The following is a 52,448-nucleotide window of genomic DNA, read 5'->3' as shown; positions in this document are numbered from 1 at the left end:
GGCGTCACCGCTCATAAGCATCGACGATCTCATAGTGCACCGCCCGGGCATCGTAATCCGCCATCATGGCCTGGACGACCGGAGGCACGACGGCCACCTCGGGATCCCGCCCGGCGAACGCGCGGATCGCGCTCAGAAATTCCCACACCGTGACGATCCTGAACTCGGTGCCGGCATCGACCTCCCGCCGGAGAATGCCGGCACGGACGAAGCCCGGGATCGCCGAGAGCTGCGGGAACGTGTCCGTCCGCAAGTGGTTCACGTAGCTCTCGGCCTGCCCCAGCCTGGCGATGCCCTTCCAGTGTCTGGATATCACCGTCAGCCCATCCCTAGCGCAGGGTCCGGGTCAGCTCCCAGACCTCGTGGGTGTAGGCGGACGGCTCGGCGGGCTTCTTGATCACGCCGAACTTCAGCGCGATGTCGGCGGTGCGCTTGAAGGCCTCGGGGTCCATCTTCCCGGCCGGCGTCTTGGGCGCGGGCGGGCCCCAGACGAGCTTGTTGATCTCCGCCATCATCCAGGTCTGGTGCGGCTTGCCGAGCACCGGGCTCTCCTTCAGCACGAGGTCTACGCAGGCGGCCGCCTGGTTCCGGCAGAACTCCCAGCCCTTGAGGGACGCTCGGAGGAACCGAGCGGCGGTCTCCTTGTTCTTGCCGGTGCGGAGCCAGTCCGCGCGGACGAAGATCCCGTCCTCGAGCATGGCGGTGCCCTCGGTGTTGAAGTCGATGACGACCAGGTCCTCGGGCTTAACGCCCGCGTCCAGCACCTGCTTGTACTCGTTGTAGGTCATCGCTGCCGCCGCGTCGACCTGCTTCTGCAGCAGGAGGTTCATGTCGAACGGCTGCTGGACCAGCGTGAGGTCCTTCTGCGGGTCGAGCTTGTACTTGGCGAGCGTCGCCAGGAGGGCGAACTCGTTTCCGCCGAACCACACCGCCACCTTCCGGCCCTTGAGGTCCGCCGGCGTCTTGATGCCGGACGTCTTGAACGCGAGCTCCCGCATGCCGCTGTAGGCGAAGACCTGGCCGATGTTGACCAGCGGCACCCCCTGCTCGCGCGCGGACAGGAGGCTCGGCAGCCAGTCGATCCCGAATTCCGCCCCGCCGCCCGCCACCACCTGCTCGGGCACGATGTCCGGGCCGCCGGGGATGATGGTAACGTCCAGGTTCTCGGCGCGATAGAAGCCCTGCTGCTTGGCCGCGTAGTACCCCGCGAACTGGGCCTGGGTCACCCACTTGAGCTGGAGCCGCGCCTTCGTGGCCTGCGCCGCGGCCGACCCCGGCCACAAGAGAGCCCCCAGCGTCACCAGGGTCAGCGCGAGCCACGTCGTCCCGTTCGTCCGTCTCGTCATCGCGGGTCCCTCCGACATCGCATGAGGTTTCGACCAGGGCGCCAGGCGGCGTTCACGCCCCGGCGCGGTCCTCGCCGACTCGCCACGGCACGACGAGGCGCTCGACGAGCGTCACCGCCAGGTAGAACGTCAGCCCGAGCACGCAGGCCACGAGGATCGCCGACCACGACTGGCGGGTCTGGAAGAGACTCGCCGTGCTCTTGATATACACGCCGAGCGACTTCATCGGGCCGCCGAAGAACTCGCTCACGACGGCGCCGATCATGGCCAGCGTGGTGCACGCGCGGAACGCGGTGAACATGTGGGGCAGGCTGTGCGGGAGCCGGAGCTTCCAGAAGACCTGCCACTCGGTCGCGGCGATGCTTCGCATCAGCTCGAGGCTCCGGGCGTCGACGCCGAGCAGGCCTCGGAGCGTGCCGACGAAGGTCGGGAAGAACGTCATCAGGGTCGCGATAGCGATCTTGGAGCCCGGGCCGATGCCGAACCAGACGATCGCCAGCGGCGCCAGCGCGACGATCGGCACCGAGGCCGACGCGATGGCGTAGGGGAGAACGACGCCGGCGAACGCCGGGAACCGGCTCGCCAGCGCGGCGACCAGCACGCCCCCGCCGCAGCCCAGGGCGTAGCCGGCCAGCGCCTCGCCGAACGTGTAGAGCGCCGACTCCAGCAGGACCGGGTAGGTTTGCCGGAGGGTCGCCGCGATCACGTGGGGCGCCGGCAGGAGGTAGAACTCGATCGAGAAGGCGAAGACGACCCCCTCCCACAAGAGGAGGCCGAGCGCGAAGACCCCCAAGACCGGCAGATACTCACGGGCGGGCCGCATCGGCTACCTGACCTCGCCGGCGGGGCTCCCCGCGGCGGTCAGAGCGGGGTCCTCGACCAGGTGCTCCCGCACGAGGGTGACCAGCTCGAAGAAGCGCGGCAGGGCGCGCGTCTTCTCGCTGCGGGGCTGCGGCAGGTCCACGTCCACCACTCGCTCGATGCGGCCGGGCCGGGGCGTCAGCACGACGACGCGGCTCGAAAGGAAGACCGCCTCCGCGATGCTGTGGGTGACGAAGAGCACGGTGGCGCCGGTCTCGCGGCAAACGTTCAGGAGCTCCCCGTTCAGGCGCTCCCGCGTCATCTCGTCGAGCGCCCCGAACGGCTCGTCCATGAGCAGGATCGCCGGGTTGGTCGCGAGCGCCCGCGCGATGGCGACCCGCTGCTGCATCCCACCCGAGAGCTGCCAGGGATAATGGCGGCGGAAGGCGTCGAGCCCGACCAGCCGCAGGAGCGCCCGCACCCGCTGGTCCCGCTCCGGCCGCGGCCAGCCGATCACCTCGAGCGGCAGGCCGACGTTGGCCTCCACCGTACGCCAGTCGTAGAGCACGGGCGCCTGGAACACGATGCCGTAGTCCCGATCGAGGCGCGCCGCCCCGGCGCGCTTTCCGTTCACGGTGACCACGCCTTCCGAGGGCGGGACGAGGTCGCCGACGATCCGGAGGAGGGTGGACTTCCCGCACCCCGACGGGCCGATCAGCGAGACGAACTCCCCGCGCTCGACGGCCAGCGAGACATCTTGGAGCGCCTCGGTCGGGCCGACGCGGCTCGGGTACGTCTTACTCACGCCCTCGAGCTCGATGATCGCCACGCTTGCTACTCCCGGGAGGCCTGTCTCGACCTGCCGCTGCTCACTCGATCACCCGGTCCGCGCGCGCCAGGACGGACTGCGGAATCTTAATGTCGAGCGCCGTGGCGGTTTTCATGTTGACGACGAGCTCCACGCTTGTCGGCAGCTCGACGGGCAGCTCGGCCGGCTTGGCGCCCTTGAGGATTTTGTCGACGTACGTAGCCGCTCGGCGCCAGTTCTCAAGGTTGTTGTGCGCATAGGACATGAGACCGCCACCGATCACGTAATCTCCGGTTGTATACACCGCCGGCAACCGGTTCTTGGCCGCAAAGTCCACAATCTGCTTTTGATAGGTAATGAAGACCGGACTGGGCGATATAATGATCGCTTGTGCGCGAGCCTTGAGTACCGCTTCGAACGCAGGGTTGAAATCGTTCGCGCTCCGCACTTCCAGAGTTTGGAGCTGAACGCCGAGTGCCTGCGCCGCCGCCTGCATCTCGCTTTTTGGAGAGTTTGGATTGCAGAGGTAAGCCACACGAATGACCTTGGGGAAGGTCTCCTTCAACAGCTCCAACCTTTTACCATCCAGTTCGGTCGACAGGTTCGTCATTCCAGTAACGTTCCCGCCCGGTCGCGCGAAACTGGCGACGAGCCCGGTCCCAACCGGATCATTGACCGCAGTGAAGATGACGGGGACGGTGCCGCTGGTTTTTTTGGCAGCCTGAACGGAGAGCGTAGAGGCGGTAACGATAACGTCTACCTTGAGGCGGACCAGCTCACCCGCCAACTCAGGCAATCGCTCCGTCTTTCCCTCTCCATAACGGTACTCGATGACGATATTTTGGCCTTCGAGGTAACCAAGCTCTCTGAGTCCCTGGCGGAACGCATCGATCCGGACTGAAAACGCGGATTGCGAGCCCGGAACGAGAAGGCCGATTCGAGCGACCTTCTTCGCCTGCTGCGCGTGGGCGAGATGAACAAAAGGCAGGATAACGATAGTGATTAGCCAAGCCGCTGTTGTTCTGTTCATGGTTTTCTCCACCTCAATTTAATCGCAATGGCCGTGCCAGACTCGCGCAGGTGATGTCCCGAAGTCAAGCCACCGGAATCGCAGCCGATTTTTTATGTCGTGAGCTGTGTGAGAGTCGCGAGATCAAACGGAGAGTAGCAGGTTTGCTACCCAGAGTAGCAGAACCGCTTCAGTCGATTTTGAGGGATTTCATCAGCCTGAAGAGGTGGGTTTTGTGGAGGCCAAGCAGCTTGGCCGCTTCGGTGCGGTTACCGTCGGCCTGGGCGAGCGCTTTCTGGATCATCTCGCGGCGCGCGGCGTCGATCGCTTCGTGATACGAAAGGCCGCCAGGCAAAGAGCCCTGCGCGCCGCCGGCTATGGACGTCGGCAGATCGGCGGAAGCAAGTCTCGGTCCCAGGCCGAGGACGACGGCGCGCTCGATAACGTTGGCCATCTCGCGGACGTTTCCGGGCCAGTGATAAGTGAGAAGCCAGTCCATAGCTTCCGCGGCGATCTCGCCGAAATTCTTCTTTGTCTCTTTCGCAAAGCGCTGAAGAAAAAATTTCGCCAGATCCGCGATGTCTTCTTTTCTGTCTCTTAGCGGCGGCAAGTGAATGGGCACGACGTTGAGGCGATAGTACAGATCTTCCCGAAAGCGCCCCTGTTTGATGTCGCCGTCGAGATCGCGATTGGTCGCCGCGATGATTCTCACGTCCACGCGCATCGGCTTGGTTCCGCCGACGCGCTCGAACTCCCGCTCTTGAAGAAAGCGCAGCAGCTTGGTTTGCAGCTCGGAAGTAACGTCGCCCACCTCGTCGAGAAAAACCGTGCCGCCGTCGGCCAGCTCCATCTTACCTTTTTTAAGCTGATGCGCTCCGGTAAACGCGCCCTTTTCATGGCCAAAGAGCTCGCTTTCCAAGAGATCCTTCGACAAGCCGACGCAGTTGATGGCGACGAACGGCTTGTCTCTCCGATCGCTCCATTTGTGGATCGCGCGCGCGAGAAGTTCCTTGCCCGTGCCGCTCTCGCCCAGGAGCAACACCGTCGCCTTGCTGTGCGCGGCTTTTTTGGCGGCATCCACGGCCAGATTCATCTTGGCGCTTTTTCCGAGAACGAGATGGTGCCGCTCGCTGACTTCTTCCGAGAGGATTTCGACTTCTCTTTTGAGGCTCTCCCGCTCCAAGGCTTTCCGCACGACCAGGGCCAGGTGGTCCGGCTCGAAAGGCTTGGGAATAAAATCGTACGCGCCTTCCCTCATCGCCTGCACGGCGCGCTCGATCGTGCCGTAAGCCGTGATCATAATGACCGGCGTATCGTGTCCCCTGCCGCGCAGCTCTTTAAGAACATCGACGCCGTTCATGCCGGGCATCTGATAGTCCAGGAGTATGAGTTCCGGGTGGAATGATTCGATTTGGCTGAGGGCCTCGGCGCCGCTGCCGGCTCTTTCGATCGCATATCCTCGATCGGTCAGCTCCTGTTGGAGCAGATCGAGATTGAAAGGCTCGTCGTCCACGATGAGAATCTTGTTGGCCATCGTTCTATTTTTTATTTTGGATTTCGGTTTATCGCGCCAAGACGCCAAGAGCGCGAAGGAAAATATCTTCCTTTTTATCCGAACTTGGCGTTCTTTGCGCCTTTGCGCGAGCTATCTTTTTCCGATTCCGTTATCCAAAACTAACCATGTTATTGCCGCTGCGGCAGCGAGAAGCAAAACTGCGCGCCATGGGGAGAGTTGGACTCGATCCAGAAGCGGCCGCCGTGAAGACGAACGAATTCGCGCACTACCTTGAGCCCGAGTCCGAAGCCCTCGCCGGCTTCGTCGGATTCCATCCTCGGAGCCGCCGTGGCTTCATCGAAGAGCGGCGCGAGCAACTCCTGCGGCACGCCCGGGCCCTCGTCGACCACCCGGATCGTGATCCGGCCGTCCTGTGCCCCCGCCTTCAAAATGATCTTTCCTCCCCGCGGAGAAAACTTGATCGCGTTCGCCAAGAGATTCTGGATCACCCGGACGATTTTGACGCGGTCGGCCGTCAGCTCTATGTCGGTTTCCGGAAAATCCGTAGTTAAGCCGATCTGCTTTTTTCTCGCCTGGTAGTGAAAATCCCTGAGCGATTCATCGAGCAGCGCCGTCAGGGAGGTCGCGGCCGGGCTCAGCCGCAGCGTTTCCGATTTGATACGATAGGTTTCGAGGACGTTGTCGATGAGAAAGTACATGTCGTTCGCCGCCCGCATGACGACGTCAAAATACTCGCGCCGCCGGCCGGAATCCTCCGAAAACTTCGGATCACCCTGCGCGATGTCGGTCATTCCGATCAGGTTGCCGAGCGGCACCCTGAGGTCGTGAAAAAGTTTAGGGATCAATGAGGCCTCGAAATCGCGCTCTCTTTGAAATTGGGCCAAGAGGCGGTCTTTCTCTCTCACCCAGGCCCGGATGCCCAACGCCATCAACCCCGCGCCTAAAGCGAGCGAGAGGTCTTCCACGAGCCAATCGCCCCAGCGCGGCTGGTAAAAAAAATTGTCGGCGACGTCGGCAAAACTGCCGAGCAAAAATAAAAGAGATCCCAAACACAAGGTTCCGGCGGATCTCCATCGAGGCAGAATCGCCAGATTCCAAATAAAGACGAAGACGAAAAGGAGTCCCTCGACCGCGATCTGCCGCGCGTCGGCGCCGTCCCTCCAGCCCTCCGATCCTAAATAAAAGAGGTAACCCAGCGCCGCCAGCGCGAGGATCAATACGATAGCGACGCCGAGTTCTTTACGAACCCAATTCGCATTCAATAGGCCACCTCAGTCGGCTACCGCGCCGCCTTGGTATATCTAGCAACGACGACAATATATTCGAAGAGCCTAGAGTGAAGCGGCGGTCCTGTCAACCAACTTATTTGCCTTAGCAAACCGCCAAGGCAAAAGCCTTGGCGGGAAGCGATCGCCGCACAGTGGAAAATACCGGCGATCGTTACTATATTTAAGACTGAGTCGGGAGCGAAACGGATCGCCCCCGGAGGAGGAAGAAAAATGGCTGAAGACATTCGGATAAAGCGCGAGATCGTGCTCGAGGCGGATGCCGAGACTCTTCAAAAGATGCGGAAGGAAGGCCGCGCGCGCGGCTTTACGGTTTACTGCGACGAGGCGGAGCGCACGGGCGGCGAGAACACCGCACCGCCGCCGCTGGCTTACTTTTCCCTCTCTCTGGGTTTTTGACTGCTGACGCAGATCTCCCGGTACGCGGAGATGATGAAAACCAGGATTAAAAAGGCGCGCGTGTTCGTCAAAGCTAAATTTAAAAGCGAAGGCTCGGTCCTGGCCGAGACCGTCCGGGCGCAGGGGCTAGGCTTTGAGACGCGGTTGGAGCTCGATTCCGATGAGGCCGTTGAGAAGATTGCCGCCGTCGTCCGCAACGCCGAGAACGGCTGTTACGTGCTGCAAACGATTCTTCGTCCCGTGCCGGTCGAGCGGGAGTTTACTTTGAACGGCAATGCATTTGATCCCGACAACTTAGGCAAGAAGAGAACGTAACGTGCTAACTGCATTCGATGGCTTCCGTCTCTCATTTTTTCCCTCACCCCAACCCTCTCCCCTGAGGGAGAGGGCAAGGGTGAGGGCCGCGCGAGCGGAAAGTATGGAATGACCGGTGACACGCTCAGCATAAGAGCTAAACTAATTCGAAAGGAGAAAGAGCATGGCTAAGCAGATGGAATTTTTCGGCATCGAGTACAAGGAAGGCTCTTTAGAGCCGAAGGTATCCGAGCTCATCCGCTTTGCGGTGAATCTAGCGATCGGCCACGAGTATGGCGCCAAGCTTCATCTCGACCGGGCCCGCAAGGCCGGCGCCACGGAAGACGAAATCTGGGAGGCTACCATTTGCTCCATCCGCCCCGTGGCGGCTCAGGTGAGAAATTTCGCCAAGAAAATAATCGACAACGACCCCAAATACGGCGGAGGTCAATAGAAGTCTCATGAACCCCTGGACGATCGAAGTCGACGAAGAGGATTTCGAGAAGGAAGTATTGGAAGGCTCTAGCCGGGCGCCGGTGGTCGTAGACTTCTGGGCGCCGTGGTGCGGGCCGTGCAAAGTTCTCGGACCCGTTTTGGAGCGGCTCGCGGAAGAGCACGCCGGAGACTTCATTCTCGCCAAGGTGAACGTGGACGAAAATCCCGAGCTGGCGGCGCTCTTCCATATTCAAGGAATCCCCGCGGTAAAAGTCTTCGCGGACGGCAAGATAGCGGGTGAATTCACCGGCGCGCTGCCGGAGGACTCCGTGCGCCAATGGCTGTCCCGCTTCCTTCCTTCGGAGGCGGATCGCGACGCCGTGGAAGCGGAGGAGTTGGCAAAGAGCGGGCGAACGGAAGAGGCAAGAGCCCTCTACGAGAAGATCCTGCAATCGGATCCCAATCATCCCAAGGCGCTTCTCGGCCTGGCGCGCATTCTTATAGCGGCCGGCGAAGACAAAAAGGCGCTCGAATTGCTGGAGAAAGTGCCGCTCACCAGCGACGAGCGTAAAGACGCCGACCAGCTCATCGCCCGCCTGACGCTCAAAAGCGCCGGCCGCCAAGACGAGGCCGCGCTCGGCGCCGCTGCGGCCGCGGATCCTGATAATTTGGCGAAGCGATTGGAGCTGGCGCAAGCGCTGGCCGCGAATGAAAAATACGAAGAGGCGCTGGCCGAGTTTCTCTCGATCGTCAAAAAAGACCGGGGCTTTCGCGACGACGCCGCGCGGAAAGCGATGCTGCAAATTTTCGAGGTTTTGGGAGACGACAACGAGTTGACGCGAAAGTACCGCTCAGAGCTGGCGAAAGTTCTTTTCCGTTGAGGCGATGCCGTTCTTGTCCGACTCGGCGTACCAGAAACGCTCACCGTCGTACGCCATGCAGGTCGGAATGAAATCGACGGGGAGCCGCTCGACCACAAGCTCGCGCGCTGGATCGTAGCGCGAAAAAAAATATTTCGCCTGGCGTTTTTCGCCCCAGTGGCCCAAGGGCCCAGGCTCGGATTCGATCATCCACAGCTCATGTCTAAATGCCGCCGGGCTGAAAGTTTCATTTTCCGTGCGAATCACCCAGTTGGTCTTGCCGGTCTCGGGATCGAGACAATAGAGCTTGCGGTTGTTGCGGTGCGTGAGCCAGAGCTTGCCGTCGACGAGCGTCGCGCCCGCCGCCGCGCCCTCCGGGCAACCGAACGTGAGCGCCGGTTTATCGTCGGCAAACGACCAGAAGACGATTTGCCGGTCGAGCTTTCCCCCCGCGGTCAACAACCACAGGCCCGTCTCCGCCGGCGAGACATCCCAGACTTCATGAGTGTAAGTGAGCTTCGTTTCGGTTTTTCCGGTCGCCGGATCGTATGTGGCCACGCGTTTTTGCTTTGGAATGGCCAGCCAAAGCAGACGGCCGTCGTGCTCCATTCCGGCGACCGAGATATCGCTCAGCTCCAGCTTCACGGTTTCCTAAGCTAGGTGAATTCATCGCGCGGATCAACTCGAACGGAAACCCCCTCTCCTTTGTCCTCTCCCCCGTCGCGGGGGAGAGGGAAGGGTGAGGGGGAGCTTCATCATTGAGCGCCAAGGTAATGTGATACACTGGAACGGGATCGTCGATGCAGCTCTCCCATAACATGGAAGCCGAAGTCCGCGAGCTGGCCCGCTCGCTTTATATCAAAGCGTCCGCGCACAAGCCTTCTCTCTTTGAGCCGCAGGACTGGATCGGCCGAATGATCGACGGCGCGCTCGCCGACGAATCGCTCCGCACGGCGCTGTTCCGCTTCGTCGACGTGCTGCCGAGCCTGGATTCGGCGGCGGAGATCGGCCGCCACCTGCGCGAGTACTTCGGCCGTGTGGACCACGCCCTGGGCGGCCTCGTCTTTCTCGCGCAGGCGCTCCACGCGGGAGCGCTAGTCGCTCCGCTCGTGCGGCACAACGTCGTTCGCCTCGCGCGCCGTTTTATCGCCGAGGAGGAGAGCAAGGCGCTCGTCCCGGTGTTGGAAAAGTTGCGCCAAGAGCCCTCGGCGTTCACTCTGGACGTTGTGGGCGAGGCGACGGTAAGCGACGGCGAAGCCCTTGCGATGCAACGCCGCTACATCGATCTACTGCGCCGTCTGGCCGCGGCAAGCCGGGACTGGCCTTCGGCTCCGCAGATCGACGCCGGCCCGGACGGGCCGCTTCCCAGAATCGATCTGTCAGTAAAGCTCTCGGCGCTCTGCGCGCGCTTCGATCCCCTCGATCTGGACACCGAGATCGCCGTGAAAGATCGGCTCCGGCCGCTTTTGCGCGAGGCTTCCAAGCTCGATGCGGCGCTCACCGTCGACATGGAGCAGTACGCCCACAAAGATCTGACCCTCGACATTTTCCGCTCTCTGCTGGAAGAGGAGGAATTTAGCCGACGCCCTCGCGTGACGATAGCAATGCAAGCCTATTTGCGCGACGCCGAGAGCGATCTCGCCGCGCTCATCCGCTGGGCGAAAGAGCGCCGGCGGCGGGTCGGCGTGCGGCTCGTCAAAGGCGCCTACTGGGACAGCGAGATCGCCTGGGCCAAGCAGAAGAATTGGCCCATCCCGGTTTTTCTCGACAAGGCCGCGACCGACGCCAACTACGAGCGCCTCACTCGGTTGCTGTTGGAAAATCACGATATCATAGACGCGGCCTTCGGCAGCCACAATTTGCGCAGCCTCGCTCATGCGGTGGTAGCGGCCCGGCATCTGGGCATCCCTGAGAACGGCTACGAGATCCAAATGCTCTTCGGCATGGCCGAGTCCGTGCGCCAGGCGATCATTCAAAGCGGCCGGCGCGTGCGCGTCTACGTTCCCGTCGGTGAGTTGATTCCCGGCATCGCCTATCTCATCCGGCGGCTGATGGAGAACACTTCGAATACATCGTTTTTGCGCCAGACCTACGCCGAGCAGAAACAGATCGAATCGCTGATCGAAGCCCCCGTGCCCAAAACGCGGGCAGAGCCCGTGCCGCCCGCAACTCCGCGCCTCACCGATGCGGAGAATCCCGGAGAATTCGTCAACGAGCCGCCGCTCGATTTCTCCCGGCGGGAAAACCGCGAGCGCTTCGCCGCCGTTATGCGCGAAGTCGAGAGCAAACTGGGACGGAACTATCCTCTCTGGATCGGCGGCGGAGAGGAGAAAAGTGAAACGTGGATCGAGTCGGTGAATCCGGCCGCGCAGCAAGAGATCCAAGAGATCGTGGGGCGCGTGCCGCTCGCCGGAAAAAAAGAGGCCGATCAAGCGATCGAGACGGCGGAAACATTTTTTCCTGGCTGGCGCGCGACGCCGGCCCGCGAGCGCGCCGCGATCCTCTTCCGCGCCGCGGCGATCATGCGCGAGCGGCGTCTCGAGCTCGCCGCCTGGGAAGTTTTCGAAGTCGGCAAAGGCTGGCGCGAGGCGGACGCCGACGTCGTCGAGGCGATCGATTACCTGGAATACTACGGCCGCGAGATGATCCGCCTGGCCGAGCCGCGCGCGACTGAGATTCTTCCGGGCGAGAGCAATCTCTATTTCTACGAGCCCAGAGGCGTCGCCGTCGTAATCGCGCCGTGGAATTTTCCCCTGGCGATTCTTGCCGGCATGACCGCGGCTGCGCTGGTCGCCGGCAACTGCGCTATTATCAAGCCCGCCGAACAGTCGCCGGTGATGGGTTTTCACCTGTTGGATATTTTGCGTGAAGCCGTGCTGCCGCCGCTCGCGTGCCAGCTCCTTCAGGGCGGCGGCGAGCTTGGCGCCTATCTGGTGCGCCATCCAGCCGTCCATCTGATCGCCTTCACCGGCTCGCGCGAAGCCGGCCTGGAGATTCTCAGCGAAGCCTACACCTACCAGCCCGGCCAGCAACACGTGAAGCGCGTGATCGCGGAAATGGGAGGAAAAAACGCGGTCATCGTCGACGCGGACGCCGATCTGGACGAGGCGGTCACCCACATCATCGACTCGGCGTTCGGCTATCAGGGGCAAAAGTGCTCGGCCGCGTCGCGGCTCATCCTGGTGGAGGCAGTGCACGATCGCCTGCTCAAGCGGCTGGTGGAAGCGGTAAGGAGCTTAAAGATCGGCGCGCCCAAAGATCCGCGCCACTTCATCGGCCCGGTGATCGACGCCGCGGCTGAGGCGCGCATCGCCGGCTATATCGACCTCGGCAAGCGCGAGGGAAAATGCATGCTGGAAATGGCCGTGCCGAAGGAGGGCTACTACATCGGTCCGGCGATCTTCAGCGAGATCGAGCCGCAGCACCGGCTGGCTCAGGAGGAAATCTTCGGCCCGGTGCTCGCCGTGATCCGGGCGCGCGACTTCGACGACGCGCTCCGGATTGCAAAGCAATCTTCCTACGCGCTGACCGGCGGCCTGTTCTCGCGCTCGCCGGCGCACATCGAGCAGGCGCGCAGAGAATTTTACGTGGGCAATCTCTATATCAATCGCGGCATCACCGGCGCCGTCGTCGGACGGCAACCCTTCGGCGGGCTCAAGCTCTCCGGCATCGGCTCCAAGGCCGGCGGCCCGGACTATCTTCTCCAGTTCGTCGAACCGAGGACGGTGAGCGAGAACACGCTGCGCCACGGCTTCGTCCCGCCCGAGGAGTTAAAGGAAGATTAAGATGGCGACCGGAAGACCGAAACACGCTTCCACGGTGCTGCTCATCCGCCCCGACCCAGACGGAAAATTCGAAATCCTCCTGACCCGCCGGCTGAGCGAGATGAAGTTTTTGGGAGGATACTATGTCTTTCCCGGAGGCAGCGTCGGCGCGGAAGACGGGTCGGAAAAGATCCTGCGTCGCTGCCGCGGGCTCTCGGGAAGAGAAGCGCAACGGATCCTCGGCGATCATGTCGGCCCGGAGCTTTCGCTGGCGCACTGGGTCGCGGTCATCCGAGAACTGTTCGAAGAAGTGGGCATCGTTCTCTGCGTCGGAGAGAACGGCGCTGCGCCGGATGTGAAGGACCCAGAGACGGCGCGGAGGTTCGAGGACAGGCGCAAGGCTCTCGTCGCAGGATCTTTGGACTTCGGTTCTTTTCTCGAAGCGGAAAATCTTTTCTGCGATTTGAATCGCATCACATATTTTTCCCACCGCGTGACGCCGGAATTTTTTCCCATGCGCTTCGACACTCGTTTTTATCTCGCCGCGCTCCCCGAAGGACAAACCGCATTGCAGAAATCAGAAGAAGTCGCCGACAGCCTGTGGATAGCGCCCGGAGAGGCATTGAAGGAAGGGAATCGCGACCTGCCGCTCCTCCCGCCGACGACGACGATGCTGCAAAACCTGTGCGCCACTAATTCGTGGCAGAGTTTGTGCGAGAAATTTTCCTTGACTTAGAGGAATCCCCGGGCGATCGCGCTTGACGCGCCGTACGCTCGCGGAGTATGCGTTGCTGCAACTGGGTGATGACTTGGTCGATTTCTAGGTACCAGAACACAGTGGTCGCTTCATCCATTGTACGCGGCTTGTTTTCCCCCTTGGGCTGGCTTGTGGGGTTCTGGCTCTTATCGGGGGCACACCAGGCGGTCTATGCCCACTATGGCGTGGAGGGATCGGCTTTGTCTCACGTTCTTTGGCAATGGGGTACTTCGCTACTGATCGTCTGGTGGGTGCAGGACGACGAGCGACAAACCGGGTATCGGCCTTGCTACGAATATGCCGCCTTCATGTTTTTCGGATGGCCGTTGTTGCTGCCCGATTATCTTCTGAGGACGCGGGGTATTCGAGGCCTATTGTGGATAAGTGCCTTTTCTATTCTATTTTTTACGCCCTGGCTCTTCGCGATAGCTACCTTCTACCTGGCCGGCTAAGGTTTTACGGCGTGAACGCCTCGTTGACCGATGAGTAAGTCGCGCCCGGCTGCGGCCCGCCGGAAATCACGTAGATCGTCTCTCCCACCACCGCCACTCCCAATCCATGGCGCGCCGTCGGCATCGGATTCCTCGTTGTCCAGGCGTTCTTCATCGGATCGTAGGATTCAACTTGATTGAAAGTCCCGGCCGGCGATTCGCCGCCGAAGATGAAAATTCGCCCGCCGAGCGCGGCGCCGCCGATGCCGCTTCTCGCGGTCAGGATCGGCGCGCGCGGGCGCCACTTGTCCGTCGCCGGATCGTACTCTTCGTTGACGGCGACGTTGCGCGCGTGGCGTCCGTCGAGTCGCCCGGCGACGGCGTAGAGCTTGCCGCCCACGACGCCGACGGCCAGGTGATCTCTTGGAGACGGAATGGACGCGCGTTTGACCCATTTATTCTCTGTCGGATCATACTGCTCATTGGCGCCGCTGTTGCGTTGATCTTTGTCCACCCCACCGATGGCGTAAATTTTGTCGCCGACCACGCCCACCGCCAAGGCGCCGCGCGCCGTCGGCATGGGCGAAACGGCGCGCCATCGATCGGCGGACGGATCGTATTCGTAGACCGTGTCCATCGACCCGACGCCGGTGATGTAGCCGCCGATGACATAAATCTTTCCATTCACCGCGGCGGCGCCGACGTGGTGGAGAGGACGCGGCAGAGACGCGCGGCGACGCCAGCGATCAGTTGCCGTGTCATACTCTTCGACTAAATCTCCGTTTTGCCCGAAGCCGCCCATCACGTAAATCTTGCCGCCGATCGCCGCAGCGGCCACTTCGGTCCGGGCCGATGGCATGGGAGCTTTCACCACCCACTTCCCGCTCGCTTGCGCGAAGGCCGCAACCGGCGGAGCCGGGATGACCAGCGGAAGCAAAAATATTATAAACCGCCAGGACTTCATACGATCCGGACCACACCACAAAGAACGCAAAGAACTCAAAGAAATTGTTTCTGAGCGCCTTGAACCCTATGTGTTCTTTGCGGTTAAATTTTTCTGAGCTAATTTGCCTCTCGGATTCGGGGTTGAAAAAAGCTCGCGTATTGTTTAATCGTTAACCGCATCCTTTAAACACCCTACCGATTTGGAGGCGCGCATGGAAGCTCTAAATCCCGATGCCTTTCTGAAAGCGTTGGACGAACGGAGAGAGTCCGCGTGGGCAAAGATGACCGCCGACCGGAAGAGTTACGGCGCGGAAAAACCTTTGACGCGCGCCGTGATTCTCCGCCGGCTTCAGTTCGGCGTCGTGATGGAACGCCGCGCCGGCGAAGTCACCGCGAGATGGGTCAATCAGGTGCCGGATTTGGACATCCAGCGGCCGCTGTCGGAATACGTCGCCAATGAGCTCAAGCACGCGGCGATTTTGCGCGACAGAATCAAGGAACTCGACGGCGATCCTGACGCGCTCTGGAGCGCGCCGCTCCCGGAGTTGAAGGCGTTATGGGACTATCACGCTTCGCTGGATTCTTTTTGCGAGCTGCTCGCCAGCGTGCAGTACGGGCACGAAGAGTTTTTTCCGCGCACGTCGAAATCGTTCATCGAGCGCGTCGAGCCGATCGACCCGAAGACGGCTTCGATCTATCGCGACACCTTGCTGGGAGATGAAGAGGGACACGAATGGCTGGCGCCTGAAGCGCTCAAGCGTTACGCGTTGGATGCGGCGACGCAAAAGTGTTGTCTCGAAGCATTGGACCGCGGGTGTGAGCTATTTGCGCGCGCGATCCAGAGTTTTAACCGGGCAAACGCTGCTTGATGCAGCCGACGAAAGGAAAAGGGAGATACGCTCGGTTGGCGCATCTCACGACTGGATTCTCACCGCTCGTGTTTCGGCTCGATTCTCTTTCCGTAGGTGATCTCTCCTTTATCGACCCGGAGAGAAAATCCGCAATCCGGGTTCGTGCAGGCCCAGGCTTTGAACGTCACGGAAGCGCCTTCCTGGCCGTAATCCGATAGCGGGATCAGCAACCCGTTGTTGCACTTCTGGCATTTCGGCAGCTCCATCTCCGCTCCTCCTTTCGGCTCACCAAACATGCGGAACCACATGCCCAGTCCGCTGAAAGTTTATAGAACGGTATGGGTGAAATCAAGCAAGCTCATGGAATCATTTTGTCGAAGATTAGTGACGTGATCGGACCGGGATGGGAGAGAGACTGGCGAGTGAGCCGCCAGCCCTCTCCCATTTGGGTAGGAGTGAAGATCACTTCTTGGTGTCGCCCTTTTTCTCTTCCTTCTTCTCCTCGGACGCCGCTTTACCTTTCGCCTTGCCTTTCTCTTCGCCTTTCTTCTCCCCCTTTGTCACCTTCTCCTCGTCCTTTTTGGACTTCTCCGGAGGAGTGGCCGGGGTTGCGGGCTGGGCGAAGCTGACGCTGCTGAATGCCAGTGTCATCAAGGCCGCCACGAACAGCTTGAGCATGCTTTTCATAGAATCACCTCCCTTTGGCAGCTTAGACGCGGGAGGCGGGGGTTGCTGCAACCCGATCATCGCCGGAGAAACAACCTTTTGAATTTCCAGCGGATTCTATGAACCGTAGAAGCGCCCGGCATTTTCTTCCAGGAGCTTCTTTTTTGCCGAAGCGGGTAGATCGCCGCGCTCTTGGAGAAAGCGAGCCGTTCCTGCGGTGCGATCGGCGTGAGGGTAATCCGAGGAGTAAAGCAGCTTGTCTGCGCCGAGCTCTTGGACGATGCGGCCGAGCGCGGACTCGTTCCCTTCGCAGCCGAAAAAAATCCTGCCGGAGTTCAAATATTCGCTCGGCGGGCGGCCGATCAACTGGCGCGCGTTGTAACGCGGGTTCTCGAAATGATCGTCCATGCGCTCGACGTAAGCGGCGACCCAGTTGCAGCCGCCCTCGAGAAATGCAAATCGCAAGTTCGGGTAGCGATCCATCAGTCCGGAGCACATGACGCTCGTGAAGCCGGCCATGATGGGAAAAATTCCCGCCAGGACGCGGTTGGGGAAAAAATGGGGGAACAGCTCGCTCACCGCGGGAAATTCGAAACTGAAATGAACCGCGACCGGTAGGAGGAGTCGGTTCGCCTCGGCGAAGAAGTTCTCATGAGTCGGATGATCCAGCCGGTTGGGGCCGATCGTGCCGTTGATCATCACCGCAGCGAGGCCAAGCGATTTGATCCGCACGACTTCCTCAACGGCGCCATCGGGATCGCGCAAGCAAACCACGCCGACCCCTTTCAAACGATCCGGCGCTTCCGCGCATACTTTGGCGAGCCACCTGTTGTAGGCGCGGCAGACGCCGTTGCCGAGAACGCCGTCTTTCCATGAGTTGATGTGCAAGAGAAAGCTCGGGTAGAGATACTGAACGTCGATGCCTTCTTTGTCCAAATCGTCGAGGCGCTCTTTTACGTTCGTGAGAGTCTGACTGCCGACCGAAGCGCGGCGCGCCGATTGAAGCTTTTTTCCCGGCGGCGCCGCCGAGCCCGGATTCCCGGCGCCGGGAATGCTCGGCCGGCTGTAGCGCGTCGCCCCGTCCACGACCCAGAAGTTGGCGCCTTCATCGTTCGACACGAGCCGCGGCCGATAGTTGCGAAGCGGCGGCTCCATATATTTTTCAAAGACCTCTTCGGTCTCGAATAGATGTCCGTCGGCGTCGATGATCATGAGTCCGCCCTTACTGTTTCCACTAAAGCGATCGCTCAGGGCGCGAGTCTTCGGGCCGCGACCGAGCCCTTCGGGATCTCAAATGACAAATCTCAAATCCCAAATCTGAGATCTGAAATCTGCGATTTGAAATTCCGAGCATAGCGAGGACTTGGCCCTCTCCCTCACGCCCTTCGCTCTCGCAAAGTGATTAGCCTTCCCGCCTATTCCACCAAGCCGATTTTTATCAGATCGACCTCTACACCCAAGCCCGGCTTTTCCGGCGGGGAGGAAAAGCCGCCGGCGATTTCCAGCCCGCTGCATGGATCGTTGGCCATGCGCTCGAACTCGCCGATCTCGCATGGGAGCTTTAGATTCTTGAGGCTCGCCGCCAGATGAACGTTGCCGGCGTCGAGCAGCCGGCTGCCGGGCGCGGTGCCGACGAGATAATCGATGCCGGCGGCTTCGCACACGGCCGCCGCTTTACGCGCCTTGAAGATACCGCCCATCTTGGGAATTTTTAAGCTGATCACGTCCGCCGCGCCGGCGTCGATGATTTTCAGCGCGTCCGTCGCGGAGTTGACGGCTTCGTCCGCCATCACAAGCGGACTTACGGATTGCCGCACCAGCGCCATGCCCTTCAAATCCGACGCCTTGACCGGCTGCTCCACGAGCGTGACATCGTACGGCTCCATCCGGTTGACGCTGCGGATCGCCTCTTTCGCCGAGCAGGCTTGGTTGAAGTCGATCGTAAGCGTGACGTCCGGGCCGACCGCATCGCGCACGCGCTTCACCCGCTCGACGTCGTCCTTGATGTTGGTCCCGACCTTGAGCTTCAGCGCGGTGTAGCCGCGCTGTACGAGATCTATTGATCGTTCCGCCATTTCTTTCGGCTCGAACATGCCCATCAGCCGCGTGACGCGGACGCGGCGCTGAACGATGCCGCCGAACAGACGGTTCGCCGGCACGCGCAAAGCCTTTCCCATGAGGTCGTGCAGCGCGAGGTCGATGCCCGCCTTCGCCCTTTCCGCGCCGCGAACAATCGAATCGAGCTTCTGAATGATGGCTTCGATATCGAAAGGATACATGCCGGCGAGCGCCGGACCGAAGCGGTTGTTCAGCAGCTCCAAGTGATTAGCGCCGGTATCGCCGCTGATAAAAATCGCGCCGGGACTCGCCACGCCGACGCCGAAAATCTTCTCGTCGGTGTCGATCCGGACGAAGATCAGCTCGTGCGTGTCGTGACCGCCGAGCGAAGTCTTCCAGCCGGTCATCGTGTTTTGAACTTTGTGCGAAACCGCCCGGACCCGGGTGATCTTCATCTATCTGCCTCCGATAACGCTTGTATTTACCTCCGCGGCGGTAAAGTTTGCAACCCGCTCGGGACGAATTCGGTGAGCGAGGAATTGTCTGCGCCAATTAGCCTGGCGCTAAATAACTCTTGACGCTCCATGTCGCTTTAAAGTATGGCTTGCCCAGTTCCGATTCCGCTGATTAGGAACACGCGTGAAATCCAAGCTTCGATATGAATATATCCTCGTTGTAGTTTTAGTCGTGCTTGCTTTGACCGTTCGCCTGCACGAAATTCACTACAGCTTGGATGGGGACGAAGTCTTCTCCGTTCAACTCGCGAGCAAACAGTTTGCGGAGGTGATCTCGGGCTCTTTGCGAGATAAGCCGCATCCTCCGCTGCAAAACCTCCTCCTTTATCTATGGATGAAAGCATTCGGGGTCTCGGAGGCATCCGCTCGATCCTTGAGCGTGCTGTTCTCGGCCGCCTTCCTTGCGACGTCATATCCGTTGTTTCGCCGGTATCTTTCCCCGTGGCTCGCTCTCGGCGTACTTTCAATCGTCGCTCTAAGTCCATTTTTTGTCTACTACGGGCAGCAGGCGCGGCCCTACGCTCTGATCGCGTTTCTTTCAACCGCTAACGTACTCGCCTTCCTCAGAGTTCTCCAGGAGCCGCGTGAGCGTAAACGCCTGGCGGTTTGGGCCGTCTCGTGCTGCGTCCTGCTCTATGCCCAATATCTCGCGATATTGCTCATCGCCGTTCAAATCAGCGTCGCATTGTTCACTCTGCGGTCGGAGAGCTGGAGGATCGTTGCCTATGCCTCGGCGGGAACCGTTTTCATCCTGCCCTGGTTCATCGCTGCGTTGAGCGACTCAATCTCGAGAGGAATTGATCCATCACGCCATGTCGCGTGGATGACGCCGCCGACTTTTGTCGATTTGGTGCGGTTCTACCTATCCGTGTTCGGAGAAACCCCGGTGCTGCGAATGCACTGGCTACTCGTGCTGCTGGCGGCGCTCGGAGCGGCGTCCATACGATACCGCGTCCTACCGAGAGATGTGGGCGCTCGCCATTTGCTCCTGTTTCTCATAGCCTTTGGACTGCCGGCAGTCGTTTATATCGTCTCGATATCCGGACCAGCGTCCATTTTTGCTTCGCGGCAACTGCTTCAATCAACGGTCGCATTCGTCATTGTGATTGGATTGTGTCTGACAATGTTGCCGCGGACTTTGGCCGCAGGATTCTGGCTGATCTTGCTGGCGTGGACAGCCGCGTCTCTGCCAACCGCGTTCCCGCACAACACGAAGCCGCCATGGCGCGATGTCGCGACCAAACTTGACGAACAGTATGCTTCGATGCCGGTTGTCGCGCAGGAGCGTTGGGTCGTTCGACCCCTGTCGTATTATCGAACATCGGGATCTGTCCGGCTTTGGAGCGATCTTGGAGAAAAGGAAAAGACCGGCAGGCTTTTGTTTGTCTGCCGCAAGTTTCAGTGCTCGGAGGTTGAAACCGAACCGCTTCAATCCCGCCGCTCGCTGGTAGCAAATTGGCGATGGGGCAGTGCGCGTGAGAATGGAGAGTTTAATCAGCTGTTCCTGTATGAGATTGGACGGGGAAATTTAGGGGGAATTTAGAGGGGGAATTTAGGGGGAATTTAGGGGACGTTGTTGACTGAGTTGAGAATTTAGGGGACGTGGGAATTTAGGGGAATTTAGCGGGGAATTTAGGGGACGTTGTTGACTGAGTTGACTTGCTAAGATGTCAAATTGCTTTTTCGTAGTACCTAGGAGAAAAAATGCCACAGCACCCAAACTGGGAAAGAAAAAGGGATATCATTCTGAATTTTTACCCCTAACCTTCTGCTTCCGGCCGACGCCGAACGCGCGACCGAGCTTCGCATAGCGCAGAAAAAGAAAATCTGCTATCAGAGAAGTTATGGGAGTATTTCGCGTTCCGGTGAAGGTGAGGAACTGGCAAAACCGGTACCTCCCGTCAGACAAACAAGGAAAAGAAATAGAGTGCCAGGCGCTGGTCGATTCCGGCGCAGCGGAGTTCGTGCTCCCCGTCGAACTTCTCGAACCCCTCCGCCTTGAGTATCTGGACGAGGTGCGTGTCTACACCACCGCTGCCGGCGAGCACGACTATCGCGTATTCGGCATTGCAGAAGTGGAAGTCCAAGGGAGAACTTGTCAGGTGCGCGTGATCGAGCTTCCCCACGGAGCGGAGCCGCTTCTGGGAGCGGTTCCGCTTGAAGAGATGGACTGGCACATTTGTCCGGCAGAGAAGCGCCTCGTTCCCAATCCGAGATCGCCGGAAAAGCCTCTCATCCCGTTGGTTTAAAGAGTGCTAACTACTCCCTTCAGACCGATCGCTACTAGCGGCGACTGGGGCAATCGATGAGCGATTTTGTAATCTGCATTAACAACAGCAGTAACCCTGCCAGCCTGCTGGTAGGCAAAGTTTACCGCACCTTGCCGGACGCGGAGGCGGAAGCGCACAACATGCTGCGCGTCATCGACGAAGACAAGTCAGAACCCGACGGGTATCTCTATCCCGCCTCAATGTTTGCGCCGATCGAGCTACCGGAAGTTGCAAAGCGCGCGTTGACGGCGAACGGCGCGTGAGGCGAGCCGTTAACCCACCACAAAATCCAAATTCTCATTGACACGATCCGGCGCGGGGGATATAGTCAAATTCCGTGATGCGCTTTCCAAGAAGGCCATCGCGGCTTTTTATTTTTGGCGGCAGAACTCCGAGTACCGGCCACACAACCCGCCGGCCGGCGCCCGGAGCTTAATATGGCCGTCGTCGCGATTATCCCGGTCCGCTACGGTTCGAGCCGCTTTCCCGGAAAGCCCCTGGCCATGATCGGCGGCAAACCGATAATCCAGCACGTCTATGAAAACACTTCCCGCACTCCCGGATTGAATCGCGTCATCGTCGCCACCGACGATCGCCGCATTTTTGAGACGGCGAAACAGTTCGGCGCCGAGGCAGTGATGACCTCGGCAAAGCACGCGAGCGGCACCGACCGCCTCGCCGAGGTCGCCAGGAAAATCCGCGCCGAGTGGATCGTCAACGTTCAGGGAGACCTGCCTTTCATCCGTCCGCAGACGATTCTCCGGACGCTGAACCCGCTGCGCCGCGACCGCTCGATCCCCATGGGAACGGCACGAACGCCGATCTTCGAGCGCGACGAATGGCTCAACCCGAACGTCGTCAAGGTCGTCACCGACCGGGAAGGATCCGCGCTTTATTTTTCCCGCGCGCCGATTCCTTACGCGCGGGGAGATAACGGCGCTCCGGCGCACGCCGCGAACGGCGCCCTACTTGGCTATCGCCACGTGGGGATTTACGTTTATCGCCGCGAGTTTTTGCTGAAGTTCGCCGGTATGCGCCAGACGGCGCTGGAGCAGGCGGAAAAATTGGAGCAGCTTCGGGTTCTGTCCTACGGTTATCGCATTCGCGTTGCAGACGTGGAGGAGCCTTCAGTGGAGGTGGACACGCCGGAAGATTTACTGAAGGCGGAAGAGTACCTCAGCAGCGCGCGGCAATAGAGCAGGAGACGGAACGCACTATGGCAAGCGTGAAAACCAAATTCATCTTCGTAACCGGAGGCGTCGTATCGTCGCTGGGCAAGGGATTGGCCTCCGCCTCGATCGGCGCGCTGATGGAAAGCCGCGGTTTGAAGGTGACGCTGCTCAAGATGGATCCGTACATCAACGTCGATCCCGGCACGATGAGCCCGTTTCAGCACGGCGAGGTCTTCGTCACCGACGACGGCGCGGAAACCGATCTCGACCTCGGCCACTACGAGCGCTACGTCTCGACGCCGATGGGAAAGAAAAACAACTTCACCACCGGCCAGATTTACGAAACCGTCATCAGCAAGGAGCGGCGCGGCGATTACCTCGGCGGCACGGTGCAGGTGATCCCGCACATCACCGACGAGATCAAGCGGCGCATCCAGGCCGCCGCCGAAGGCTACGACATGGCCATCTGCGAAGTCGGCGGCACGGTCGGCGACATCGAAGGCCTGCCGTTCCTGGAGGCCGTGCGCGAGTTCGGCTGGGACTGGGGCAAGGAAAACGTTCTCTACGTTCATCTGACCTTGGTTCCCTACATCACCGGCGGCGGAGAGCTGAAGACCAAGCCAACGCAGCACAGCGTGAAAGAGCTGACCGGCCTCGGAATCCAGCCGGACATTTTGCTTTGCCGCACCGACCGCCTGCTGGACAAAAAGATCAAGGCCAAGATCGCGCACTTCTGCAACGTGGACGAAAGCTCGGTCATCACCGCCAAGGACGTGGAATGGATTTACGAAGTGCCGCTGATTTTCCACCAGGAGGGTCTCGACGAGAAGGTCGTCGAGAAGCTCCACATGTGGACGGGCGCGCCCAATCTCAAAAAATGGGAGAGAGTCGTCCAGGTGCTGAAGAATCCCAAAGAGACCGTGCGCATCGCCGTCGTCGGAAAGTACATGGAGCTGAAGGAGTCTTACAAGAGCCTGATGGAAGCGCTGGTGCACGGCGGCATCGCCAACGAGGCGAAGGCGGACCTGCAGTGCATCGAGGCCGAGAGCATCGAAGAGAGCGGCACGAAAGTTTTGGATCAGGCCGACGGCATTCTCGTTCCCGGCGGCTTCGGCGACCGCGGCAGCGAGGGAAAGATCACAGCGGCGCGCTACGCCCGCGAGAACCGCATCCCCTATTTCGGCATTTGCCTCGGGATGCAGATGGCGGTGGTTGAGTTCGCACGCAACGTTTGTGGCTTGAACGCGGCGAACTCGACCGAATTCGACGCCCACACGCCGCACCCGGTGATCGACCTCATGGAAATGCAGAAAGGCGTCGAGAAAAAAGGCGCGACGATGCGACTCGGGGCCTATCCCTGCATTCTCCAGGACGATTCCCTCGCCGCGAAAGTCTACGGCAAGAAAAAAATCTCCGAGCGCCATCGCCACCGCTACGAGTTCAACAACAAATACCGCGACGCGTTCGCTGAAAAAGGCATGTTCCCGAGCGGCCTGTCGCCGGACGCGAGTCTGGTCGAGATCGTCGAGTTGAAAGATCATCCGTGGTTCCTCGGATGTCAATTTCACCCCGAGTTCAAGTCGCGTCCGATGGACGCCCATCCCCTCTTCAAGGGATTTATCAAGGCCGCATTGCAAAACCGGCAGGCGCTGAAGGAAGTGCCGCGGATCAAAGTCGCGCGGACGTAAGACTACCCACCGCAGAGGCGCGGAGGACGCGGAGAGGGAAAGAGCCGATGTTAACTCCGCGAGCTCTGTGTGCCTCTGTGGTGAATACGCCTTAGACATGAAAATTTGCATTCTGCGCCTGCCGGTGTTTTACTAGCTCCTCACGATGGCTGCCAAAAAAATAAAAATCGGCGGATTCGAGATCGGCGGCGGGCGGCCGCTGGCGCTGATCGCCGGGCCGTGCGTGATCGAGAGCGTCGATTCGGCCATGAGGCACGCCGCCTTCATCAAGCAAGCGGCCGATCGAGTCGGCATGCCCTTCATCTTCAAATCCTCCTATGATAAGGCCAATCGCACTTCGCTGTTTTCTTTCCGCGGACCGGGGGTCGAAGAAGGGCTCGGCATCCTCGCCAAAGTGCGGCAGGAGATCGGCGTCCCCGTTCTCACCGACGTGCATGAAAAAGAACAAGTCGATCTGGCAAAGGATTCCGTCGACGTGCTCCAGATTCCCGCCCTTCTCTGCCGCCAGACCGATTTCGTCGTCGCCGTGGCGCAGTCGGGCAAGATCGTGAACGTAAAGAAGGGACAGTTCCTGGCGCCATGGGACGTCGGCAACATCGTCGAAAAGATCGTCTCGTCCGGAAACGAACGGGTCATGGTGACCGAGCGCGGCGTCTCTTTCGGCTATAACAATTTGGTCTCGGATATGCGCTCGCTGGTGGTGTTGGGCGAGCTGGGCTATCCCGTCGTCTTCGACGCCACGCACAGCCTGCAGCTTCCCGGCGGGTTGGGTCAAGCCTCGGGCGGCGAGCGCCGTTATATTTCGGCGCTCGCCAAGGCCGCCGTCGCAGTCGGTATCGACGCGCTGTTCATGGAAGTCCACGAGAACCCCGACAAGGCGCTCAGCGACGGGCCCAATTCGCTGCCGCTCAATGAATTGGAAGAGCTGCTCAAGCGGGTGAAAGAGATCGACCAACTGGCGAAACGAAATTAGTATGGATTCCGGTAAGACGCTGAAGCGAGCGCGCGCCGTGCTCGACATCGAGGCGCGGGGCATCCTGTCGCTCGTCGACCGGCTCGACGAAAACTTCGTCCGCGCGGTGGATCTGCTTTATCACTGCAAGGGAAAAGTCGTGGTTACGGGCCTCGGGAAATCGGGCCTTATCTGCCGCAAGATCTCCGCCACGCTTTCGAGCACGGGGACGCCGTCGCTGTTTCTCCACGCCGGCGACGCCAATCACGGCGACATGGGAATGATCAACAAGGGGGACGTCGTTCTGGCCGTTTCCAACAGCGGCGAGACGGAAGAGATTCTCAAGTTTGTTCCCATCGTCAAGCGGCTGGGCGTGAAGCTGATCGCCATGACCGGCAATGCCGGCTCCAATCTCTCGACTGCGGCCGACGTCGTGCTCAACGCCGGCGTCAAAGAGGAAGCTTGCCCGATGGGGCTCTCGCCGACGACCAGCACCACCGCGGCGCTGGCGCTGGGTGACGCGTTAGCGGTCGTGCTGCTCGAAAAAAAGGGCTTCAAAGAGGACGACTTCGCCCTCAGGCATCCGGGCGGGACGCTCGGGCGCAAGCTGCTGCTGCGGGTGGAAGATCTGATGCATCGCGACGCCGACTTGCCGCTGGTCGACCGGAAGACTCGGATGAAGGAAGCCATATTGGTCATCACTTCCAAGCGGCTGGGTGTAACCGGAGTCACCGACGAGCGCGGCAATCTAATCGGGGCTATCACCGACGGCGACCTCCGCCGCGGACTGCAGGCGCACGGCGATGGACTGCTCAGCCAAACCGCCGGGGAGGTCATGAGCCGCCAGCCGCGCTCGATCGAGAAGAATACCCTCGCGGCGGAGGCCCTCTCCATGATGGAGGAGAATATCCCGAGTCCCATCACTTCCCTTTTCGTCGTCGAGAAGCAGGGCGACACCAAGCCGGTGGGCATCTTGCACCTGCACGACCTCTTGAAGGCCGGCATCGCCTGATCTCCAGTGCAACGCATTCCCGCACGAGTCCGCAAGAAAGCCCTGAGGATAAAACTCCTCTTGCTCGACGTTGACGGAGTTTTGACCGACGGCAGGATCGTGATGGATCACCGCGGGAATGAGATCAAATCATTCGACGTCCGCGACGGCCAGGGAATTCGCCTGCTCCAACGCGCGGGCGTTAAGGTCGGAATCATTTCCGGCCGCTCGTCGGCCGCGGTCAGGCATCGCGCCAAGGATCTCGGCATCGAACTGCTCTACCTACGGGCCGACGACAAACTCGCCGCCTATGAGAAGATCAAACGCGACACCGATTTTTCAGACTACGAGATCGCCTATGTCGGCGATGACTTGGTGGATCTGCCGCTCCTCAGAAGGGTTGGCATGGCGATAACAGTTAATGACTGCTGGCCGGGCCTTAAGCCGATGACCGATTACGTCACTCGCGCGTCTGGAGGAAAAGGAGCGGCAAGAGAAGTGGCCGAGCTGTTGTTAAAAGCCCAACGGAAGTGGGTTAGAGTGTCCAGAAAGTATTATCTCGCCTGAAATTCGCGCATCTCCAGGAACAATCAAGCAATTTCTAGCAATTTCCGTGCCCGTCGTCTTTACAGCTCTTTTGAAAGATGGTATTTTGCCCTGCTGGGACGCCTATGAATCGTCGCAAGATGAGGATGATCCTCCTGATCGCGATCTCCGCTATATTAGGCGGAGTGACTTTCAAGGTCGGCGAGAGCATCTGGCAGGGGAAGAAGAAGTCGATCAGGGAAAAGGCGGTAAAAACCGCGCTCCAGTACATGCCGGACGCCGCTCTTCAGATCAAGGATTTTCATCGGGCTCAGGTCGATGGCGAGAGAAAAGTTTGGGAAGTCTTCGGCGAGGAAGCGAGATACCTCAAAGCAGAAGGGCAATTGGTACTGAAAAAACCGCGCATATTTTTTTATCAGAAGGACGATAGCACCGTGGAGGCTACCGGAGAAAATGGAACCCTCTGGATCGAGGAAGGCCAGGGAGACATGCAGAAGGCGCAACTCCTCGGCGAGGTGGAAGTCAACTTTCGCGGATACGTCTTGAAAACGGGCGAGATTCTCTATTTCAAGAACACCAACCAAATGCTCCTGCCGGGACGGGTAAGCGTCAGAGGCGCTGGCATGGAGTTGGACGGCTCGCACATGGAAGTCAGCCTGGACGACGAGAAGATGCGCTTGAATAGAGACGTGAAAACCAAAGTCGAGCCTGACAAGCTACAAAAATTGAAGGGAAAGCCGAATGAAAAGAAACCAGGCTGATCGGGCATGGCGCCGACGGATGGGCGGAGCGGGGTTGGCGGCCTGTTTGCTTTTTGCAGGCATCCAATCGCCGGGAGACGCGGGAGAGGCGGCGCCCACAACCAAGGCGGGGGCGAAAAAGAAACCCTCATCAGGCGGGGACAACGCCGCCAAGCAAAAGCCCATCTTCGTCAGTTCCGATCGGATGGAAATGGATCGGCAGAAGAACGTTCTGATCTACATTGGCCGGGTGGTCGTGGTTCAGGACGACATGACTATGAGGAGCGACAAGCTGACCACATACTTCGATTCCGACCTGCAGTCGATGAAGGAGGCGATCGCCGAGGGAAAGCTGGTACAGGTAACGCGGGGAGAACGGGTAGCCACCGGCACCAAGGCGGTTTTCGACGGCGTCGCCCAGACCATTACGATGACCGGCAATCCCATGATGCGCCAGGGAAACAGCGAGATCTCGGGAGAGCGCATCATTTACTTCATGGTTGAGGACCGCGCCATCGTCGAAAGTGGAAAAGCCAACCGAGTCAAGGCGACGATTTTCCCCGATGAGCTGCAGCAGCAAAAAGACGGCAGCGAGCCGAAAAAAGAAAAATGAGCCAGCTTCAAGCGAAAGACGTGACGAAAACCTACACCGGCCGGCGGGTGGTCGACCGGGTGAGCCTGGAAGTGAACGGCGGCGAGGTGGTCGGACTTTTGGGGCCCAACGGCGCCGGCAAGACCACGACCTTTCACATGATGGTCGGGCTGGTTCATCCGGACGAGGGGAAAGTCAGCTTGAACGGCGAAGACCTGACGGCCATGCCGATCTATCAACGCGCCCGGGCGGGGCTCAGCTATTTGCCTCAGGAGTCCTCCGTCTTTCGCCGTCTCACCGTGGAGGAAAATATTCTCGCGATTCTCGAAACCCTGGACTTGAGCGAAGCCGAGCAAAGCGAGCGCGCCGAGCGGCTCATGCGGATGCTCGGCGTCTCTGAGCTGGCCAAGCAGAAGGCCGTGACGCTTTCCGGAGGCGAGCGGCGCCGGGTGGAGATCGCCCGGGCGCTCGTCCTGTCGCCGTTTTTCATCCTGCTGGACGAGCCGTTCACCGGCATCGATCCGATCGCCGTCGCCGAGATCCAGAAGATCGTCCGCAAGCTCACCAATAGCGGCATCGGCGTGTTGATCACCGATCATAATGTGCGCGAGACGTTGGGGATCTGCGACCGCGCCTACATCATCAACGAAGGGCAGGTGTTGGAAGAAGGCAATCCGCAGACGATCGCCACCAGCCCCAAGGCGCGCCAGGTTTATCTCGGTGAAGGGTTCAGGCTCTGATCATGGCGCTGGAGATCAGGCAGGTCCAAAGACTCGCGCAGCAACTGGTCATGACCCCCCAGTTGCAGCAGGCGATCAAGCTGCTGCAACTTTCGCGCGTCGAGCTAGAGGAACTGGTCTCTCAAGAGCTGCAGGAAAATCCGACGCTGGAGGAGAGTCCCGCCGGCGAGCCGGAAACTCCCTCCGCCAAACCCGAAGAAGATCTCCCGGACAGAATCGAGCCGGTCGAGCGGGCGCGCGAGCCGACGGCCGCGGACAAGATCGGAACGATGGACTGGCAGGACTATCTCGATACTCACTCCAACTCCCTCCACGGCTCGTTGACGGCGGAGTCGGGCGGCGACGAGGACGAAGGCCCGCCTTCGTGGGAAAATACGCTCACGAAAAAGACCTCGCTCGAAGACCATCTGGTCTGGCAATTGCGCATGTCGCGTCTCTCCGGGGACGAAGAAAAGATCGGCCTTTACATGATCGGAAACCTGGCGGAGAACGGCTACCTCGCGCTTTCGCTCGAAGAAGCCTGCCATGCGACCGGCGGCGCGCCGGAAACGGCGGAGGCCGTGCTCAAAAAGATCCAGCTCTTCGATCCTCCGGGCGTGGCTGCGCGCGACTTGAGAGAATGCCTGTTGATCCAGCTCCAGAACCTGGGCCTGGGCGATAGCCTGGCGGCGCGGATCGTCTCGGACCACCTGGCGCAGCTCGAAAATAGACGCTTCGAAAAACTCGCGCGCGAGCTCGGCATCACCGTGGACGACATCGTGGCGGCGTCTCAAGTGATCGCCTCACTCGAGCCGCGTCCTGCGCGCGGCTTCGACGAAGAAGAGATTCGCACGATCATCCCCGACGTCTCGGTGGAAAAGATCGGCGACGAATGGAAAATATTTCTCAACGACGAAGGGCTGCCGCGCCTCAGGGTCAGCTCCTTCTACCGGCGTCTCGCCGGGCAGCAGGGAGCGGAAGAAGAAAAGGCGCGGCAATACCTGCAAGAAAAAGTGCGCGCGGCCACGTGGCTGATCAAGAGCATCCACCAGCGCCAGCAGACGCTCTATCGCGTGACCGAGAGCATTTTTAAATTCCAGCGGGAGTTTTTGGAGACGGGAGTCAGCCAGCTCCGGCCCATGGTGCTGAAAGACGTGGCCGAGGACATCGGCATGCACGAGTCCACCGTCAGCCGGGCGACGGCCAACAAGTACGTGCACACGCCGCACGGCCTCTTCGAGCTGAAATATTTTTTCCAAAGCGGCCTCCGATCGGGCAACGGGGAAGACATCGCCGCCGAGAGCGTCAAGGACAAGATCCGCGGCATCATCTCCACGGAAGATCCGAAAAGGCCCTTCAGCGATCAGCATATCGCCAAGCTTCTGAGCGACGACGCGATCGGCATCGCCCGGCGGACGGTGGCTAAGTACCGCGAGGCGATGGGCATCCTTCCTTCTTCCCGGCGGCGGCAGCCTTATTTGCGCAAATAGCGCGAGTGAAGCTATCCATGACCGACGTCAAAGTTTCCGTCACCTTCCGCCACACGCGGCCGACGGATGCGCTGAAACATTACGCGGAGGAGAAGCTCCACAAGATCGGCAAATATTTCGACCGGCCCCTGGAAGCCCACGTCGTCCTTTCCGTGGACTCGCGCGAGCGGCAACTGGCGGAAGTCACGATCCAGGCGCGCGGCATGACGATTCACGGGCGCGAAGAGACCGCCGACCTTTATTCCGCGATCGATCTGTTGCTGGACAAGATCGAGCAGCAGATTCGAAAATATAAAACCAAGACCAGACTCAAAAGAAGAAGGGTAAAAACTTGAAGATCACCGATTTTTTGGCTGCGGCGAGGATCATCCCGGACCTCAAGGGAAAGGACAAGAGGTCAGTGCTTAAAGAAATGGCCGATTGCCTGGCCTCCTTGGACCGCGCTTTGGATGCCCGGAGCCTGTTCGACACCTTGCTGGAAAGAGAGAAGATCAGCAGCACGGCCATCGGCGAAGGCGTGGCGATCCCTCATGGGAAAGTGCCCGGCATTCGGCAAGTCACCGGAATTTTTGCCCGGAGCGTTCAGGGCGTTAATTTCGATTCTTTGGACGGCGGCCCGACCCATCTCTTTTTCGTCCTGATCGCGCCGGAAGACTCGGCGGCGGACCATTTGAAGGCGCTGGCGCGAATCTCGCGCCTGTTGAAAGACAGCTCCTTTCGCGTCCGGCTCATGGAGGGAAAGACGCAAGAAGAGATCTTTGCCGTGATCGTCGAGGAAGATCGGAAATTTTAGCCGGGAAGCTGTCAGCAATCAGCCGTCAGCCCGGATAGAGAGTTTCCGTTTTTTCCTTAGCTGATCGCTGAAAGCTGACGGCTGATAGCTTGTTTTTATGATCGACAGTTTGGATATCGTCGTCGTGACCGGGCTCTCGGGCTCGGGAAAGAGCGTGGCGATCCGCGCGCTCGAAGACCGAGGCTTCTTCTGCATCGACAACCTTCCCGTCGCCCTGATCCCCAGGTTCATCGAACTTTGCCGCGGTTACGGCGAGGGCATCAGCCGGATCGCCTTGGGCGTGGATCTCCGCGCCGGTCAATTCCTGCAATCCTGGCCCGAAGTCCTGACCGGACTCCGCAGCGTCGGACACCACGTGGAGGTTTTGTATCTGGACGCTTCCGACGACGTGCTGCTGCGCCGCTTCAGCGAGACGCGCCGGCCGCATCCGCTGGCCGGCGACGGCCCGGTACAGGAGGGAATCGCCCGCGAGCGCAAAGCCATGGAGGGGATGCGCGCCTTGGCCGACAAAGTCATCGACACGAGCCAACTGAACGTGCACGAGCTTAAAAAAGAGGTCGAAGAGCAGTTCAGCCAGAGCGTGAGCCCGCGCCGAATGAACCTGTTTCTTACCTCCTTCGGCTACAAGTACGGCATCCCGCCCGACGCGGACATGATCCTCGACGTACGCTTTCTCCCCAACCCGTTTTTCGTCCATGAGCTGAGGGAAAAAAAGGGACTGGAACCCGACGTCGCAGAGTATGTTCTCAAACTGGATGAGACGCACGTTTTTCTCGACCGGCTTTATGCCCTGCTGGAATTTACCCTGCCGCAATACGTGCGCGAGGGAAAGAGCAGCCTGACGCTCGCCCTCGGCTGCACCGGCGGAAGACACCGCTCCGTGGTCTTGGTAGAGGAACTAAAAAAGAGGCTCGACGGAGAGCAATTTCGCATCCACGTGAAGCACCGCGACATCGACAAATGAAGCGATGGACAAGCTCGTGAAAAAACTCGCGATCAAGAACAAGCTCGGCCTGCACGCGCGCGCCGCCGCCCTTTTGGTCCAGACAATAAATCGTTTTGACGCCGAGGTCACGATTTCCAAAGACGGCCAGACCGTGGACGGGCGGAGCATCATGGGCGTGCTCACCCTGGCCGCCACGCAGGGCAGCGAGATCGCCGTCGAGGCCAAGGGAAAACAGGCCGGGGAAGCTCTCCGCGCCGTTGAAAAACTCGTCGACAAGAAATTCTTCGAGAGCGAGTAAGCTTGCCCTGATCCTGACCGCAATTCGAGATTTTCGCGGAGCGGGCGTCCATGAATCGGTTGATCATCATGAGATCAGAATCGGGGTTGATTACAGCCGGTTTCTCCGATATACGGGAGAGATTCGATTTTATTCCGGCAAGGTCCCCGGAGGTGTGCTAAATGGCAGCCAAGGATTTCCTCTTTACCTCGGAGTCGGTTTCCGAGGGCCATCCCGACAAGATGTGCGATCAGATTTCCGATGCGATTCTCGACGCGCATTTGAGCGGCGATCCCGACAGCCGCGTCGCCTGCGAGGCGCTGACGAAGACCGGCATGGTCGTCGTCGCCGGCGAGATCACGAGCAAGGCCAAAGTCGGCTATAACGAAATCATCCGCGAAGTCGTCAGCGAGATCGGCTACAACGACTCGGCGATGGGTTTTGACGGCAACACGTGCGCGATCATCAGCGCGATCGAGCGCCAGTCGCCGGATATTTCTCAAGGCGTAACGGAAGGCGAAGGGCTGCACAAGGAGCAGGGCGCCGGCGATCAAGGAATGATGTTTGGGTACGCCTGCGACGAGACTCCCGAGCTGATGCCGTTTCCGATTCAGATGGCGCACGGTCTGGTTAAGTATCTCGCCAAGATTCGAAAAGGCGGCGAAGCTCCGTTCTTAAGACCCGACAGCAAGTCGCAGGTGACCGTGGAATATCGCGACGGCAGACCCGCGCGAGTGACGAGCGTCGTCATCTCGACGCAGCACATTCCCGAGGTCGAATACAAAAAACTCAAAGATACGGTCATCGACGGCGTGATCCGCGCCGTCGTCCCGGCGGATTTTCTCGACAAGAACACGGTCTATCACGTCAATCCCACCGGCCGGTTCGTCGTCGGCGGGCCGCAGGGAGACTGCGGTTTGACGGGAAGAAAGATCATCGTGGACACCTACGGCGGCATGGGCCGCCACGGCGGCGGCGCGTTTTCGGGAAAAGATCCTTCTAAAGTCGATCGCAGCGCCGCCTACATGGCGCGCTACATCGCGAAGAACATCGTCGCCGCCCAGCTCGCGCGCAAATGCGAGGTGCAGTTGGCCTACGTGATCGGCGTCGCCGATCCGGTCTCCATCACGGTCGATACGTTCGATACGGGAACGATTCCCGAAAAAGATCTTTCACGGATCGTCAGAGAAGTTTTCAGTCTCACGCCCAAAGGCATTATCCAAGCTCTCGACTTAAAGCGTCCTATCTACCGCTCTACCGCTTCCTACGGTCACTTCGGCCGCGTCCCCGAAAACGGCTGCTTCACCTGGGAAAAGACCGACCAGGTCGAGGCGCTGAAAAAAGCCGCAGCGAAAGTATAAGCAGTTCGGGCCGGGAAAAGGCCGTCATCATGGCCGGAAAGAAATACGACGTTAAAAGTCTCGCTTTAGCTCCGCAGGGCAAAAAGCGCATCGCCTGGGCCGGGCAGGACATGCCGGTTCTCGGCAGAGTGCGCGAGCGCTTCCAGAAGGAAAAGCCTTTTCAGGGACTCCGCTTCTCAGCGTGCCTTCACGTCACGGCGGAGACCGCCAACTTGGTTCAGACGCTGAGGGCCGGCGGCGCACAAGTCTTGCTCTGCGCGTCCAATCCGCTCTCGACCCAGGACGACGTCGCAGCCAGCCTCGTCAAACACGACCGGATTCCTACCTTTGCGATCAAGGGAGAAGATCACAAAACCTATTATCGCCATCTCCGGGCCGCGCTCGACCACGCGCCGGTCGTCACGATGGACGACGGCGCCGATCTCGTCTCCATGCTGCACAAGGACTATGCGCATCTGGCTTCCAATTTGATCGCCAGCATGGAAGAGACCACGACGGGCGTCATCCGGCTGCGCGCGTTGGCCGCCGACAAAAAGTTAAAAATTCCCGTGATCGCCGTGAACGACGCGAGCACAAAGCATCTCTTCGACAACCGCTACGGCACGGGCCAATCGACGATCGATGGAGTTATTCGCGCGACGGACATGCTGCTGGCCGGCAAGCGGGTCGTGATCGCGGGCTACGGCTGGTGCGGCAAGGGCGTCGCCTCGCGCGCCCGTGGCATGGGATCGAAGGTGATCGTGACCGAAGTGGATCCGATTCGCGCGCTGGAAGCGGCGATGGACGGCTTCGAAGTGATGTCGATGAAAGAGGCGGCCAAGATCGGCGATCTCTTCATCACGCTCACCGGCGACATGCACGTCGTCGGCAAAGAGCATTTAAAATTAATGAAGGACGGCGCCGTGGTTTGCAACTCGGGCCACTTCGACATCGAGATCGATTTGAAGGCGCTGAAGCAGATGGCGCGCAAGGAAGAAAAAAACGTGCGCAATTTCGTGGATGCGTATACCTTGCCGGGCGGAAAAAAGATTTTTATCCTCGGCGAAGGGCGGCTGGTCAATTTAGCCGCGGCCGAAGGCCATCCCGCGTCCGTCATGGACATGAGCTTCGCCACCCAGGCACTGGCCTCCGAATGGGCGGTCAAAAACCGGAGCAAGCTCAAGCCGCAAGTTTACGAAGTTCCCAAGGCGGTCGAAGATTGGGTTGCCAGCCTCAAACTTTCCAGCATGGGGATTCGCATCGACCGGCTCAGTTCCGAACAGGAGAAGTATCTCTCCTCATGGAACATGGGCACCTAGTCCTCGCGCATCCAGGGAGCCCCCCACCATTTTAGATTTTCGATTTCAGCCCGAGGTTGATCAGCCTCTCTTTTTGGCTGACCCGTTTTTCGATTAATCTCTAAAATCCAAAATCGAAAATTTAGAGACCTTGACCCGAGCATCACGCGCAGGCTAAGAATATCCAGAGCTCGAGACTCCAGTCAGCTCGGAGGTCCTTATGGCCGACTCCGGTTTTAGCCGATTCATCGCGTCAACTCGCCAATTATTTTCTGAAGAAAAAGATTTGGATCGGCGATGGGAAAAACTCGCGCCGCTTCTGCGCGAGCTTTTGGCCGACGACGGGATAAGAGAATCTTCCAGGAACTGGCCGGAGTGCGCGCACAAGGAAAGGGCGGAGAACCTTCTTTTCTACGAAGATCCCGATTTCGGCTTCGTCGTCAATGGACTCACGAAGGCGCCGCACACGCGAACGCAGATTCACGATCACGCTCACAACTGGACGCTTTACGGAGTCTTGGACGGCACGGAGACGATCCAGCGGTATCAGCGCATGGACGACGGGTCGAAGCCGGACTATGCGGAGATCCGCGGCGTGAGCAAGCTCCGCGCCGGTCAGGGAGAAGTGGATCTCGTCCGCCCGTGGGAAATTCACGCCGAGGCCAGCGGCGAGGAGCGCACCGTCGCCATCATCGTGCGCGCCGAGAAGGCCGGCGGTTTCCTTCAGGGAAGATATGATCCGGTGAATAAAAAATATTGGCAGGGCTACGGCCCGATCCAGGTGCCGTATAAAATCGAGTAGAGCATCTCGAACTTTTCATTCACTCCGTGCCTCTCAAGTGACGATGGAGAAACGCCACAGACTGAACCACGTCTTCCGGACACTCATTTTGCCGGCAGTTTTGCCGCAGGTAATCATCCATCAATAAGACCGCCCGTTTTTGAGTGACAGGATCGCGCCGCAAATTGTAGACTAATTCATACCCCGGAAGTCCCCAGTCCACTGCGCCGGAAGCTTCATTTTTTGTCACTCGGATATTCTGGATGATTCCCACCTCGCAAAAAAAGGTGTACATCGCCGTAGTGAAATTTCCGAGCGAGTAGAGTATCAGCGCCTTTCTTGGTTTTCCGTTCCCGTCCTTGAGCAAGCAACCTGCCGGATGGCTCATCGCCGCAAGCTGGTCTTTGACACGTCCGTGGCGCTCTTCGTAGCCGTTGACGTAGCAAACCTCGCTCGGCTGCAGCACGTGCGGGTGGCTGCCCATGATTACGTCGGCGCCGGCCGCGACGATCTCTCTACCGACCTGCATGGTTTTCGGCGAGGGATAGAACTCAAACTCGAATCCCCAATGCAACGAGACGATCTTGAAATCGACTCCTTCGGCGTCCATGGCCGCCAAAACCTCTTTGACCTGGGAAAGATCCGCGGCTTTTTCGGTTTCGGGCGCGAGGCTCGAAAGGATGTTCAGACTGAGCTTGGTTACCTGGCCTTCGCCGGGATCGTTCAAGCCGTATGTCGCGGCGTAAAATCCAAATTTGATCCCATTCCGGACAAACGTCGTATAACGCTTGCCTGTTTTGCTCGTGCCGACTCCGCTATGCAAAATGCGATTGCCGTCGAGAAATTCGATGGTGTCCGAAATCCCCCTGTCCGAGTAATCCATCGTGTGATTGTTGGCGATCGACAACGCGGAGAAAATATTTCCCCCGGTGTGTCTTCTGAACGAGTTTAGAAGATCGGGGTGGGAATTGTAGGTCCGGTAATCGGGCCAAAACCCGCGCACTTTGAAATTTGGCGAGATAATTGTCTCCAGGTTGCCGAGTACGACGTCAAACCGATTCAGAGAATCCAAAATCTCCTTGGCCACGAAGCTGTCCCAATCGCTTCGAATCCACATAATGTCGCCGACCATGGCGAGATTGACCTGGAGGTTATGGGCGGGATCGACCGCTGAGGTGGTCAGGAATCGGAGCAGCTTTCTTTGCGCGTCGAAATAACGAATTTCCTCCGCAGGAGCCGAAAATCTTTTGTGCCTGTATTTGGCGACATATTTGAAGCCATGCCAAAAAGCCTCGCTGAACGGCATGCCCTCGGCGCGGAAACGGGCATAAGCAGGGAGATCGATCTCTGGAGTATGGATGAAAGGAAAGTAGCCGGCTGGTTGGGCGACGGCGGCGCCGGGCAGCAGAATCCAGACGAAATAAAGCGTTAGGAGATTCGCGAACGCTTTACTCCTCAAAGGACCCATCGTCATATTTGCCGCCGCTTCATCGCCCGTAAAATTTATTCCCTTAACCCGCGAACGTCAATCTTTTGTCTCGGGATGGCTTGACGCCAACGTCTCGATGGGAATACTAAATAGCCATGGCTGCTACGCACGATCATACCAACGAGGACGTCAGCAACATCGTTCTGCTCGAGCATGTCAACGTTCAGGTAGCCGACCAGCCCCAGGCGATTCTCTTTTATATCGTCGGCCTGGGACTGACGCGCGATCCCTACCTCACCGTCGGTCTGGAGAATATGTGGGTCAACATCGGCGAGCAACAACTTCATCTGCCGACCGGACATGCGCAATTTTTTTCCGGGCACATTGCTCTGGTGCTGCCTGAACTTGAGCGTTTACAGCAGCGGTTGGCTTCGTTGCAAGAGCGGCTCAAAGGCACTCGCTTCGCGTGGTCGCGCGAGACCGATCATATCGCCGTCACCTGCCCCTGGGGGAATCGTTTTCGCTGCTACGCGCCTGAAGAAAAATTCGGCGACATGATTCTGGGGATGCCTTACGTTGAGTTCCTGGTCAGGCCCGGCGCGTCAAAAGGAATCGCGCGCTTTTACGAAGAAGTTTTTCGCGCCTCTTCACTCATAGAGTCCGAAAACGGCTTCTCAGCCGCGCGCGTCGCCATCGGCCGCAACCAGTGGCTGTTTTTCCGCGAGACGGACCAAGAGCTTCTCCCATACGACGGCCATCACATCGCGATCTACGTGGCGAATTTTTCCGGCCCGTATAATTTTTTAAACCGCCGCGGGCTGGTCACGGAAGACGTCCGAAACCATCAGTTCCGCTTCAAAGACATCGTCGATCCCGAGAGCGGTGAGAAGTTGTTCAAGCTGGAGCACGAAGTGCGCAGCCTGCGCCATCCGCTGTACCATCGCCTCTTCGTCAACCGCGATCCCGAGCAGACCCAGAGAAACTACCGTCGTGGACGGGACGGGTTAATTCCTATTGGATGATCGGCCCAGATACTCCACGATCTGCCTCTCGCCGCGCTTCATGGTCCAGTCGTGGTTCCAGCGAAAGATAGGCTTTAAGATCGGCGAGAGAAATTTTACCAGCGGCTTTTCGACTCGGGGATTCCATTCCAGAGTCACCCTGGTTCCCTCGTCGTCAGGCTCAAGTCTCCAACGAGAAACGTCGGTGACAAAATCCCCCGTCGCTCTGAACTCGATGAGCTTGGGTTTGTCCAGTCTCAGCGTCTCGATGGTGAATCGGAGCTTGTAGAGCAGACGGCCTTTGGCCACCACGGCAACCCGCTTGCCTTCGCTTCCGTCCAGCGGCTCGGCGCTGAGGTAAACGCCGCGCCACCAGCGCGGATAATCTTCCGGCCGAGAGAGCACCTCCCAGACTCTTTCTGCAGAGAACGGAACGTGCCACTTATCTTCGAAGTGATAAACGTTGACCAGATCTTTCACGCGACGCCGCCTTTGACCCTGCGCTCGCAATAGACTTTCAAGCTCGCGATTGTTTTGTCCACCAGTTGAATCATCCTCTTTTCAAAAAATCGCCCCATAAGCCGTCCCAGAAAATTCGGCTGGTCGCTGACGTCGTACCAGACGGTGGTCGTCTTTCCGGACATTGCGAAACTGTAGACCTCGAGGCCTTCGCCGAAAATGCTCCGATTGACTATCTGAAGCGCGTTTCCGCGAGCGGATTCGGTTATCGTCAAAGCGAAATTAAACTTGAGCAGCCCGACATGATAGCGCCACGTCGCTTTGGCGCCCAGCTTCGGCCAGTCCGGAGAAATGAAAGGATAATCGCCGAATTCGGGCGCCCACTCGCGCGCGCGGCGGAGATCGGTGATGACGTCCCAGACCATCTCCGACGGGGCTTCGATCGATACGCGACGGCGGATGCGCATAGGATCTAAACGAATGAAGTAAAGATTTCGTCGGCGATCATCAAACCGCGGCGCGTGAGCCGGAGCCGGCCGTTTTCCTGCGCCATGAGGCCCTCTTCCGTCAACCGGCCGATCTCGGCATAAATCTCCGCGGGTTTGCGGCCGAAGCGGTGGAAGAAATCTTCGATGGAAACGCCCTCGGTCATTCTGAGGCCCATGAACATGAATTCGGCCGCCGCCTTGGTGCGATTCAAGCTCTCGCTTTCGGCCACCGCCGTTCCCTCACGCCGTATTGTTTCCATATAGCGGGTGGGATTTTTTTCCGCGCGCCAGCGACGACTCGAGACGCCGTTTTCTTCACAGCGCAGAAAAGAGTGCGCGCCGGCGCCGATCCCCAGGTAATCTCCGTCCTGCCAGTAGGTGGTGTTGTGCCTCGACCGGTATTCGGGCTTGGCATAGCTGGAGATTTCGTAGCGCTCCAACCCGGCCCGTGAGAGCGTTTCCTCGATCAGCTCGGCCATGGCGATCTCTTCGTCTTCGGGCAACGGACGGATTTTTCCCGCCTTGAAGCGGTGATGAAAAGGCGTTCCTTCTTCGATCGTCAAGTTGTAGGCGGAGAGATGCGGCGGGGAAAAATCGAGCGCCTCCGTAAGATCGGCTTCTAAATCTGCGAGCGACTGCCCTGGAACGGCGTAAATCAGATCCATGCTGAAGTTCTCGAAGCCAACTCGATCGACGGTCCTCAGAGCCGCGCGCGTCTCGTCGACGGAGTGAAGACGGCCGAGGAATTCGAGCAGGTGGGGTTGGAACGACTGGACGCCGAGGCTCAGCCGGTTGATTCCGCTGGAGCGATAGCCGGAAAATTTCCTGCGGTCCTCGGGATTCGCTTCCAGCGTGATTTCTATCTCCGCGACAAAAGGAAAAAACGAGGCCGCGCCTTCGATGACAGCGCCGATGGTTTGGGGAGAGAACATCGAGGGCGTTCCGCCGCCGAAGAAGATACTCCCGAGCTCTCGACCGCGCCAAGCGTCCGTCTGGGCGTAAAATTCGAGTTCCTTTAAGAGCGCGGCGCAATATTCCCGCTCCGGGATTTTGGCCGCGACGTGAACGTTGAAATCGCAGTACGGGCACTTGGCGGCACAGTAAGGAATATGGAGGTACAACGAGAACGGCGTCTTACGCGAGGTCATGCTCGCTTACCATAATTCCCCGGGCAAAACGGCGCAACAGCCGCGAGATTTTTCTGTGAAACAAGCGGGGAATCTCGTATAATGTGGTTCATTTGGAGTGCATGGTTCGATGACTATGTATACCACAAAATGCCGCCGCTGTGGATTGATCCAGGCGCAGGCTTCTACGTGTAAATCGTGCGGCGCGGCCATGACGGAAGAGAGCGCGCCGCGCCGGGAAGAAAGGTTCACGCCGGCAAAGCCGCCAGCTTCATTTTCGTTCTCGGGATCGGCGGCGCTCGCCGAAGATTGGAATTCGAATCCTCATGAAGACGCGACGGATAAAACGCGCCGGCTTTATTTCCGCGGCAACGCCGGCACTCTTTTCGGAATTCATCTGGTCAATATTCTGCTCACCCTTTGCACGCTCGGGATCTATTCGTTTTGGGCCAAGGTCAAAGTCAGGAGTTATCTCCTGAGTCAAAGCGAATTCGAGGGCGACCGCTTCGCCTACCACGGCACCGGAAAGGAGCTGTTGCTCGGCACGTTGAAAGCGGCTCTCGTCTTCGGCCTGCCGGTGATGCTGCTGCAGAACGCGCCGACGTTTCTCGGCGCCGAAATGTGGATCCGGATCGTGGCCCTGCTTCTCATTTATCCCGTTGCGATGGTATTCATCCCCTTCGCCATCGTCGGCATCCGCCGCTACCGGCTGAGCCGAACTTCCTGGCGCGGCGTGCGTTTCTCGTTCCGGGGAAGCGCCAAGGAATTTATCAAGCTCTTCATCGGCCGCGGGCTTCTGACCGTCCTGACTCTAGGCTTCTACGGGCCTTACTTCTCGGTCAAGCAATACGCGTTCCTCACTTCTCACTCCTACTTCGGCAATCAAAAATTTCATTTCGAAGGCAGCGGCCGCGCGATTTTTTCAAGTTACGTGATCGCACTGTTCCTTACGATACCAACGCTCGGTCTTTCGTGGTTCTGGTATGCAGCGAAAAAGCAGCGTTACCTCCTGGGACAAACCTCTTTCGGCAAAGCGCGCTTCGATTGCGGCGTGACCGGCGGCGCTCTTTGCATTCTGACGCTGACGAACTTCGTCCTGCTTCTCGCGACGCTCGGCCTGGCTTCGGCGCTGGCTACCGTGAGAAACATCCGTTTCTGGTTCGATAAGGTCTCGCTCAAAGGTTCGCTCGACATGGCGGCCATCCAGCAAGAGGCGCAGTCCGCCACCGCAACGGCCGAAGGGCTGGCGGGCTTTCTCGATCTCGATTTCGACCTCGGCCTCTAACCCCCAGTCGTCTCCGCATGATCGTCGAGTGGCGCGGCTATTATCTGGACGGGCAAAGCGCCAAGCGCCGCCCGGCAACCGTCGAGATCACCCAAATCGGGCTGCAGTTCAAAGTCGAGGACGGACCGGCGCATTTGTGGCTCTACGAGGATATCCGCCAGACGCAAGGCTTCTACGCCGGCGAGCAGGTCCGGTTCGAGAGAGCCGGCGCTGGGTTCATGGAGGCGCTGCTGCTTCCCGACGTCGAGTTCTTGAGCACGCTGCACCGCCTAGTGCCCGGACTCGGTCAGCGCTTTCACGAGCCCAAGCGCCGCGGCCTCAGAGCGAGTCTCACGATTTTTGCCGCGGTCGCCGTGATCGCAATCGGCGGCGCGCTCTATCTCTGGGGCATCCCCGGACTGGCGGCGCTGGTGGCAGCCCGCGTCCCCGTCGCCTGGGAGGAAAAACTGGGCCAGAGCGTCGTCGACCAATTCGCGCCGCCGGAACTGCGCTGCGACGACGCGACCGTGGAAAAGTTGCTGAGTGAGATCAGCGCCAGGCTCGCCCAGGCCGCGCCCAAGTCGCCCTACAAAATTCGCGTCTACGTCGTCCGCGCTCCGGTGGTCAACGCCTTCGCAGCGCCGGGCGGCCACATCGTCGTGTTCCAGGGACTGATCGAAGCGAGCGGCGGCGCCGACGAGCTCGCCGGCGTTCTGGCGCACGAGCTGCAGCACGTCCTCAAGCGCCACTCGACGCGCATGCTCGTTCAGCACGCGTCGACCGGGCTCATCATTTCGGCCTTGACCGGCGACGTGAGCGGCGCGATCGCTTTCGGGCTCGAGGCCGCGCGCACGCTCGGCGCGCTGAGCTACAGCCGCGCGATGGAGGAAGAAGCCGACGCCGAAGGGTTGAAGATGATGACGGCGACGGGACTCGATCCCGGCGGGATGATCGCCTTTTTTGACACGATGCAAAAGCGAAGCGGCGAAATGCCACAATTTCTGACCTATTTCTCCACCCATCCGAGCACGGCGGACCGGATCGAAAAGCTCCGAAGGCTCGCCGCCGAATCGAAGCCCGTCAAGTCCAAGCCTTTCCAGAAATACGATTGGAATGACATCAAGAAGCGATGCCGGGCGACCGACGGCGGACAAAATAGTTAACTCACCTGCTCTCCGTTTTGCTGCCTTTTGCTGGTTTGAAACTGCGATAGTGCGGTGATATCAGTGATACCACTGCGGCATCGCTTTAGAAGGTCACTGCTTAAATGTCCGTCGCCGAGCACAAGGAGAAAGGCAAGAAGAGCGTCGGCTGCTTCGTCCTCACCGTCAGCGACACTCGCGACGAGGCCGGCGACCAGAGCGGCCAGTTGATTAAAAACCTCCTGGCGGAGCATGGCCACCGGCTGGCGGGTTACCGGATCGTCAAAGACGAGCCGGTCGAGATCGAATCCCTGCTGAAGCAGACGCTGGCGAATTCGGAGATCGAAGCCGTGATCGTCAACGGCGGCACCGGCGTCGCGCCGCGCGACGGGACGTACGAAGTCGTCGATCGTTTTTTGGACAAACGCCTCGACGGCTTCGGCGAGATTTTTCGCTTCTTGAGCTATCAGGATATCGGCTCGGCGGCGATCATGAGCCGCGCCGTCGCCGGGTCGGCGAAGGGAAAAGTTCTGATCTCGCTTCCGGGCTCCCGCGGAGCGGTCGAGCTGGCGATGCGCCGCTTGATCTTGCCCGAGCTGGGCCATCTGGTTTCCCAGCTCCAGGGGAAATGAAGGTCAAAGTAAAATTCTTTGCGATTCTGCGCGAGCGGGCCGGCGCCGGCGAGATGATCAAGGAAATCGGGGAAGGCAGCACGGTCGCGGATCTCTGGGCGATGCTGAAAAAAGAATATCCCAAATTGGCGCCGGTGGAAACGCGGCTGCTCTACGCGGTGAATCAGAATTACGTCAAGCCGGACTACGCGCTTAAAGACAGCGATGAAGTCGTCTTCATCCCGCCGGTTAGCGGAGGGTGCTGAAGATGTTTCGCGTCACCCGCGAGCCGATCGATCTTCAAGAGCTGGTAAAGTACGTGACCGCCCCGTCGGCCGGCGCCATCGCCACCTTCATCGGGACGACGAGAAACAAAAACGAAGGGCGCAAGGTCATCGCGCTCGATTACGACGCGTATCCCGAGATGGCGGAAAAAGAGCTGGCGCGCATCGGAGAGGAAGCAAAGAAAAAATGGCAGATCGAGCGCATGGCGATTATTCACAGGATCGGCCCGGTCGAGATCACCGAGCCGAGCGTGATCATCGCCGTCTCCGCCGCGCATCGCGACGATGCCTTTCAAGCCTGCCGCTTCGCGATCGAGGAAATCAAGAAGACCGTGCCGATCTGGAAGAAGGAAATGTTCGAGGGAGGAGAAGTGTGGATCGGCACGCAAACCGGCCAACCCTTGGCAAGCCGCTGAAAACGCCCAGCTACTGCGTTGTGCTCGAATCGCTTCGCTAGACGTACACAAAGAGTACGCCTGCGCTCGCGATTCTTCGCACGCCTTGTATCTGGGACCTTTTGAGCGTCCTGAATTAGCATCCTGAATCTCGAGGCTAAAAAATGGAACCAACTCTTTACGCAGCTTTCGGTCTCGGTTTGATCCTCGGCGTCAAGCACGCTCTGGACGCGGACCACTTGATCGCCGTCTCGACCATCGTCAGCGAGCATAAAAACCTCAAGTGGGCTTCTCTGATCGGGGCCTTCTGGGGCTTGGGCCACACGACGACGCTTTTTGCGGTGGGCGTGCTGGTCATCGGGCTCCGGCTGACGATTCCGGCCCGCGTCGCCCTGGGCTTGGAGTTTCTCGTGGCCGTCATGTTGGTTATACTCGGCGCCAATATCTTGTGGCGCTCGTTCCAAAAAGAGAAGGCGCATTTGCATGTCCACAACCACAGTCCGGAAACCCACGTCCACTTCCACGTGCACGGCAGCGCCCGGGAAGATCACGCTCACTCTCACGTCTTCAAGACGATGCGCAAGCCCTTCTTCGTCGGCATGGTCCACGGCCTGGCCGGCAGCGCCGCGCTCATGCTGCTGGTTCTGACGACGATTCCGTCGCCGACGGCCGGACTGCTCTACATCGTGATCTTCGGCTTCGGCTCCGTCGGCGGCATGCTCGTCCTCAGCAGCTTGATCGGGCTGCCCTTCATCTTGACCGCGCAGAGATTCACCGCTCTCAACCGCTGGATACGCCTGGCGGCGGGATTGGCGAGCGTCCTCTTCGGCCTCTTCCTCGGCTGGGAAATCGGCAACGACGGTCTCTTCTAATTCTGTCCCGCAAGCCGCTAAACAAATCCGCCCACCGCGAGCAGATAGGCGACGGCGAGAAGCGCATAAGCGGTGCATGAAACGACCAGGAAAACGAGACTAAGCCTTCCCGGCCGCGCCGCGGCGGGGAGATGGCGCGGCAGATAGACGTGGTTGAGAAAGACGAGCGCGACGGAATAAATCACCGTGCCGATGAAACCGATCACGGCGGAAAGCAGGATCAGCGGTCCCGGCTCGCTCGTTAAAACCGTGGCCGAAGTGATCGCGGTCAGGAGAAAAAGAAAGATGAGATACCAGGAGCGGACCGGAAGCTTTCGCGCCTTGGGAAAGAACGCGTACACGCAATCGGTGTGGATGCGGCTCACGGCGTCGACGGTCGCGAGCCAGGTGTCGGAAAGAAACGCGGCGGCGACGACCAAGAAAACAACTTTGCCGATCCAGCCCCAGCTCACCTCGAAGAAACGGCTCTGCACCACCGCCAGCTCATAGTGCTGCGGCAGCAGTCCTTTCGGAAAAAGCAGCGCGTAGGCCAAGAGGCAGGTCATCAAGGTCGTCAGCAGATTGCCGCCGATGCCGATGCCGACGTCCCAAACCATGAAGCGCCGCCATTTCGGAAGGTCTGAAAGGCCGGCTCCGGCGCTCGGAACAAAACCGGAATCGGGAATCGTTTCCGGCTTCCCCGTCACCGGTCCGGTGATCCGGCCCATGTAATGCGCCATGCCGACGCCTTTGTCGCGCGTCCAGTAGGAATAGAAAAGCGTCCAGAAGCCGCCGAGGCCCGCGAAGGTGATCGCGGTGAGGAGTCTCGTCGCGTCCGCCGAATCCCACGGTCTCGGCATCGGCGTTTGGGGAACGAACAAGCCTCTTAGAAAAGGCGGCAGCGCCGCCAACACGTCCGGATGGGCGCTCGCCCAGAGAAGCCCGACCAGCGTCACGACGGAAACCGCCCACATGAACGCTTCCACCAGCCGGTAGATGACGCCGCTCAAAATGATCGCGGAGAAAAATGCCAGCATCGTCGCGTACGCCCAGAAGAGAGTCTGGCCGCGGGCGCTCCAGCCGGAGGGAATTCCGGTCAGCGCCGCGAGAGAGGTCCCGCCGGCAGCGGCAAAGGCGCCGAACCAGAGAAAGGAAAGCGTCAGCAGAAACCACAGCAAGGCGGCCAAAAACCGGTTCAGCCGTATAAAGCCCTGGAAGATGCTTTCGCCCGTGAGCATCGTGTAACGGCCGATCTCATAAACGAGAGGAAATTGAAGCAGGCAAGCCGGAATCAAAAGGAAGAGAAACGTGAGACCGTACTTGGCGATGATGTAAGGCCACCAGATCAACTCGCCGCTCCCCTGCGCCAGGGCGAGAAAGATGACGCCCGGTCCCAACGCGGCCAGGAGTCCGGGAAAGCGCGGCAACGCGGCTTGTTTGAACGGAGGAGGATTCCCGGTTGAGATTTCCGCCATTCGTCAGCTTCCCTCGGTACGCAGGATCGATCCTTCAGGCAGCGCGCCCAGGAGTTTGTCGAAGGCGCGATCGAGGTAGGCCCGGTCTTTGGATTCCAACGTCAACTTCACTCTGTAGTCGGGATTGTCCAGCACCGGATAAGAGCCGAGGAGAAGCTCGGGAAAGCTTACGAGAAGATCGTTCAGAGTCGAGGCGATGACGCCCTCGCCCTCTTTGGAATAAATAATTTTTAGAAAGTAAGGCGCCTCGCGAAAGCTTTCCTTTATCGCTTCGAAGCGGTCCACCAGGACCTTGGGAATACCTGGAAAAATGTAGACGTTTTTCATTTTCGCCACCGGCCCGAAGAGCGACCAATCGCCGACCAGCTCCGCGCCTTCCGGCACTTCCGCCATGCGCAGCCGCGCCTCGTTGATGTTCGCGCCGTGGCGCTCGCGCAGCCGCCGCTCGAGGTCGGGATGGCGCATGACCTTGACACCGAACCCGTGGGCGATGCCGGCCATCGTCACGTCGTCGTGCGTCGGACCGACGCCGCCGGTCGTGAAGACAAAATCGAATTGGCGCGAGAAGGCGGCGACCTCGCGGCCGATAAGCTCGATCTCGTCTGGGATGACGACGACGCGACGCAACTCGACGCCGAGCGCGCGGAGCTCCTTCGAAAGGTAATGGGAATTTGTGTCCTGGGTTTTCCCGGAGAGGACCTCATTCCCGATGATCACGATGCCCGCGGTCTTGGCCATAAAACACTATTGGAGTAATGGAGCGTCGGAGTATTGGAGTATTGCGGCATGGAGATGTCGAAGTCCCGGAGCGCGGCGTGGTTGGGGACCCATTCCATTACTCCATGACTCCATCACTCCATTCCCTTACGCGTCGAACTCGCTGCAGCTCTGAAAGTAATGACACTCGGGATTGGAGCAGACGAAGCGGCATTTCTGGTTGACGAGCTTCGAGTTGCACATGGGGCAAAACTCCCACCAGTTGTCCTCCTTGGTCTTGGGCGGCTCGGGTTGGGCCACGTCATTCTCCGTTCGGAATACTTTTAGCGCGTGTAAAACAACTGCCGCGCGTTTTCCCCCAGGACTTTCTTCTTCACCCGCGCCGTCGTCTTTGCCCTCTGCACGATCCTGACCGCGTCGCGCAGAAGATCGACGGTGGGAAAATCGCTCCCCATTAGGACCTGGCTCTCGCCCATCATAGCCACGGCGAAGCGGATCTCTTCCGGGCTCCAGAACGGCGGCGCGGTATCGACGAAGATCCGCCGCTTGTATTTCTCGAAGAATCCTTTCCCGCGCTTGTCGAAGTACGCCGGGTTCAAGCGGTTCTTGATCGCGAAAAACGCGCCGCCCATGTGCGAGAAGACGAAGCGCAGGTTGGGAAAGCGATCGAGCGTGCCGCCGAGCGTCAGGCGGGCGATGTTGATCGTCGTATCGAAGGCGCGGCCGAGATTTCTCGTGAGGTTGAACTGTTCCATGCCGTGCGGATGGGCCAGTGGAATCTCCGCCGCCGGATGGACCAGAATCGGAACGTCGAGATCCGACACCGCGCGATAGAAAGGGTACAACCGCTCGTCGTCGAGCAGGACGCCGCCGACGTGCGTATTAATCGCGACGCCTTTGCAGCCCAAATCCACCGCCGCGCGGCGCAACTCTTTCGCGCCGTCGGGTTCGAGCGGCGGCGCGTGGGCGAGCGGAATGATGCGGCCGGGGTATTGCGCCGCGATTTCCGCCATTCTGTCATTGATGAGCCGCGCGGCTTTGAGATCGACCCAGTCGAGCCACACGCCGGCATGGAGCACCGCTTGATCGACGCCGGCGCGGTCCATCGCCTTCATCTGCTCGTCGATCCGCGAGGTCATCTTGGGCGGGGAAAAGAGCTGGACTCCGGCGCGATGGATGCGAAAGCGGTCCGAGTCGTGGACCACTTCCTCGTCTTGACGGACGTAAAGCTCGGGGCGGCGGTAGTGCTCTTCCGGCATCCAATGATGATGCGCGTCGATGACCAGACCGCTTCGCTTCATGCCCCTCCGTTTTATTCGAATTCCCGCTCATTGACAAGTTTTTTTCCACGTGATGGCGAGGCGAGGGGACACCGGTGTCAAAGCAATCTGGCTTTATTTTGCCGGCAGCTCGCGCCGGCGCAATGCTCGAGTGCTGCAAGACGCTCCGAGAGGCGCGCGATCAAGCCGGGGGCGGCGGATTGAATTAGATTGTGCAGCTCATGAGGATCGGCGTTGAGATCGTATAACTTTCGTTCCCCGTTCGCGCGTTCCACATACAGATGGTTCTTGGTCCGGAGTGCGACATAGTCGGGCAGATTGATGGAGGCGTTCTCCGGGGATTCGGGAGGCGTGGAATGCGAGCGGACGAGAGAGGCGACCCACCGCCGAAGTAGACCGTCTCTTCTTGGCCGGTTCGGCGTGGGGGACCAGTATTCGACGACAAAGTCCTCGCGCCACGCAGGAGGAGCTAAAGGCGCCCCCGTAAGCAGCGGACTGAACGATCGGCCGTCCACGAAATCCGGAGGGTGTACTCCGGCAAGTTCCGCCAGCGTCGGTCCGAGATCGATATTGAGCACCTGTTGCTTAAGAGTTTTGCCGGGGGGAACGCCTGGCCCGCGCACGATCAAAGGCACGTGGATATCCTCTTCGTAGGCTGTCCCTTTGCCTGCTTTCAGTCGATGCTCCCCCAAATGAAAGCCGTTATCGGATGTGAAGAAAATATAAGTTTGGTCGAGCAATCCCTGATCTTGCAGTGCGATGACGATTTTTTCGACCATGTCATCGACGGCAAGCAGTGATTGCAGGCGCATTCGATAGAGCCGGTCTAATCGCTGGAGGTCATTCGGGGAAAGCGGACTGAGGTGGCGTTTATCGCTCGGATCCGTCTCGTTGAATGCCGGCGTCCTGGGAGCCGCCGCGTGAGAAAACGCCTCGGCATGTCTGGGCGCGGGTATCGCAGGCACGTGCGGCGCCGACGGCGCCAGATAGATGAAGAAAGGCTGCTTGCCGCCGGCGCTCGTCCGGGCGATGAAGTCGACCGTCTTGGCGGCGAGCACATCGGCCTCGTAAGCGTTCGCATCGTGGCCATACGATACCGCCCGACCGTTTTCATTGAGACGATAATTAAAAAATACCGCCCGATGATCCATGACTGCATACCATTCGTCCCAGCCCGGAGGCACGTACAAGGACTGCTTCCCCGGATACTCATTCAGGTATTTTCCCAAGAGAACGGTTCGGTATCCGGCGGCTTTCAGCCAGATGGCGAGCGTGGATTGCTCTTCACCCAGCTCATAAAACTTTTCAAAACCGCCTTCGGGTTTGGCATTGCTCAGCACTCGATGGTTGTGGGGATACTGGCCGCGCAACAGCGACACGCGCGACGGACAGCAAAGAGAGTCCGTTACGAAGTAGTTGGAGAATACTGTGCCATGCTTCGTCACGAGCTCTTTGAGCTTGGGCATGAACTCCACCGAGGCGAGGTCGAGATCGTCGGTTAGGATCACGATGAAGTTAGGTTTCCCATAAGCCGGTGGTTGAAGCTTGCTCGCCGGTGTGACAGCGGCAGCCGAACCAGCGGTCAAGACGGCAAGCAGGACCTCCACAATCAGCCGGAAAACATTCGAAACGATGGAATTTTTAGGATGAACCATATCCCCGCCTTAGAGTTTTCTTTCCACTTGCGATGCACGCTCAGCATAGCAGCTTTCGGCGTTTCTTTAAGACCTGAGGGGCGGCCGGTGGACTTCGGAACGATCGCATACTATGATTCTCAATCGAGATGTCCGAACCCGTCGTCCGCATCGAAGGCCTGAAGAAATTTTTCGGCACCGTTATCGCGCTGGACGGAGTCTCCCTCGAAGTCGAGCGTGGAGGGATCTTCGGGCTTTTGGGGCCGAACGGCGCCGGGAAGACGACCACGGTCAAGATTCTGATCACGCTGGTGCGGCCGGATGAGGGCAAAGCCGAGGTGGCGGGAGTCGACGTCGTGAAAAATCCCGCCCAAGCGCGCCGCATGATCGGCTACGTGCCGCAAGAGTTGACGGTCGACCCGTACCTTACGGCGCGAGAGCATCTCAACTATTACGCCGACCTTTACCACCTGCCGTCCGCCGCGCGTAAAAGCAGAATCGAAGAGGCGCTCGCCCTGGTCGGAATGGCCGGCCTGGAAGACCGCCGCGCGCGCCATCTTTCCGGCGGCACCAAGAAGAAGCTCGATCTCGCCTGCGGCTTGCTCCATCGGCCGCCGGTGATCCTGCTCGACGAACCGTCGCTCGGCCTCGACGTTCAGGTGCGACGCGACGTGTGGAATCATATCCTGCGGTTGAAGCAGGAGGGAACGACGGTCTTTCTCTGCACGAACTACATGGACGAGGCGGAACGGCTATGCGATCGGGTCGCGATCATCGATCGCGGCAAAATCGTCGCTTTGGACTCGCCGGCGGCGCTGAGAAGCCGGCTTGCCCGTGACGTCGTCTCGGTGGAAATCGCCAACGCGAACGGCCAGGACGGCGCGGCGCTCGACGATCTGGAACGAGCCGTCTCGCGGCTATCGATGGTCCAAAAGTCGATGAAAGACGGCACGCGTCTCAAAATATATGTCGAGAGCAACGAAACGGCCGTGCCGAAGATCCTCGAAGCCGCCGCTGCCGCGGGTATATCCGTTCAATCCATCACTTACAGCCGTCCCGGCCTGGACGACGTATTTCTCCATTACGCCGGCCGTCCGTTCTCCGAGGGAGGATCGAACGGTGCCTGAGTTTGCCCAGGAGACCAAGGCGCAGTTTGGACGATGGATGATCCATCTAAAGCGCGAGCCGTTCAGCGTCGCCTTCAACCTTTTGAATCCGATCATTCTCTTGATTTTCATGGGCGGCGCGTTTCAAGGCCTTGCGCGAGACTCCGTCGGTGAAAACTACCGCAGCTATCTCCTGCCGGGGGTCCTCGCGCTCACGGCTTTCGGCAACAGCATGGCCGGCGGCATTCCCCTGCTTTTCGACCGGGAGAACGGATTTCTTTTGCGGCTGATGAGCGCGCCGATCTCGCGCAGCTCCATCCTGGTCAGCCGCTTTCTCGCGGTCAATCTCACCACGATGCTCCAGTCTTTGCTGATTCTCGCGCTTGGATTTATCTTCGGCGTGCGCATCGCCGCCGGGTTGGGCGGCGCCGCGGCGCTGCTCGCGATCGGCCTGTTGCTCGGCTTCGGTGTAACGGTCATCTCGCTGATGCTTGCGTTTGCGCTGGAAAACCACGGCGATTTCTTCGCTATCATGGGACTGACGGCCCTACCGCTCACCTTTCTCTCCAGCGCCTTTGTCCCGCTCGAGACTCTGCCGGCCTGGATGCGGCTCGCCGCGCAAATAAATCCCATGACCTACGCGATCGACGCGATGCGCTCGCTGATCCTCGCCGGCTGGGACGGGCCGCGGCTCCTTGTGATGGCGATCGTGTTGCTTTTCTTCGACGGCGCGATGTTCTGGCTCGGCGCCAAAGTATTGAGCCGGCACCTGGCCTAGCGCCCAATGCCCGTGGAAGAAAAAAAAGATGAAATACTCGAGCAGATCAAGGCGCAGCGCCGCCGCGAGCGTTGGAGCGCCCTGTTGACGCCGTTCATCACCCTGGCCTCGATCGTCATTTCCGTTGGGGTGCTGATGTTCTTGATCCAGACCTGCCAGGAGCGCAACCCGCAAAAGCCCGGCCTCCGCCTGCCGATCCAGAAGATGCCGGAGCCGCCGCAACCCGCCAAATAAATTCTTTCTTGCCTGCAAACCTATATCTCAGTTAAACTCGGTCTCCATGGCCGAGCCGCCGCCGGAACTTCATCATCTCATCGCGAAGTTCGAGCAGAATATCGAATCCTATCGCAACCCCGCCTACGGCGAGGCCGAGGTTCGCGTGGAGTTCATCAACCCACTGTTTGAGCTGCTGGGTTGGGATGTCGCGAACAAAGCCGGCCACGCCGAGGCATATAAAGACCTGATCCATGAGGATGCGATCAAGTTCGGCGGCTCTACTAAAGCTCCGGATTATTCCTTTCGCATCGGCGGCACGCGCAAGTTCTTTCTAGAAGCTAAAAAGCCTTCCGTAAACGTCAAGGACCTCGCCGATCCGGCGTACCAACTGCGCCGCTACGCGTGGAGCGCCAAGCTGCCCTTGTCGATCCTGACCAATTTCGCCGAGTTCGCCGTCTACGATTGCCGCTTTGCGCCGAAACAGACGGACAAGGCGAGCACGGGGAGAGTGCTTTACTTCACCTATGACGAATACGAAACGCGTTGGGATGAGATCGCCAAGGTCTTTTCCAAGGAAGCGATTCTCCAGGGTTCCTTCGACAAGTTCGCGGAAACCGGCAAGGGCAAGCGCGGAACCTCTCCCGTCGATGCTCAATTCCTGGCGGAAATAGAAAGCTGGCGCGAGGCGCTGGCAAAAAACTTGGCCCTGCGCAATCCCAGACTGAGCGTGCGCGACCTCAACTTCGCCGTCCAACGCACCATCGACCGGATTATCTTTTTAAGGATGTGCGAAGACCGAGGGGTCGAACATTACGCGCAGCTTCAGGCGCTGCTCAACGGCGAGCATACTTACAA

58 protein-coding genes are annotated in these 52,448 nt (G+C 59.4%); 36 read left to right on the top strand and 22 right to left on the bottom strand.

All coding sequences use genetic code 11. The features are described from left to right. Positions 1–4: 4 nt before the first annotated feature. From VGL70_00855 to VGL70_00825, 7 genes are all read right to left on the bottom strand, one after another. Entirely contained in the window at positions 5–316 is a 312-nt protein-coding gene (locus VGL70_00855; GenBank protein ID HEY3302063.1) for a hypothetical protein, read from the bottom strand. Between the two features lie 13 nt (positions 317–329). Further along, complete coding sequence (locus tag VGL70_00850; GenBank protein HEY3302062.1) at positions 330–1,346, bottom strand: ABC transporter substrate-binding protein; 1,017 nt, start codon at positions 1,344–1,346, stop codon at positions 330–332. A 52-nt stretch (positions 1,347–1,398) separates the two neighbouring features. After that, complete coding sequence (locus tag VGL70_00845; protein ID HEY3302061.1) at positions 1,399–2,169, bottom strand: ABC transporter permease; 771 nt, start codon at positions 2,167–2,169, stop codon at positions 1,399–1,401. Between the two features lie 3 nt (positions 2,170–2,172). Further along, complete coding sequence (locus VGL70_00840; protein HEY3302060.1) at positions 2,173–2,970, bottom strand: ABC transporter ATP-binding protein; 798 nt, start codon at positions 2,968–2,970, stop codon at positions 2,173–2,175. A gap of 46 nt (positions 2,971–3,016) precedes the next feature. After that, complete coding sequence (locus VGL70_00835; GenBank protein ID HEY3302059.1) at positions 3,017–3,985, bottom strand: ABC transporter substrate-binding protein; 969 nt, start codon at positions 3,983–3,985, stop codon at positions 3,017–3,019. 169 nt (positions 3,986–4,154) lie between these two features. Then, positions 4,155–5,498: a sigma-54 dependent transcriptional regulator gene (locus VGL70_00830; GenBank protein ID HEY3302058.1), complete on the bottom strand. Its 1,344-nt coding sequence runs from the start codon at positions 5,496–5,498 to the stop codon at positions 4,155–4,157. A 149-nt stretch (positions 5,499–5,647) separates the two neighbouring features. After that, positions 5,648–6,742 carry a HAMP domain-containing sensor histidine kinase gene (locus VGL70_00825; protein HEY3302057.1) on the bottom strand — a complete coding sequence of 365 codons (1,095 nt, stop codon included), beginning with the start codon at positions 6,740–6,742 and terminating at the stop codon, positions 5,648–5,650. Between the two features lie 237 nt (positions 6,743–6,979). On the opposite strand from VGL70_00825, the gene VGL70_00820 reads away from it, so the two are divergent. The 3 genes from VGL70_00820 to VGL70_00810 all read left to right on the top strand — a co-directional run bounded on the left by VGL70_00820 (position 6,980) and on the right by VGL70_00810 (position 8,775). Continuing rightward, complete coding sequence (locus tag VGL70_00820; GenBank protein HEY3302056.1) at positions 6,980–7,480, top strand: OsmC family protein; 501 nt, start codon at positions 6,980–6,982, stop codon at positions 7,478–7,480. A 163-nt stretch (positions 7,481–7,643) separates the two neighbouring features. Next, positions 7,644–7,913 carry a carboxymuconolactone decarboxylase family protein gene (locus tag VGL70_00815; protein ID HEY3302055.1) on the top strand — a complete coding sequence of 90 codons (270 nt, stop codon included), beginning with the start codon at positions 7,644–7,646 and terminating at the stop codon, positions 7,911–7,913. Between the two features lie 7 nt (positions 7,914–7,920). After that, positions 7,921–8,775: a co-chaperone YbbN gene (locus VGL70_00810; GenBank protein HEY3302054.1), complete on the top strand. Its 855-nt coding sequence runs from the start codon at positions 7,921–7,923 to the stop codon at positions 8,773–8,775. Here VGL70_00810 and VGL70_00805 read toward each other — a convergent pair. Further along, positions 8,746–9,399 carry a hypothetical protein gene (locus tag VGL70_00805; protein ID HEY3302053.1) on the bottom strand — a complete coding sequence of 218 codons (654 nt, stop codon included), beginning with the start codon at positions 9,397–9,399 and terminating at the stop codon, positions 8,746–8,748. The two genes, VGL70_00810 and VGL70_00805, sit on opposite strands and share 30 nt — an antisense overlap. Positions 9,400–9,554: 155 nt before the next feature. On the opposite strand from VGL70_00805, the gene pruA reads away from it, so the two are divergent. Both pruA and VGL70_00795 read left to right on the top strand, forming a co-directional pair. Further along, positions 9,555–12,539 (top strand): L-glutamate gamma-semialdehyde dehydrogenase, encoded by a 2,985-nt coding sequence (pruA, locus tag VGL70_00800; protein HEY3302052.1) that lies wholly within the window; start codon positions 9,555–9,557, stop codon positions 12,537–12,539. A 1-nt stretch (position 12,540) separates the two neighbouring features. Beyond that, the gene (locus VGL70_00795; GenBank protein HEY3302051.1) at positions 12,541–13,254 is read left to right on the top strand and encodes a hypothetical protein; all 714 of its coding nucleotides are present in this window, start codon (positions 12,541–12,543) and stop codon (positions 13,252–13,254) included. A gap of 477 nt (positions 13,255–13,731) precedes the next feature. Here the strand turns inward: VGL70_00795 and VGL70_00790 are convergent, their stop codons facing one another. After that, entirely contained in the window at positions 13,732–14,670 is a 939-nt protein-coding gene (locus VGL70_00790; protein ID HEY3302050.1) for a kelch repeat-containing protein, read from the bottom strand. A 193-nt stretch (positions 14,671–14,863) separates the two neighbouring features. Between VGL70_00790 and VGL70_00785 the strand changes: the two genes are divergently transcribed. Beyond that, positions 14,864–15,520, top strand: a complete 657-nt coding sequence (locus VGL70_00785; protein ID HEY3302049.1) for a hypothetical protein — start codon at positions 14,864–14,866, stop codon at positions 15,518–15,520. Positions 15,521–15,579: 59 nt separating this feature from the next. Here the strand turns inward: VGL70_00785 and VGL70_00780 are convergent, their stop codons facing one another. From VGL70_00780 to VGL70_00765, 4 genes are all read right to left on the bottom strand, one after another. Continuing rightward, positions 15,580–15,768, bottom strand: a complete 189-nt coding sequence (locus VGL70_00780; GenBank protein HEY3302048.1) for a hypothetical protein — start codon at positions 15,766–15,768, stop codon at positions 15,580–15,582. A 196-nt stretch (positions 15,769–15,964) separates the two neighbouring features. Continuing rightward, entirely contained in the window at positions 15,965–16,189 is a 225-nt protein-coding gene (locus VGL70_00775) for a hypothetical protein (GenBank protein HEY3302047.1), read from the bottom strand. A gap of 96 nt (positions 16,190–16,285) precedes the next feature. Beyond that, positions 16,286–17,380, bottom strand: coding sequence for an amidohydrolase family protein (locus VGL70_00770; protein HEY3302046.1), 1,095 nt, complete (start codon positions 17,378–17,380; stop codon positions 16,286–16,288). 203 nt (positions 17,381–17,583) lie between these two features. Beyond that, positions 17,584–18,681 carry a mandelate racemase/muconate lactonizing enzyme family protein gene (locus tag VGL70_00765; GenBank protein HEY3302045.1) on the bottom strand — a complete coding sequence of 366 codons (1,098 nt, stop codon included), beginning with the start codon at positions 18,679–18,681 and terminating at the stop codon, positions 17,584–17,586. A 184-nt stretch (positions 18,682–18,865) separates the two neighbouring features. Between VGL70_00765 and VGL70_00760 the strand changes: the two genes are divergently transcribed. The 19 genes from VGL70_00760 (at position 18,866) to VGL70_00670 (ending at position 35,357) form a co-directional block, all read left to right on the top strand. Next, positions 18,866–20,284 carry a glycosyltransferase family 39 protein gene (locus VGL70_00760; protein HEY3302044.1) on the top strand — a complete coding sequence of 473 codons (1,419 nt, stop codon included), beginning with the start codon at positions 18,866–18,868 and terminating at the stop codon, positions 20,282–20,284. Between the two features lie 301 nt (positions 20,285–20,585). After that, entirely contained in the window at positions 20,586–20,990 is a 405-nt protein-coding gene (locus VGL70_00755; protein ID HEY3302043.1) for a retroviral-like aspartic protease family protein, read from the top strand. A gap of 56 nt (positions 20,991–21,046) precedes the next feature. Further along, complete coding sequence (locus tag VGL70_00750; GenBank protein HEY3302042.1) at positions 21,047–21,274, top strand: hypothetical protein; 228 nt, start codon at positions 21,047–21,049, stop codon at positions 21,272–21,274. 174 nt (positions 21,275–21,448) lie between these two features. After that, positions 21,449–22,207: a 3-deoxy-manno-octulosonate cytidylyltransferase gene (kdsB, locus tag VGL70_00745; GenBank protein HEY3302041.1), complete on the top strand. Its 759-nt coding sequence runs from the start codon at positions 21,449–21,451 to the stop codon at positions 22,205–22,207. 20 nt (positions 22,208–22,227) lie between these two features. Next, positions 22,228–23,871, top strand: a complete 1,644-nt coding sequence (locus VGL70_00740) for a CTP synthase (GenBank protein HEY3302040.1) — start codon at positions 22,228–22,230, stop codon at positions 23,869–23,871. Between the two features lie 145 nt (positions 23,872–24,016). Beyond that, positions 24,017–24,844 carry a 3-deoxy-8-phosphooctulonate synthase gene (gene kdsA / locus VGL70_00735; GenBank protein ID HEY3302039.1) on the top strand — a complete coding sequence of 276 codons (828 nt, stop codon included), beginning with the start codon at positions 24,017–24,019 and terminating at the stop codon, positions 24,842–24,844. Between the two features lies 1 nt (position 24,845). Further along, positions 24,846–25,835: a KpsF/GutQ family sugar-phosphate isomerase gene (locus VGL70_00730; GenBank protein ID HEY3302038.1), complete on the top strand. Its 990-nt coding sequence runs from the start codon at positions 24,846–24,848 to the stop codon at positions 25,833–25,835. Positions 25,836–25,895: 60 nt separating this feature from the next. Continuing rightward, entirely contained in the window at positions 25,896–26,381 is a 486-nt protein-coding gene (locus tag VGL70_00725; GenBank protein HEY3302037.1) for an HAD-IIIA family hydrolase, read from the top strand. A 104-nt stretch (positions 26,382–26,485) separates the two neighbouring features. Beyond that, on the top strand, positions 26,486–27,121 hold the full coding sequence (lptC, locus tag VGL70_00720) for an LPS export ABC transporter periplasmic protein LptC (GenBank protein HEY3302036.1): 636 nt from the start codon (positions 26,486–26,488) through the stop codon (positions 27,119–27,121). After that, positions 27,102–27,713: a lipopolysaccharide transport periplasmic protein LptA gene (gene lptA, locus VGL70_00715; GenBank protein HEY3302035.1), complete on the top strand. Its 612-nt coding sequence runs from the start codon at positions 27,102–27,104 to the stop codon at positions 27,711–27,713. The genes lptC and lptA overlap by 20 nt, the downstream gene beginning before the upstream one ends. Beyond that, positions 27,710–28,432 carry an LPS export ABC transporter ATP-binding protein gene (gene lptB, locus VGL70_00710; protein HEY3302034.1) on the top strand — a complete coding sequence of 241 codons (723 nt, stop codon included), beginning with the start codon at positions 27,710–27,712 and terminating at the stop codon, positions 28,430–28,432. Before lptA ends, lptB begins: the two co-directional genes overlap by 4 nt. 2 nt (positions 28,433–28,434) lie before the next feature. Beyond that, entirely contained in the window at positions 28,435–29,901 is a 1,467-nt protein-coding gene (gene rpoN / locus VGL70_00705; protein ID HEY3302033.1) for an RNA polymerase factor sigma-54, read from the top strand. A 17-nt stretch (positions 29,902–29,918) separates the two neighbouring features. Next, complete coding sequence (raiA, locus tag VGL70_00700; GenBank protein HEY3302032.1) at positions 29,919–30,236, top strand: ribosome-associated translation inhibitor RaiA; 318 nt, start codon at positions 29,919–29,921, stop codon at positions 30,234–30,236. After that, entirely contained in the window at positions 30,233–30,694 is a 462-nt protein-coding gene (locus tag VGL70_00695) for a PTS sugar transporter subunit IIA (GenBank protein ID HEY3302031.1), read from the top strand. The genes raiA and VGL70_00695 overlap by 4 nt, the downstream gene beginning before the upstream one ends. Positions 30,695–30,791: 97 nt before the next feature. Further along, positions 30,792–31,658 carry an RNase adapter RapZ gene (gene rapZ, locus VGL70_00690; protein ID HEY3302030.1) on the top strand — a complete coding sequence of 289 codons (867 nt, stop codon included), beginning with the start codon at positions 30,792–30,794 and terminating at the stop codon, positions 31,656–31,658. Positions 31,659–31,662: 4 nt separating this feature from the next. Continuing rightward, the gene (locus VGL70_00685; GenBank protein ID HEY3302029.1) at positions 31,663–31,938 is read left to right on the top strand and encodes an HPr family phosphocarrier protein; all 276 of its coding nucleotides are present in this window, start codon (positions 31,663–31,665) and stop codon (positions 31,936–31,938) included. 161 nt (positions 31,939–32,099) lie between these two features. Further along, positions 32,100–33,278, top strand: a complete 1,179-nt coding sequence (gene metK / locus VGL70_00680) for a methionine adenosyltransferase (protein HEY3302028.1) — start codon at positions 32,100–32,102, stop codon at positions 33,276–33,278. A 29-nt stretch (positions 33,279–33,307) separates the two neighbouring features. Next, on the top strand, positions 33,308–34,576 hold the full coding sequence (gene ahcY, locus VGL70_00675) for an adenosylhomocysteinase (protein ID HEY3302027.1): 1,269 nt from the start codon (positions 33,308–33,310) through the stop codon (positions 34,574–34,576). A gap of 199 nt (positions 34,577–34,775) precedes the next feature. Continuing rightward, positions 34,776–35,357, top strand: coding sequence for a hypothetical protein (locus VGL70_00670; protein HEY3302026.1), 582 nt, complete (start codon positions 34,776–34,778; stop codon positions 35,355–35,357). A gap of 19 nt (positions 35,358–35,376) precedes the next feature. Here VGL70_00670 and VGL70_00665 read toward each other — a convergent pair whose 3' ends face one another. Then, a complete protein-coding gene (locus tag VGL70_00665) occupies positions 35,377–36,810 on the bottom strand; it encodes a CapA family protein (GenBank protein HEY3302025.1) in 1,434 nt (477 codons plus the stop codon). A gap of 110 nt (positions 36,811–36,920) precedes the next feature. On the opposite strand from VGL70_00665, the gene VGL70_00660 reads away from it, so the two are divergent. Beyond that, positions 36,921–37,787 carry a hypothetical protein gene (locus VGL70_00660; GenBank protein HEY3302024.1) on the top strand — a complete coding sequence of 289 codons (867 nt, stop codon included), beginning with the start codon at positions 36,921–36,923 and terminating at the stop codon, positions 37,785–37,787. Here VGL70_00660 and VGL70_00655 read toward each other — a convergent pair. The 3 genes from VGL70_00655 to hemW are packed head-to-tail and all read right to left on the bottom strand — an operon-like array spanning position 37,770 to position 39,861. Beyond that, positions 37,770–38,246, bottom strand: a complete 477-nt coding sequence (locus VGL70_00655) for an SRPBCC family protein (protein HEY3302023.1) — start codon at positions 38,244–38,246, stop codon at positions 37,770–37,772. The two genes, VGL70_00660 and VGL70_00655, sit on opposite strands and share 18 nt — an antisense overlap. Next, positions 38,243–38,692: an SRPBCC family protein gene (locus VGL70_00650; GenBank protein HEY3302022.1), complete on the bottom strand. Its 450-nt coding sequence runs from the start codon at positions 38,690–38,692 to the stop codon at positions 38,243–38,245. Before VGL70_00650 ends, VGL70_00655 begins: the two co-directional genes overlap by 4 nt. A 5-nt stretch (positions 38,693–38,697) precedes the next feature. Beyond that, positions 38,698–39,861 (bottom strand): radical SAM family heme chaperone HemW, encoded by a 1,164-nt coding sequence (gene hemW, locus VGL70_00645; GenBank protein ID HEY3302021.1) that lies wholly within the window; start codon positions 39,859–39,861, stop codon positions 38,698–38,700. 109 nt (positions 39,862–39,970) lie between these two features. Here hemW and VGL70_00640 point away from each other — a divergent pair, with 109 nt between their 5' ends. The 6 genes from VGL70_00640 (at position 39,971) to VGL70_00615 (ending at position 44,408) form a co-directional block, all read left to right on the top strand. Then, the gene (locus VGL70_00640) at positions 39,971–41,125 is read left to right on the top strand and encodes a YjgN family protein (GenBank protein ID HEY3302020.1); all 1,155 of its coding nucleotides are present in this window, start codon (positions 39,971–39,973) and stop codon (positions 41,123–41,125) included. A 17-nt stretch (positions 41,126–41,142) separates the two neighbouring features. After that, positions 41,143–42,267, top strand: coding sequence for a M48 family metallopeptidase (locus VGL70_00635; GenBank protein ID HEY3302019.1), 1,125 nt, complete (start codon positions 41,143–41,145; stop codon positions 42,265–42,267). A gap of 104 nt (positions 42,268–42,371) precedes the next feature. After that, complete coding sequence (locus VGL70_00630; protein ID HEY3302018.1) at positions 42,372–42,878, top strand: molybdenum cofactor biosynthesis protein B; 507 nt, start codon at positions 42,372–42,374, stop codon at positions 42,876–42,878. Next, positions 42,875–43,123, top strand: a complete 249-nt coding sequence (gene moaD / locus VGL70_00625; GenBank protein HEY3302017.1) for a molybdopterin converting factor subunit 1 — start codon at positions 42,875–42,877, stop codon at positions 43,121–43,123. The genes VGL70_00630 and moaD overlap by 4 nt, the downstream gene beginning before the upstream one ends. A 2-nt stretch (positions 43,124–43,125) precedes the next feature. Continuing rightward, the gene (locus tag VGL70_00620) at positions 43,126–43,557 is read left to right on the top strand and encodes a molybdenum cofactor biosynthesis protein MoaE (protein HEY3302016.1); all 432 of its coding nucleotides are present in this window, start codon (positions 43,126–43,128) and stop codon (positions 43,555–43,557) included. Between the two features lie 143 nt (positions 43,558–43,700). Further along, positions 43,701–44,408, top strand: coding sequence for an urease accessory protein UreH (locus VGL70_00615; GenBank protein HEY3302015.1), 708 nt, complete (start codon positions 43,701–43,703; stop codon positions 44,406–44,408). A 17-nt stretch (positions 44,409–44,425) separates the two neighbouring features. On the opposite strand, the gene VGL70_00610 is transcribed toward VGL70_00615, so the two are convergent. From VGL70_00610 to VGL70_00590, 5 genes are all read right to left on the bottom strand, one after another. After that, a complete protein-coding gene (locus VGL70_00610) occupies positions 44,426–45,862 on the bottom strand; it encodes an Nramp family divalent metal transporter (protein ID HEY3302014.1) in 1,437 nt (478 codons plus the stop codon). A gap of 3 nt (positions 45,863–45,865) precedes the next feature. After that, the gene (locus VGL70_00605; GenBank protein HEY3302013.1) at positions 45,866–46,600 is read right to left on the bottom strand and encodes a competence/damage-inducible protein A; all 735 of its coding nucleotides are present in this window, start codon (positions 46,598–46,600) and stop codon (positions 45,866–45,868) included. Between the two features lie 126 nt (positions 46,601–46,726). Then, a complete protein-coding gene (locus VGL70_00600; GenBank protein ID HEY3302012.1) occupies positions 46,727–46,879 on the bottom strand; it encodes a hypothetical protein in 153 nt (50 codons plus the stop codon). Between the two features lie 23 nt (positions 46,880–46,902). After that, the gene (locus tag VGL70_00595) at positions 46,903–47,880 is read right to left on the bottom strand and encodes an amidohydrolase family protein (protein HEY3302011.1); all 978 of its coding nucleotides are present in this window, start codon (positions 47,878–47,880) and stop codon (positions 46,903–46,905) included. Between the two features lie 77 nt (positions 47,881–47,957). Then, positions 47,958–49,514 carry a sulfatase gene (locus VGL70_00590; GenBank protein HEY3302010.1) on the bottom strand — a complete coding sequence of 519 codons (1,557 nt, stop codon included), beginning with the start codon at positions 49,512–49,514 and terminating at the stop codon, positions 47,958–47,960. 128 nt (positions 49,515–49,642) lie between these two features. Here VGL70_00590 and VGL70_00585 point away from each other — a divergent pair, with 128 nt between their 5' ends. From VGL70_00585 to VGL70_00570, 4 genes are all read left to right on the top strand, one after another. Further along, entirely contained in the window at positions 49,643–50,620 is a 978-nt protein-coding gene (locus tag VGL70_00585; GenBank protein HEY3302009.1) for an ATP-binding cassette domain-containing protein, read from the top strand. Further along, entirely contained in the window at positions 50,613–51,377 is a 765-nt protein-coding gene (locus VGL70_00580) for an ABC transporter permease (protein HEY3302008.1), read from the top strand. The genes VGL70_00585 and VGL70_00580 overlap by 8 nt, the downstream gene beginning before the upstream one ends. Before the next feature lie 12 nt (positions 51,378–51,389). After that, positions 51,390–51,611, top strand: a complete 222-nt coding sequence (locus tag VGL70_00575) for a hypothetical protein (protein ID HEY3302007.1) — start codon at positions 51,390–51,392, stop codon at positions 51,609–51,611. Positions 51,612–51,657: 46 nt separating this feature from the next. Further along, positions 51,658–52,448 (top strand): type I restriction enzyme HsdR N-terminal domain-containing protein (locus VGL70_00570; protein HEY3302006.1); only part of this gene is annotated, 791 nt, incomplete at its 3' end.

This window comes from Candidatus Binatia bacterium, from assembly GCA_036504975.1.
Classification (GTDB): domain Bacteria; phylum Desulfobacterota; class Binatia; order UBA9968; family UBA9968; genus JAJPJQ01.
This window is presented reverse-complemented; position numbering and strand designations above follow the sequence as displayed.

What these genes read in the sequence shown, in the direction of transcription:
- metK (HEY3302028.1), top strand. Translation starts at nt 32,100, where the DNA reads ATGGCAGCCAAGGATTTCCTCTTTACCTCGGAGTCGGTTTCCGAGGGC.
- VGL70_00740 (HEY3302040.1), top strand. Translation starts at nt 22,228, where the DNA reads ATGGCAAGCGTGAAAACCAAATTCATCTTCGTAACCGGAGGCGTCGTA.
- raiA (HEY3302032.1), top strand. Translation starts at nt 29,919, where the DNA reads ATGACCGACGTCAAAGTTTCCGTCACCTTCCGCCACACGCGGCCGACG.
- VGL70_00615 (HEY3302015.1), top strand. Translation starts at nt 43,701, where the DNA reads ATGGAACCAACTCTTTACGCAGCTTTCGGTCTCGGTTTGATCCTCGGC.
- VGL70_00650 (HEY3302022.1), bottom strand. Translation starts at nt 38,692, where the DNA reads ATGCGCATCCGCCGTCGCGTATCGATCGAAGCCCCGTCGGAGATGGTC.
- VGL70_00850 (HEY3302062.1), bottom strand. Translation starts at nt 1,346, where the DNA reads ATGACGAGACGGACGAACGGGACGACGTGGCTCGCGCTGACCCTGGTG.
- lptB (HEY3302034.1), top strand. Translation starts at nt 27,710, where the DNA reads ATGAGCCAGCTTCAAGCGAAAGACGTGACGAAAACCTACACCGGCCGG.
- VGL70_00765 (HEY3302045.1), bottom strand. Translation starts at nt 18,681, where the DNA reads ATGAAGATCACCCGGGTCCGGGCGGTTTCGCACAAAGTTCAAAACACG.
- VGL70_00730 (HEY3302038.1), top strand. Translation starts at nt 24,846, where the DNA reads ATGGATTCCGGTAAGACGCTGAAGCGAGCGCGCGCCGTGCTCGACATC.
- VGL70_00670 (HEY3302026.1), top strand. Translation starts at nt 34,776, where the DNA reads ATGGCCGACTCCGGTTTTAGCCGATTCATCGCGTCAACTCGCCAATTA.
- lptA (HEY3302035.1), top strand. Translation starts at nt 27,102, where the DNA reads ATGAAAAGAAACCAGGCTGATCGGGCATGGCGCCGACGGATGGGCGGA.
- kdsB (HEY3302041.1), top strand. Translation starts at nt 21,449, where the DNA reads ATGGCCGTCGTCGCGATTATCCCGGTCCGCTACGGTTCGAGCCGCTTT.
- VGL70_00630 (HEY3302018.1), top strand. Translation starts at nt 42,372, where the DNA reads ATGTCCGTCGCCGAGCACAAGGAGAAAGGCAAGAAGAGCGTCGGCTGC.
- kdsA (HEY3302039.1), top strand. Translation starts at nt 24,017, where the DNA reads ATGGCTGCCAAAAAAATAAAAATCGGCGGATTCGAGATCGGCGGCGGG.
- rpoN (HEY3302033.1), top strand. Translation starts at nt 28,435, where the DNA reads ATGGCGCTGGAGATCAGGCAGGTCCAAAGACTCGCGCAGCAACTGGTC.
- hemW (HEY3302021.1), bottom strand. Translation starts at nt 39,861, where the DNA reads ATGACCTCGCGTAAGACGCCGTTCTCGTTGTACCTCCATATTCCTTAC.
- VGL70_00790 (HEY3302050.1), bottom strand. Translation starts at nt 14,670, where the DNA reads ATGAAGTCCTGGCGGTTTATAATATTTTTGCTTCCGCTGGTCATCCCG.
- VGL70_00770 (HEY3302046.1), bottom strand. Translation starts at nt 17,380, where the DNA reads ATGATCATCGACGCCGACGGACATCTATTCGAGACCGAAGAGGTCTTT.
- pruA (HEY3302052.1), top strand. Translation starts at nt 9,555, where the DNA reads ATGCAGCTCTCCCATAACATGGAAGCCGAAGTCCGCGAGCTGGCCCGC.
- VGL70_00605 (HEY3302013.1), bottom strand. Translation starts at nt 46,600, where the DNA reads ATGGCCAAGACCGCGGGCATCGTGATCATCGGGAATGAGGTCCTCTCC.
- VGL70_00845 (HEY3302061.1), bottom strand. Translation starts at nt 2,169, where the DNA reads ATGCGGCCCGCCCGTGAGTATCTGCCGGTCTTGGGGGTCTTCGCGCTC.
- VGL70_00590 (HEY3302010.1), bottom strand. Translation starts at nt 49,514, where the DNA reads ATGGTTCATCCTAAAAATTCCATCGTTTCGAATGTTTTCCGGCTGATT.
- VGL70_00835 (HEY3302059.1), bottom strand. Translation starts at nt 3,985, where the DNA reads ATGAACAGAACAACAGCGGCTTGGCTAATCACTATCGTTATCCTGCCT.
- VGL70_00755 (HEY3302043.1), top strand. Translation starts at nt 20,586, where the DNA reads ATGGGAGTATTTCGCGTTCCGGTGAAGGTGAGGAACTGGCAAAACCGG.
- VGL70_00830 (HEY3302058.1), bottom strand. Translation starts at nt 5,498, where the DNA reads ATGGCCAACAAGATTCTCATCGTGGACGACGAGCCTTTCAATCTCGAT.
- VGL70_00785 (HEY3302049.1), top strand. Translation starts at nt 14,864, where the DNA reads ATGGAAGCTCTAAATCCCGATGCCTTTCTGAAAGCGTTGGACGAACGG.
- VGL70_00795 (HEY3302051.1), top strand. Translation starts at nt 12,541, where the DNA reads ATGGCGACCGGAAGACCGAAACACGCTTCCACGGTGCTGCTCATCCGC.
- moaD (HEY3302017.1), top strand. Translation starts at nt 42,875, where the DNA reads ATGAAGGTCAAAGTAAAATTCTTTGCGATTCTGCGCGAGCGGGCCGGC.
- VGL70_00780 (HEY3302048.1), bottom strand. Translation starts at nt 15,768, where the DNA reads ATGGAGCTGCCGAAATGCCAGAAGTGCAACAACGGGTTGCTGATCCCG.
- VGL70_00810 (HEY3302054.1), top strand. Translation starts at nt 7,921, where the DNA reads ATGAACCCCTGGACGATCGAAGTCGACGAAGAGGATTTCGAGAAGGAA.
- VGL70_00750 (HEY3302042.1), top strand. Translation starts at nt 21,047, where the DNA reads ATGAGCGATTTTGTAATCTGCATTAACAACAGCAGTAACCCTGCCAGC.
- VGL70_00635 (HEY3302019.1), top strand. Translation starts at nt 41,143, where the DNA reads ATGATCGTCGAGTGGCGCGGCTATTATCTGGACGGGCAAAGCGCCAAG.
- ahcY (HEY3302027.1), top strand. Translation starts at nt 33,308, where the DNA reads ATGGCCGGAAAGAAATACGACGTTAAAAGTCTCGCTTTAGCTCCGCAG.
- VGL70_00660 (HEY3302024.1), top strand. Translation starts at nt 36,921, where the DNA reads ATGGCTGCTACGCACGATCATACCAACGAGGACGTCAGCAACATCGTT.
- VGL70_00775 (HEY3302047.1), bottom strand. Translation starts at nt 16,189, where the DNA reads ATGAAAAGCATGCTCAAGCTGTTCGTGGCGGCCTTGATGACACTGGCA.
- VGL70_00665 (HEY3302025.1), bottom strand. Translation starts at nt 36,810, where the DNA reads ATGACGATGGGTCCTTTGAGGAGTAAAGCGTTCGCGAATCTCCTAACG.
- VGL70_00640 (HEY3302020.1), top strand. Translation starts at nt 39,971, where the DNA reads ATGACTATGTATACCACAAAATGCCGCCGCTGTGGATTGATCCAGGCG.
- VGL70_00610 (HEY3302014.1), bottom strand. Translation starts at nt 45,862, where the DNA reads ATGGCGGAAATCTCAACCGGGAATCCTCCTCCGTTCAAACAAGCCGCG.
- VGL70_00620 (HEY3302016.1), top strand. Translation starts at nt 43,126, where the DNA reads ATGTTTCGCGTCACCCGCGAGCCGATCGATCTTCAAGAGCTGGTAAAG.
- lptC (HEY3302036.1), top strand. Translation starts at nt 26,486, where the DNA reads ATGAATCGTCGCAAGATGAGGATGATCCTCCTGATCGCGATCTCCGCT.
- VGL70_00815 (HEY3302055.1), top strand. Translation starts at nt 7,644, where the DNA reads ATGGCTAAGCAGATGGAATTTTTCGGCATCGAGTACAAGGAAGGCTCT.
- VGL70_00595 (HEY3302011.1), bottom strand. Translation starts at nt 47,880, where the DNA reads ATGAAGCGAAGCGGTCTGGTCATCGACGCGCATCATCATTGGATGCCG.
- VGL70_00685 (HEY3302029.1), top strand. Translation starts at nt 31,663, where the DNA reads ATGGACAAGCTCGTGAAAAAACTCGCGATCAAGAACAAGCTCGGCCTG.
- rapZ (HEY3302030.1), top strand. Translation starts at nt 30,792, where the DNA reads ATGATCGACAGTTTGGATATCGTCGTCGTGACCGGGCTCTCGGGCTCG.
- VGL70_00585 (HEY3302009.1), top strand. Translation starts at nt 49,643, where the DNA reads ATGTCCGAACCCGTCGTCCGCATCGAAGGCCTGAAGAAATTTTTCGGC.